The sequence below is a fragment of the Thalassospira sp. A40-3 genome, assembly GCF_015871485.1.
Taxonomy (GTDB): Bacteria; Pseudomonadota; Alphaproteobacteria; order Rhodospirillales; family Thalassospiraceae; genus Thalassospira; species Thalassospira tepidiphila.
Window position 1 is genome coordinate 1 of sequence record NZ_CP065428.1, and the last position, 57,671, is coordinate 57,671.

At 56.3% G+C, this 57,671-nt stretch carries 45 protein-coding genes (1 of these 45 running past the window's edge); 32 read left to right on the plus strand and 13 right to left on the minus strand.

From position 1 onward, the window contains the following. Nucleotides 1–241: 241 nt before the first annotated feature. The 4 genes from dnaA to gyrB all read left to right on the plus strand — a co-directional run bounded on the left by dnaA (nucleotide 242) and on the right by gyrB (nucleotide 6,932). On the plus strand, nucleotides 242–1,783 hold the full coding sequence (dnaA, locus tag IT893_RS00005) for a chromosomal replication initiator protein DnaA (RefSeq protein ID WP_197146423.1): 1,542 nt from the start codon (nucleotides 242–244) through the stop codon (nucleotides 1,781–1,783). Nucleotides 1,784–2,112: 329 nt separating this feature from the next. Continuing rightward, nucleotides 2,113–3,231: a DNA polymerase III subunit beta gene (dnaN, locus tag IT893_RS00010; RefSeq protein WP_008888966.1), complete on the plus strand. Its 1,119-nt coding sequence runs from the start codon at nucleotides 2,113–2,115 to the stop codon at nucleotides 3,229–3,231. Between the two features lie 64 nt (nucleotides 3,232–3,295). Next, nucleotides 3,296–4,453, plus strand: a complete 1,158-nt coding sequence (recF, locus tag IT893_RS00015; protein ID WP_197146424.1) for a DNA replication/repair protein RecF — start codon at nucleotides 3,296–3,298, stop codon at nucleotides 4,451–4,453. Between the two features lie 22 nt (nucleotides 4,454–4,475). Continuing rightward, nucleotides 4,476–6,932 (plus strand): DNA topoisomerase (ATP-hydrolyzing) subunit B, encoded by a 2,457-nt coding sequence (gene gyrB, locus IT893_RS00020; protein WP_197146425.1) that lies wholly within the window; start codon nucleotides 4,476–4,478, stop codon nucleotides 6,930–6,932. A 115-nt stretch (nucleotides 6,933–7,047) separates the two neighbouring features. Here gyrB and IT893_RS00025 read toward each other — a convergent pair whose 3' ends face one another. The 3 genes from IT893_RS00025 to IT893_RS00035 all read right to left on the minus strand — a co-directional run bounded on the left by IT893_RS00025 (nucleotide 7,048) and on the right by IT893_RS00035 (nucleotide 10,277). Further along, a complete protein-coding gene (locus IT893_RS00025) occupies nucleotides 7,048–8,427 on the minus strand; it encodes an aspartate aminotransferase family protein (protein ID WP_197146426.1) in 1,380 nt (459 codons plus the stop codon). A 102-nt stretch (nucleotides 8,428–8,529) separates the two neighbouring features. Then, nucleotides 8,530–9,576, minus strand: a complete 1,047-nt coding sequence (locus IT893_RS00030) for a histone deacetylase family protein (RefSeq protein ID WP_197146427.1) — start codon at nucleotides 9,574–9,576, stop codon at nucleotides 8,530–8,532. Continuing rightward, complete coding sequence (locus IT893_RS00035; RefSeq protein WP_063085958.1) at nucleotides 9,573–10,277, minus strand: GntR family transcriptional regulator; 705 nt, start codon at nucleotides 10,275–10,277, stop codon at nucleotides 9,573–9,575. Before IT893_RS00035 ends, IT893_RS00030 begins: the two co-directional genes overlap by 4 nt. Nucleotides 10,278–10,465: 188 nt before the next feature. On the opposite strand from IT893_RS00035, the gene IT893_RS00040 reads away from it, so the two are divergent. The 7 genes from IT893_RS00040 (at nucleotide 10,466) to IT893_RS00070 (ending at nucleotide 18,734) form a co-directional block, all read left to right on the plus strand. Then, nucleotides 10,466–11,236 (plus strand): class II aldolase/adducin family protein, encoded by a 771-nt coding sequence (locus tag IT893_RS00040; protein WP_063085955.1) that lies wholly within the window; start codon nucleotides 10,466–10,468, stop codon nucleotides 11,234–11,236. A 123-nt stretch (nucleotides 11,237–11,359) separates the two neighbouring features. Next, the gene (locus IT893_RS00045) at nucleotides 11,360–12,892 is read left to right on the plus strand and encodes an ABC transporter substrate-binding protein (RefSeq protein ID WP_252724022.1); all 1,533 of its coding nucleotides are present in this window, start codon (nucleotides 11,360–11,362) and stop codon (nucleotides 12,890–12,892) included. A gap of 93 nt (nucleotides 12,893–12,985) precedes the next feature. Further along, entirely contained in the window at nucleotides 12,986–13,963 is a 978-nt protein-coding gene (locus tag IT893_RS00050; protein ID WP_063085952.1) for an ABC transporter permease, read from the plus strand. Nucleotide 13,964: 1 nt separating this feature from the next. Continuing rightward, entirely contained in the window at nucleotides 13,965–14,798 is an 834-nt protein-coding gene (locus IT893_RS00055) for an ABC transporter permease (protein WP_197146429.1), read from the plus strand. Further along, nucleotides 14,795–16,414: an ABC transporter ATP-binding protein gene (locus IT893_RS00060; protein ID WP_197146430.1), complete on the plus strand. Its 1,620-nt coding sequence runs from the start codon at nucleotides 14,795–14,797 to the stop codon at nucleotides 16,412–16,414. Before IT893_RS00055 ends, IT893_RS00060 begins: the two co-directional genes overlap by 4 nt. Continuing rightward, nucleotides 16,411–17,316 carry a glyoxylate/hydroxypyruvate reductase A gene (locus IT893_RS00065; RefSeq protein WP_197146431.1) on the plus strand — a complete coding sequence of 302 codons (906 nt, stop codon included), beginning with the start codon at nucleotides 16,411–16,413 and terminating at the stop codon, nucleotides 17,314–17,316. The genes IT893_RS00060 and IT893_RS00065 overlap by 4 nt, the downstream gene beginning before the upstream one ends. Before the next feature lie 26 nt (nucleotides 17,317–17,342). Continuing rightward, a complete protein-coding gene (locus IT893_RS00070; protein WP_197146432.1) occupies nucleotides 17,343–18,734 on the plus strand; it encodes an amidase family protein in 1,392 nt (463 codons plus the stop codon). 117 nt (nucleotides 18,735–18,851) lie between these two features. Here the strand turns inward: IT893_RS00070 and IT893_RS00075 are convergent, their stop codons facing one another. Together IT893_RS00075 and IT893_RS00080 are read right to left on the minus strand one after the other, a co-directional pair. Continuing rightward, on the minus strand, nucleotides 18,852–20,057 hold the full coding sequence (locus IT893_RS00075; protein WP_197146433.1) for a glycosyltransferase: 1,206 nt from the start codon (nucleotides 20,055–20,057) through the stop codon (nucleotides 18,852–18,854). After that, nucleotides 20,054–20,554 carry a MarR family winged helix-turn-helix transcriptional regulator gene (locus IT893_RS00080; RefSeq protein ID WP_197146434.1) on the minus strand — a complete coding sequence of 167 codons (501 nt, stop codon included), beginning with the start codon at nucleotides 20,552–20,554 and terminating at the stop codon, nucleotides 20,054–20,056. Before IT893_RS00080 ends, IT893_RS00075 begins: the two co-directional genes overlap by 4 nt. 328 nt (nucleotides 20,555–20,882) lie before the next feature. Here IT893_RS00080 and IT893_RS00085 point away from each other — a divergent pair, with 328 nt between their 5' ends. The 14 genes from IT893_RS00085 (at nucleotide 20,883) to rfbC (ending at nucleotide 39,554) form a co-directional block, all read left to right on the plus strand. Continuing rightward, nucleotides 20,883–22,697: a type I secretion system permease/ATPase gene (locus tag IT893_RS00085; protein WP_197146435.1), complete on the plus strand. Its 1,815-nt coding sequence runs from the start codon at nucleotides 20,883–20,885 to the stop codon at nucleotides 22,695–22,697. Further along, nucleotides 22,694–24,076, plus strand: coding sequence for an HlyD family type I secretion periplasmic adaptor subunit (locus IT893_RS00090; protein WP_197146436.1), 1,383 nt, complete (start codon nucleotides 22,694–22,696; stop codon nucleotides 24,074–24,076). Before IT893_RS00085 ends, IT893_RS00090 begins: the two co-directional genes overlap by 4 nt. A 331-nt stretch (nucleotides 24,077–24,407) precedes the next feature. Further along, nucleotides 24,408–25,202: a calcium-binding protein gene (locus IT893_RS00095; RefSeq protein ID WP_063085941.1), complete on the plus strand. Its 795-nt coding sequence runs from the start codon at nucleotides 24,408–24,410 to the stop codon at nucleotides 25,200–25,202. Between the two features lie 70 nt (nucleotides 25,203–25,272). Beyond that, a complete protein-coding gene (locus IT893_RS00100; protein WP_197146437.1) occupies nucleotides 25,273–27,510 on the plus strand; it encodes a glycosyltransferase family 2 protein in 2,238 nt (745 codons plus the stop codon). Next, the gene (locus tag IT893_RS00105) at nucleotides 27,507–28,352 is read left to right on the plus strand and encodes a class I SAM-dependent methyltransferase (protein ID WP_197146438.1); all 846 of its coding nucleotides are present in this window, start codon (nucleotides 27,507–27,509) and stop codon (nucleotides 28,350–28,352) included. Before IT893_RS00100 ends, IT893_RS00105 begins: the two co-directional genes overlap by 4 nt. Beyond that, nucleotides 28,349–29,614, plus strand: coding sequence for a glycosyltransferase family 4 protein (locus IT893_RS00110; protein WP_197146439.1), 1,266 nt, complete (start codon nucleotides 28,349–28,351; stop codon nucleotides 29,612–29,614). The genes IT893_RS00105 and IT893_RS00110 overlap by 4 nt, the downstream gene beginning before the upstream one ends. 20 nt (nucleotides 29,615–29,634) lie before the next feature. Continuing rightward, a complete protein-coding gene (locus IT893_RS00115; protein ID WP_197146440.1) occupies nucleotides 29,635–30,423 on the plus strand; it encodes a hypothetical protein in 789 nt (262 codons plus the stop codon). Between the two features lie 61 nt (nucleotides 30,424–30,484). Continuing rightward, nucleotides 30,485–32,680, plus strand: a complete 2,196-nt coding sequence (locus IT893_RS00120; protein ID WP_008888995.1) for a hypothetical protein — start codon at nucleotides 30,485–30,487, stop codon at nucleotides 32,678–32,680. After that, nucleotides 32,667–33,989, plus strand: coding sequence for a glycosyltransferase family 4 protein (locus IT893_RS00125; RefSeq protein ID WP_197146441.1), 1,323 nt, complete (start codon nucleotides 32,667–32,669; stop codon nucleotides 33,987–33,989). Before IT893_RS00120 ends, IT893_RS00125 begins: the two co-directional genes overlap by 14 nt. Nucleotides 33,990–34,027: 38 nt before the next feature. Then, entirely contained in the window at nucleotides 34,028–35,218 is a 1,191-nt protein-coding gene (locus tag IT893_RS00130) for a polysaccharide pyruvyl transferase family protein (protein ID WP_008888997.1), read from the plus strand. Nucleotides 35,219–35,326: 108 nt separating this feature from the next. Beyond that, nucleotides 35,327–36,322, plus strand: coding sequence for a UDP-glucose 4-epimerase GalE (gene galE, locus IT893_RS00135; protein ID WP_197146442.1), 996 nt, complete (start codon nucleotides 35,327–35,329; stop codon nucleotides 36,320–36,322). A gap of 90 nt (nucleotides 36,323–36,412) precedes the next feature. After that, nucleotides 36,413–37,618 (plus strand): polysaccharide pyruvyl transferase family protein, encoded by a 1,206-nt coding sequence (locus IT893_RS00140; protein WP_197146443.1) that lies wholly within the window; start codon nucleotides 36,413–36,415, stop codon nucleotides 37,616–37,618. 85 nt (nucleotides 37,619–37,703) lie between these two features. Continuing rightward, nucleotides 37,704–38,900, plus strand: coding sequence for a hypothetical protein (locus IT893_RS00145; protein WP_197146444.1), 1,197 nt, complete (start codon nucleotides 37,704–37,706; stop codon nucleotides 38,898–38,900). A gap of 3 nt (nucleotides 38,901–38,903) precedes the next feature. Further along, the gene (gene rfbC / locus IT893_RS00150) at nucleotides 38,904–39,554 is read left to right on the plus strand and encodes a dTDP-4-dehydrorhamnose 3,5-epimerase (RefSeq protein WP_197146445.1); all 651 of its coding nucleotides are present in this window, start codon (nucleotides 38,904–38,906) and stop codon (nucleotides 39,552–39,554) included. A gap of 117 nt (nucleotides 39,555–39,671) precedes the next feature. Here the strand turns inward: rfbC and IT893_RS00155 are convergent, their stop codons facing one another. Continuing rightward, the gene (locus IT893_RS00155; protein ID WP_197146446.1) at nucleotides 39,672–40,874 is read right to left on the minus strand and encodes a M24 family metallopeptidase; all 1,203 of its coding nucleotides are present in this window, start codon (nucleotides 40,872–40,874) and stop codon (nucleotides 39,672–39,674) included. 394 nt (nucleotides 40,875–41,268) lie between these two features. On the opposite strand from IT893_RS00155, the gene IT893_RS00160 reads away from it, so the two are divergent. From IT893_RS00160 to IT893_RS00170, 3 genes are all read left to right on the plus strand, one after another. Beyond that, nucleotides 41,269–43,194, plus strand: a complete 1,926-nt coding sequence (locus IT893_RS00160) for a transglycosylase domain-containing protein (RefSeq protein ID WP_197146447.1) — start codon at nucleotides 41,269–41,271, stop codon at nucleotides 43,192–43,194. Between the two features lie 176 nt (nucleotides 43,195–43,370). Continuing rightward, nucleotides 43,371–45,377: a transglycosylase domain-containing protein gene (locus tag IT893_RS00165; protein WP_197146448.1), complete on the plus strand. Its 2,007-nt coding sequence runs from the start codon at nucleotides 43,371–43,373 to the stop codon at nucleotides 45,375–45,377. A gap of 496 nt (nucleotides 45,378–45,873) precedes the next feature. Continuing rightward, nucleotides 45,874–46,119 (plus strand): hypothetical protein, encoded by a 246-nt coding sequence (locus IT893_RS00170; protein WP_197146449.1) that lies wholly within the window; start codon nucleotides 45,874–45,876, stop codon nucleotides 46,117–46,119. A 138-nt stretch (nucleotides 46,120–46,257) separates the two neighbouring features. On the opposite strand, the gene IT893_RS00175 is transcribed toward IT893_RS00170, so the two are convergent. The 5 genes from IT893_RS00175 to IT893_RS00195 form a co-directional block, all read right to left on the minus strand. Continuing rightward, on the minus strand, nucleotides 46,258–46,608 hold the full coding sequence (locus IT893_RS00175; RefSeq protein ID WP_197146450.1) for a hypothetical protein: 351 nt from the start codon (nucleotides 46,606–46,608) through the stop codon (nucleotides 46,258–46,260). Between the two features lie 735 nt (nucleotides 46,609–47,343). After that, nucleotides 47,344–48,522 (minus strand): acetylornithine deacetylase, encoded by a 1,179-nt coding sequence (gene argE, locus IT893_RS00180; RefSeq protein WP_197146451.1) that lies wholly within the window; start codon nucleotides 48,520–48,522, stop codon nucleotides 47,344–47,346. A gap of 19 nt (nucleotides 48,523–48,541) precedes the next feature. Next, a complete protein-coding gene (locus IT893_RS00185; protein WP_197146452.1) occupies nucleotides 48,542–50,044 on the minus strand; it encodes a tripartite tricarboxylate transporter permease in 1,503 nt (500 codons plus the stop codon). 16 nt (nucleotides 50,045–50,060) lie between these two features. Next, nucleotides 50,061–50,591, minus strand: a complete 531-nt coding sequence (locus IT893_RS00190) for a tripartite tricarboxylate transporter TctB family protein (RefSeq protein ID WP_197146453.1) — start codon at nucleotides 50,589–50,591, stop codon at nucleotides 50,061–50,063. Nucleotides 50,592–50,651: 60 nt separating this feature from the next. After that, the gene (locus IT893_RS00195) at nucleotides 50,652–51,641 is read right to left on the minus strand and encodes a tripartite tricarboxylate transporter substrate binding protein (RefSeq protein WP_197146454.1); all 990 of its coding nucleotides are present in this window, start codon (nucleotides 51,639–51,641) and stop codon (nucleotides 50,652–50,654) included. Between the two features lie 187 nt (nucleotides 51,642–51,828). On the opposite strand from IT893_RS00195, the gene IT893_RS00200 reads away from it, so the two are divergent. Then, entirely contained in the window at nucleotides 51,829–52,734 is a 906-nt protein-coding gene (locus IT893_RS00200) for a LysR family transcriptional regulator (RefSeq protein WP_063085894.1), read from the plus strand. Between the two features lie 83 nt (nucleotides 52,735–52,817). Here the strand turns inward: IT893_RS00200 and IT893_RS00205 are convergent, their stop codons facing one another. After that, nucleotides 52,818–53,447: a LysE family translocator gene (locus IT893_RS00205; RefSeq protein ID WP_197146455.1), complete on the minus strand. Its 630-nt coding sequence runs from the start codon at nucleotides 53,445–53,447 to the stop codon at nucleotides 52,818–52,820. Nucleotides 53,448–53,496: 49 nt separating this feature from the next. Further along, on the minus strand, nucleotides 53,497–54,216 hold the full coding sequence (locus IT893_RS00210; protein ID WP_197146456.1) for a M48 family metallopeptidase: 720 nt from the start codon (nucleotides 54,214–54,216) through the stop codon (nucleotides 53,497–53,499). Between the two features lie 218 nt (nucleotides 54,217–54,434). Between IT893_RS00210 and IT893_RS00215 the strand changes: the two genes are divergently transcribed. From IT893_RS00215 to IT893_RS00225, 3 genes are all read left to right on the plus strand, one after another. Further along, on the plus strand, nucleotides 54,435–55,655 hold the full coding sequence (locus IT893_RS00215) for an argininosuccinate synthase (protein ID WP_064788119.1): 1,221 nt from the start codon (nucleotides 54,435–54,437) through the stop codon (nucleotides 55,653–55,655). A gap of 112 nt (nucleotides 55,656–55,767) precedes the next feature. Continuing rightward, complete coding sequence (gene truA / locus IT893_RS00220) at nucleotides 55,768–56,514, plus strand: tRNA pseudouridine(38-40) synthase TruA (RefSeq protein ID WP_063085885.1); 747 nt, start codon at nucleotides 55,768–55,770, stop codon at nucleotides 56,512–56,514. A gap of 443 nt (nucleotides 56,515–56,957) precedes the next feature. Next, nucleotides 56,958–57,671, plus strand: the start of a protein-coding gene (locus IT893_RS00225; protein WP_197146457.1) for a methyl-accepting chemotaxis protein. It continues 990 nt past the right edge of the window; the window shows 714 of its 1,704 coding nt (coding positions 1–714); its start codon is at nucleotides 56,958–56,960; its stop codon lies beyond the right edge, outside the window.

Below are 57,671 nucleotides of genomic sequence, written 5' to 3' on the forward strand. Positions count from 1 at the left end.
TTAACGTTCTGTTAAAGATCGCCTTGCCTGATGTGGGTCACATCAGTACAGTGTTTGAACTTCGCAGGCCGCGCAAAGCGACCCGTGACGAAGAACTAAAAACAAAAGGCGCGAGTACACTTCCTGATTTTGTGGAAGGCCAACGTGTTGGTCACTGCGGTGATCAACGCGACACAGTATCGTTTTGTCTTTTGCGGTCTTTGTGGTGGTGAAATCGGGATATCGGGGAAAGGTTCTTACAGTGCAGCACGCCGTGAGGGACACACAATCGGCACTTGGGCAATCCAACGGGGGGATTGCGGGTGACCAGCACGCAGCACTTGATGATCACGCAGTGGCAACCTGGCAAGTCGTACGAGAAAAGCTGCGCGCCGAATTTGGTGCAACGGCCTATCGCTATTGGCTGGAGCCCGTTGCCCTGATGGCTGTAGAAGCCGGTGTGGCCCGTTTGGGTGCGCCGACTCGTGCCATGCGTGACTGGGTGACGCAGCACTATCTCGACCGTATCCAGAAATTCTGGCACGCCGAAGATTCCGATGTGCATTTCGTTGAAATCAATATCGTTTCGGGCGCGACTGCGCAGAACGATGCGTCTGCTTCGAGTTCTTCTTCGACCAAATCCACATCGGCAAACGCCACGACCGCGCGTGCCAAATCCGCGCGCACTTCACATTCCCCGGAAAACAATACCGTGGTCAGTGCGCCGTCCCAGTCAAATGGATCGGGCCGCACTGCCATTGCCAGCATGTCTGATGACGGCATCTCGGCTGCCCTGGATCCGCGCTACACCTTTGACAATTTCGTGCTGGGCAAACCAAACGAGTTCGCCTATGCCGCCGCCCGCCGTCTGGCAGAGGCCGAATCGGTGCCGTTCAACCCGCTTTTCCTCTATGGTGGTGTTGGTCTTGGTAAAACCCACCTGATGCACGCGATTGCCTGGCATATCCGCCGCACCCAGCCGCACCGCACGGTGATCTACCTGTCGGCCGAGAAATTCATGTATCGTTTCATTCGCGCACTGCGCGACAAGAACACGGTCGATTTCAAGGACCAGTTCCGCTCGGTCGATGTGCTGATGGTGGATGATGTTCAGTTCATCTCGGGCAAAGACTCGACCCAGGAAGAATTCTTCCACACCTTCAACGCGCTGGTCGATCAGGGCCGTCAGATCATTGTTTCGGCCGATAAATCGCCATCCGATCTTGAAGACATCGAAGAACGCCTGCGGTCGCGTCTGGGCTCTGGCCTTGTGGCCGATATTCACGCCACCACCTACGAGCTGCGTCTGGGCATCTTGGAGGCCAAGGCCGAACGTCAGGGGGTCGAACTGCCCCAGCGTGTTATGGAATTCCTTGCCCACAAGATCACCGCCAATGTGCGTGAGCTTGAAGGCGCGCTTAACCGCGTGATTGCTCATTCCCAGCTGGTCGGTCGCGAGATCGGGCTGGAAATGGTTCAGGACATCCTCCATGACGTCCTGCGCGCATCCGAGCGCCGGGTTTCGATCGAGGAAATCCAGAAGCGCGTGGCCGAGCATTTCAACATCAAGGTGTCCGACATGCATTCCGCCCGCCGTGCGCGTGCGGTCGCCCGCCCGCGTCAGGTGGCAATGTATCTGTCCAAACAGCTCACTACCCATTCGCTGCCGGAAATCGGCCGCAAGTTTGGTGGTCGTGACCACACCACGGTGATGCATGCGGTGCGCAAGATCGAAGAACTGCACGGGACGGACCCGTCGCTCTGCGAAGATATCGATCTGCTGCGTCGGATGCTCGAAAGCTGATTGCGCGCAAAAGCGCGTCGAAATGTTGTTGTTCAAGATGAAATCCGCCGTGTTTTCCGGCGGATTTTGTTTTTGAATCAGCTGGATTTTTAGCTGCAATTTTATCGTCGAAACTGCGAGTCGCGCGGTTTGTGCCGCTTTGCGCGTTCGGGGCGTATTTTTGTCCGCCGACTCCTTTTATTTGCTTGGGTTTAGGCCGTAAAAATCCTTCGATTTCCAAGCCAGCATGTTATAATGCGATTTCCGCACCCGAAAGGGTGTGGGTCAGGTAAGAAAACCGATTAAAAATCAATTTGTTAAACGAATACTGACAGACGGATAGGACGGGCATGAAGCTGACCATCGAACGCGCGGCGCTGTTGAAATCGCTGACCCATGTTCAAAGCGTTGTTGAACGACGTAACACCATTCCGATTCTGTCCAATATTTTGCTCCGGGCAGAGAATGATCGTCTTGCGCTGACCGCGACCGATATGGACCTCGAAGTCATCGAAACCACGACGGCCGAGGTGTCCGAACCGGGCGCGACCACCACCCCTGCCCATACCCTGTATGAAATCGTGCGCAAGCTGCCCGAAGGCTCCCAGGTGCAAATCTCGCTTGAGCCGGGTGCAGGCCGCCTGACCCTTTCTGCCGGTCGTTCGAAGTTCAATCTTGCCGTTCTGCCGGTTGATGATTTCCCGGTAATGTCGGGTGGCGACCTTCCGGTCAGCTTCGGTCTGGCTGCGGCTGAGCTGCGCGGCCTGATTGACCGCGCCGAATTCGCCATCTCGACCGAGGAAACCCGTTACTACCTCAACGGTATCTATTTCCATGCCACCGACGCCGAAGGCACCAAGATCCTGCGCGCGGTTGCAACCGATGGTCACCGTCTGGCGCGCGTCGAGGCGCCGCTGCCTGATGGTGCGGAAAACATGCCGGGCGTCATCGTGCCGCGCAAAACCGTTGGTGAGCTGCGCAAACTGATCGAGGAAACCGGCGAAGCCGTCGATATCGCGCTGTCCGATACCAAAATCCGTTTTGGTTTCGGCGATGCGGTTCTGACCTCGAAGCTGATTGACGGTACCTTCCCGGATTACGAACGCGTGATCCCGTCGGGCAATGACAAGACCCTTGATATCGAATGCAAGGCATTTGCCGATGCGGTCGACCGTGTATCGGCGATCTCGATTGAAAAATCGCGTGCGGTAAAAGTTGTTCTGTCAGGCAATACCCTGACCCTTTCGGCCTCCAGCCCCGAACACGGCACCGCGTCCGAGGAGCTTGAAATCAACTACGACGCCGAGGATATCGAAATCGGCTTTAACTCGCGCTATCTGCTCGACATCGCCAAGCAGGTAAAGGGCGACACCCTGAACCTTCTGATGTCGGACGGATCCAGCCCGACCATCCTGCGTGACACCGACGACCTTTCGGCATTGTACGTTCTGATGCCGATGCGTGTTTGACGGTTAGTACGATCAAGCTGTGGCTGCTCTTGCCAATAACCTCATGCCAAAAGACGGGGTGTCGATGACAAGCCGTCTTGCTGTTTCCCGCATCCAGCTCAGCGAGTTTCGCTGTTACGAAGGCCTGCGTCTGTCGCTCGACAGCTCGCCGGTCGTGCTGACGGGGCCAAACGGGGCGGGCAAGACCAACCTGCTTGAGGCGGTCTCGCTTCTGGCACCGGGCGGTGGATTGCGCCGGGCCAAGCTGGGCGAAATCGCCCGAAGCACCCCGCCAACGGATACCGGCGCACTTCGGGCCTGGGCCGTGGCCGCAGATGTCGATACGCCGGACGGAGCGTTTCAATTGGGCACCGGGCTTGATCCGGCCGCCCTTGAACAGGGCCGCGAACGCCGTGCTGTGCGCATCGATGGGCAGGCCCAGCGTGGGCAGGCGGCCTTGGGCCGGGTTTGTGCCGCGGTCTGGCTGACGCCGCAAATGGATCGACTGTTTTTGGATGGTCCGTCGGCCCGCAGGCGCTTTCTGGATCGGCTGGTATATGGCCTTGATCCCGACCACAGCAGCCGCGTTGCCGCCTACGAGCATTCGCTGCGCTCACGCGCCAAGCTTCTTAAGGAAGGCAAGGCGGATGATAAATGGCTGACCTCGATCGAGGATTCGATGGTGCGCCATGGCATTGCGGTTGCGGTCGCACGTGCAGAATTGCTCGAACGGTTACGACGTGCCGGGACCATGGCGATCGGACCATTTCCGGCCGCCCGTCTGGCGCTGACCGGGGACCTTGAAGATTGGCTGGAAAACCTGCCAGCGGTCGAGGTCGAAGATAAAATGCAGGCCGCATTGCGCGACGGACGTTCACGTGATGCGACCTATGGCGGGGCGGTGGTCGGCCCGCAACGCAGTGATCTGCTGGTCTGGCACGATGCAAAGGGCCAGTCGGCGGATCAATGTTCCACCGGGGAACAAAAGGCGTTGTTGCTGTCGATCATCATGGCCAATACCCGCCTGCAGACAAAGGCACGCGGGGCTGGCCCGCTCTTGTTGCTTGATGAAGTGGTTGCGCATCTCGATGCAGAACGCCGCAGCCACTTGTTTGATGAAATCGTGGCGCTTGGCGTCCAGGCCTGGATGACAGGCACGGACCGGGCGCTGTTTGAAGGTTTGGACGGTCGTGCGCAATTCTTCCGCGTGGAAGATGCCACACTGACCCTTGAAACCACTTAGTGAATGCCGAGGTTCTGACCCTATGACCAACGAAACCGAAACGCCGAACACTGGTGAACAGTCGCAGGAGTATGGCGCAGAATCGATCAAGGTTCTTAAGGGCCTTGAAGCTGTGCGCAAACGTCCGGGCATGTATATCGGCGATACCGATGACGGTACCGGTTTGCACCATATGATCTACGAAGTCGTCGATAACGCAATCGACGAAGCCTTGGCCGGTCACTGCGATACCGTCTGGGTCCAGCTTAACGGCGATGGTTCTGCCACCATCCGCGATAACGGCCGTGGCATTCCGACCGACATGCACAAGGAAGAAGGCGTTTCCGCCGCCGAGGTTATCATGACCCAGCTGCATGCCGGTGGTAAGTTCGATCAGAACTCCTATAAGGTTTCCGGTGGTCTGCATGGTGTGGGCGTGTCGGTGGTGAACGCGCTGTCGACGCTGCTCAAGCTGCGCGTCTGGCGTAACGGCAAAGAACACTACATGGAGTTTTCCGGTGGTGACGCGATCAAGCCGCTTGAGGTTGTCGGCGATGCACCGCTGACCGCGGATGGCACGCCGCTTTCAGGGACCGAAGTCACCTTCTACCCGGATGCCGAAATCTTCACCATGACCGATTTCGACCTGCCGACGCTGGAACACCGCCTGCGCGAACTGGCCTTCCTGAACTCGGGCGTGATCCTGACGCTGCGTGATGAACGCAGTGGCGAACCGACCGAAATGAAACTGCATTACGAAGGCGGTATTCGCGCCTTTGTCGAATATCTTGACCGTAACAAGGCCCGTCAGATCGAAGAAGCCATTTGCATCGAAGGCGAAAAAGACGGCATCACCGTCGAAGTCGCCCTGCAATGGAACGACAGCTACCACGAAACCACGCTGTGCTTTACCAACAATATTCCGCAGCGTGATGGCGGGACGCACATGGCCGGTTTCCGTGCTGCTCTGACCCGTCAGATCAACAACTACGCCCAGGAAAGTGGCATCGCCAAAAAGGAAAAGGTCGCCCTTTCCGGTGATGATGCCCGCGAAGGCCTGTCTTGCGTGATTTCGGTCAAGGTTCCGGATCCGAAATTCTCGTCCCAGACCAAGGACAAGCTGGTCTCGTCCGAAGTCCGTCCGGTGGTTGAAAACATCGTCAATGACAAGCTTGCCCAATGGCTTGAAGAACATCCGCAGGACGCGCGCAAGATCGTCTCCAAGGTGGTCGAAGCGGCATCTGCCCGTGAAGCGGCCCGTAAGGCACGTGAACTGACCCGCCGCAAGGGCGCGCTTGATATCTCGTCCCTGCCGGGCAAATTGGCTGACTGTCAGGAACGCGATGCGTCCAAAGCCGAACTGTTCATCGTGGAGGGTGATTCCGCAGGTGGTTCGGCCAAACAGGGCCGCGAACGTGGTTTCCAGGCGATCCTGCCGCTGCGCGGTAAGATCCTCAACGTCGAACGTGCACGCTTTGACAAGATGCTCTCAAGTCAGGAAATTGGCACCCTGATTACCGCCATGGGCACCGGGATTGGCCGCGATGACTTCAATATCGAAAAGGCCCGCTACCACAAAATCATCATCATGACTGACGCCGACGTCGATGGTGCGCATATTCGAACCCTGCTTTTGACCTTCTTCTATCGTCAGATGCCTGAACTGATCGAACGCGGCTATCTCTATATCGCGCAGCCGCCGCTGTATCGCGCCAAACGCGGCAACTCGGTCCAGTATCTCAAGGACGACCGCGAGATGGAGCAATACCTGACCGCACAGGGCACCGAAGAAGCCGTGCTTACCCTTGCCGGTGGCCAACAGCTTGCCGGGCCGGATCTGGTGCGTGTGGTCGAACTGGCGCGTAAGGCCAAGGGCTTCCTGGAGCCGCTATCGATCAAACTGCCGATTTCCGTGCTCGAACAGGCAACCCTTGCTGGTGCGTTGAACCCGGCATTGCTCGATGACGATGGCAAACGCCTCGAAGCGGCCGAAACGCTCGCCAAACATCTTGATACTCTTGAAGAAGACTATGATCGCGGCTGGCACGGCGAAGCACCACTTGATGAAATCGTGCTCTGGCGGATGCTGCGCGGCGTTGAACAGCGTCACGTGATTGATGGCAACATCCTGCGCTCGGCCGAGGCCCGTGCAATTGCCGGTATTCTTGGCGAACTGCGCGAACTGTTTGAAAAGGGCGCAGAGTTCGTTGCCAAGGACAAGACCTGGAAAATCAACGGCCCGGTCGATCTGGTTAATGCGGTGATGGAATATGGCCGCCGCGGCATTTCGGTCCAGCGTTATAAGGGCCTGGGCGAAATGAACCCGGATCAGCTTTGGGAAACCACGCTCGATCCGAACGTCCGTTCGCTGCTGCAGGTCAAAGTCGCCCACGCCGACGAGGCCGAGGAAGTCTTCTCGACCCTCATGGGCGACGTCGTCGAACCCCGCCGCGACTTCATTCAGTCAAACGCACTCAAGGTCGCAAACCTCGACGTATAAGCGACCATGACGTTGTAAGATCACGCCAAGAAAAACAAAGCCGGAGATGGGAAAACCATCTCCGGCTTTTTCTTTGGTGCGCCTCGCGTGCTAATTTTGCGCGGCGATTTTCAGATCAGAGCATCCCTTCGGACTTCGCCCAATCAAGCGCCCGATCGAGTGCACGGCCGAGGCGGGCGTGGATTTCGCGCACGTCATCCTCGGTCACGATCAGCGGCGGGCAAAGTGCCACCGTGTCATAGACATTGCGGCAAATAAGCCCTTCTTCGGCGGCAAGGGCCACGACCTTGGCGGCAACCGTGCCCGGTTTACCAAACGGTTGTTTGGTTTTCTTGTCTGCCATCTCAAGGCCCGCAATCAGGCCAACACCGCGAATTTCGCCGATCAACGGATGATCGGCAAAGGCGCGCAAACCATCCTGGAACATCGGCTCCAAGCGTTTGGCATTACCCATCAAATCGCGTTCTTCGATGATGTTGAGGTTTTCCAAGCCAACCGCACAGGCAACCGGATGTCCGGTGCCGGTGAAGCCGTGGCCGAAATTGCCCAGTTTGGCGGTGTTGTCGGCAATCGCGTTATAGACCTTGTCATTCACAACGATCGCTGCCAGCGGCATGTAGGACGAGGTCAGCTGTTTGGAAGTCACCAGAATGTCCGGGGTGAAGCCGTATTTTTCACAGCCAAAACGGGCACCAGTCCGGCCAAAACCATTAATGACTTCATCGGAAACAACCAGAATGTCGTACTTGTGGCAGATTTCCACCACACCCGGCCAGTAGCCTTCCGGCGGCGTCATCACACCGCCCGCACCCATCACCGGTTCGCCAATAAAGGCCGCAATGGTTTCCGGGCCTTCGGCGATGATGGTGTCTTCAAGTTCCTTCAAAAGGCGCGCGGTGAATTCGGTCTCGGTCTCGCCCTCTTCGCCATAACGCCAGAAATGTGGGCAGCTCAGATGCGTCACCGGAATGGCCGGAAGGTCAAAGTCCTTCTGGTTGCCGGCAAGCCCGGTCAGCGAGCCCGAGGCAACCGTAATCCCGTGATAGGCCTTGGTGCGCGACAGGAACTTCTTCTTTTCCGGGCGGCCCAGACCGTTATTAAGGAACCAGGCCATCTTGACGACGGTGTCGTTGGCTTCCGACCCGGAATTGGTAAAGAACACACGGTTCAGGCCTTCGGGCGTCATTTCAACCAGCTTTTCGGCCAGACGGATCGATGGCTCGTGCGCCTTGTGGGCAAAGCTGTGGTAATAGGGCAGGCGTTTCAGCTGCGCATAGGCGGCATCGGCCAGACGGGATTCAGAAAAGCCAACCGCAACCGACCAAAGCCCGGCAAGACCTTCGATATATTCCTTGCCTTCGCTGTCGGTGACGCGGGCGCCATTGCCCTCGGCCATGATCATCGGGCCCTTTTCTTCGTGCAGTCGCATATTGGTGTATGGATGCATCGAATGTGCGATGTCGGACATGTGGAGCGAATTCGGCCGATGGTTCATGTGAAACTCCCGTTCTGATGATGAGGCCCTGATATGGGGCGGCCATTTTGTTCTGCAGTATATGCGGTTGCGATCAAACCCGCCATTGGTGGCTGATGCGGGTCAGTTTCTCTCAAGTGCGGGTATTTTTGCGCCCAAATAACCCGAAAGAAAAGATGTCAGCGACGTGGTCAGCGATGGTGTCAGATATCCACCCTCTTGCACAATAACCGTCGGATAGCCCGCCGCAGCAATTTTTTCACCGGCACGACGCAGTCCGTCCCAACTGACTTTCATCCCAAGCAACGGGTCGTCTTCGTGCGTATCAAGCCCAAGGCTGAGAACCAGCGCACCGGGATTGAAGTCGGCAATACGGTCAAGGGCGGTATCGATTGCGGCAAGCCATGCTGCATCTGTGGTGGTGCGAGGCAGGGGCAGATTAAGGTTATATCCCTCGCCATCGCCCGATCCGGTCTCATCGGCAAAGCCGGTAAAGAACGGGTAATAGTCCGTGGGGTCGGCATGGATAGATGCGGTCAGGACATCGCCCCGATCATAAAAGATATCCTGCGTGCCGTTGCCATGATGGACATCGATATCAAATATGGCGACGCGATCATGTGCGGTGCGCAGGCGTGCGGCCGCAATGGCGGCATTGTTTAGCAAACAATGACCGGCAGCAATTTCGCCACTGGTGTGATGACCCGCTGGCCGACACAGCGCATAGGCCTTGTCATCCCCCGCCAGCACAGCATCGGTTGCGGCAATGGCGCAATCGGCGGCGCGCAAGGCCGCCTGCCAGCTATGCCGACCAATCGGGGCAGACGTATCGCCCATATGCCAGCCCGCCCGGGCCAGAATGGTGTGCGGATAGGATGACGTTGCGGCACGCGGAAAGACGTTGGGGACGACTTCCGGGCCAGCATCGGGCTGTTTTTGCCATTCATCCCACGCCGTTTCGAGGAACTTTAGAAACCGCTTGGTATGAACGGTTTCAAGCGCTGCCATCGGGGCGCGTTCGGGCTCGCTTACCGACAGGGAAAGCGCATCAAGACCAGCCAGCAAAAGCTTGGCGCGTTCGGCCTGTTCGGCATTACGCTGGATCTTGCCATAGGTCAGCCGAAAGATCGGATCGTGTGTTTCGGTTTCTGGGGCGTAGAAGCATTTCATGTCGACGTTTTGCCTTCTTCCAGAAGGCGGAACTGATCGATCACGATGCGTTGCGCCTCCGAAATGTGGTAGCGGATCGCCGAAACGGCCTTGGTGGCATCGCGTGCCCGCAGGGCTTCAAGAATCGGTTCGTGCGTTTCTGCAATGCGGGTCGGATCGTCATACAACTGCCCGATCAGCATGATGCTGAACTCGGTTTCTATGGCGACCTGTTCGAACACCTGCAGGAATTTCGGGTTGTCACTGCCAGTACACATCAGCCGGTGAAACTGCATGTCGGCTTCGACCTGGGTGAAGATATCGGCCTCTTCGGTGGCAACCCGGTGAAGTTCGGCCACCTGTGCGCTCAGCGCTTCCTCGATCTCGTCGTTCCAGTTCTGCACCAGACGTTCGACCACGGCCGTCTCAATCGCCAGTCGCAACTCATACAGATCATTGAGCGCCTTTATCGAAACCTGACGCACGAAAAATCCCCGGTTCGGCTCGGACCTCACCAGTCCCGAACTTTCAAGCAACCTTGCGGCTTCACGGACGGGTGCCCGGCTGACCCCCAGTTCGCGGGCAACAACCGATTCGGATAACCGCGCACCCGGTGCAAGCTTTCCGCTGACGATTGCTTTGCTCAACAACTTGGCAACCCGCTGCACGAGCCCTTCACGATCAATCTGTTGGAAGCCGGAAGACGGCTGTGTCTGTGTCATATGTAAGCCCGCAGAAGGTGGATTTGAATTCTTTGAATGAAGCCCGCAACAGACGCCAAAGAAAGATGCATGACTCCGACCAGTCTAGGCAACGAATTGTAGATTGTCGACAATTTACTTGACTGCGCCGGGATCATCCCGCAGCCTTGAAGCAATCAAAAAAGCGACATAACGAAAGGGCGGCATTAATGCGCGATGCTATGAGTGATCAGTCGATATCCGAAATCCGCCGCGATCTGGCTGCGGCCTATCGGTTGATCGCGCTCGAGGGCATGGATGACGGCATCTACACCCATATTTCCGCACGGCTCCCATCCGGACCGGGGGGCGAGCAACGCTTTCTGCTCAATCCGTTCGGTCTGCGGTTTGACGAAGTCACCGCAGCCAATCTGGTAACCGTCGATGAAACCGGTGCCGTGATTGATGACCCCTATGGTGCGGGGGTGAATGCCGCGGGCTTTACCATCCATTCGGCGGTTCACATGGCGCGCCACGATGCAGTTTGTGTGCTCCATACCCACACGGTCGCGGGTGTGGCGGTGTCATCAAACCAGGAAGGATTGCTGCCGCTTAATCAATGGTCGGCACAGTTTTACGACCGGATAGCCTTCCATGACTACGAAGGCATTGCGCTTAATCTTGAGGAACGCGCCCGCATCGTTGCCGATCTCGGCGACAAATCGGTGATGTTGCTGCGCAATCACGGAACGCTGCTTTTGGGTCGCTCGGTGGCCGAGGCGGTCAAGCTGGCCTTGAACCTTGAACGGTCCTGCAAGGCACAAGTGGCCGCGCTGGGAATGGGCCTGACCCCGGTCGTGCTGGGCCATGACGTTGCCGAGCACACCGCATCCCAATACCAGTCGATGTACGATTCTTATGAACAAAAGGGCAAACCAGACCCGGAATGGGCCGCCCAACTGCGCCGGCTTGATGCCAGCGCCCCGGGTTACCTTGGGTAACCTGGGCACCTGGGCACCTGGGTCACGCCTGTGGCCTTTGGCTAAACAAAACGTGCGTAACACCAATAAAAACAAGAACCTAAATGCAAAACACAATCAGGGAATGCTATGAAATATTTAAAGGTGACTACTTTTCTCATCGCCGCCGCCCTGGCCTCGCCAGTGGCGGCACAGGAAGCTGGCGGTCGGCTTGACATCGTTGTTCAACCCGAACCACCGGGACTGATGCTCGGCCTCGTGCAGAATGGCCCGACCCAGCTTGTCGCAGGCGATATCTATGAAAGCCTGCTGCGCTATGACAGCGACCTCACCCCGATGCCGAGTCTGGCCAAAAGCTGGGAAATCTCCGACGACGGTCTGACCTATACCTTCAAGCTTAATGAAGGTGTCAAATGGCATGACGGCGAAGCTTTCACCGCCGATGACGTTGTCTTTTCCGCCGATGTTTTCCTGCGTGAAACCCATGCACGTCTGCGTGCGTCGCTGGCTTATGTCAAAAGCATCACCGCACCGGATCCGATGACGGTTGTCTTCAAGCTGAAAGAACCGTTTGGTCCGTTCATCAACGCCTTTGAAAACGGCACCATGCCGATCGTGCCCAAGCACATCTACGAAGGCACTGACTTTGCCAACAACCCGGCGAACGCCACCCCGATTGGCACCGGTCCGTTCAAGTTCAAGGAATGGGTCAAGGGCAGCCACATCCACCTTGTTAAGAACGAGGACTACTATGTCGATGGCCTGCCCTATCTCGATGAAGTCTTTTACCGTGTGATCCCGGATGCGGCTGCGCGCGCGGTGGCGTTTGAAACCGGCGAGGTTGATGTCCTTCCGGGTGGTTCGGTTGAAAACTGGGATATCCCGCGTCTGGCCGAAATGGATGGTGTTTGTGTCACCGAAAAGGGCTGGGAATTCCTGGCACCACTGGCATGGATGTGGCTTAACAATCGCGAAGGTCCGACCGCCAACGAGAAGTTCCGTCAGGCTGTCATGTACGCCATGGATCGTGAATTCATGCGCGATGTGGTCTGGAACGGCTTTGGTAAAGTTGCGACCGGTCCGATTGCATCCAGCACCAATTTCTATTCCGATGACGTGACCATTTATGATCACAACCCGGACAAGGCCAAGGAACTTCTGGCTGAGATGGGCTATGACGGCGAACCTGTCCGCATCCTGCCGCTGCCATATGGTGAAACCTGGCAACGCTGGGCCGAGGCCGTGCGTCAGAACCTCAGCGAAGTTGGCATCAATGCCGAAATCGACAGCTCTGATGTCGCTGGGTGGAACGAAAAAACGTCCCAGTGGGATTACGACATGGCCTTCACCTATCTCTATCAGTACGGTGATCCGGCCCTTGGTGTTTCGCGCAACTATACCGCCGACCGCATCAAAAAAGGCAGCCCGTGGAACAATGTCGAAGGCTATGAAAACCTGGCACTCGATGAAAAATGGGCCGCTGCTGCGACGATGGTAACACCCGAAGAACGCGAAGCAGCCTATGCCGAAATCCAGAAGGAAATCGTCGATGACGTTCCGGTCGCCTGGATGCAGGAACTGACCTTCCCGACGATCTACCGTTGCAATGTTAACGATCTGGTGACCACGGCCATCGGTATCAATGACGGTCCACGTAACGCCTGGATCAAGAAGTAACATTGCGGGCGGACCGATTGCCGGTCCGCCCCCTTCTTTTCCTGATTGCCCGCGTTCAGGCGGGATTTCAAATACGGGATGCTACGGGGACCTATGACCATATTCGCTGTCGTGGTGTCGCGGCTATCCAAGGCTATTTTGACCTTGTTGGCCATTGCGATTCTGAACTTTTTCCTCATCCATGCCGCGCCGGGCGACCCGGCTGTCGTGCTGGCCGGTGAAGCCGGTGCCGCTGACGAGCAGATGATCGAACAACTGCGCGAACGCTTTGGCCTCGATCAGCCGCTTTATGTCCAGCTTGGCAAATATGTCGCCGGTATTGTGCAACTTGATCTTGGCTATTCCTTCCGCCAGGGCGCGCCTGTGGCCGAACTCATTGCCGATCGGTTGCCGGCAACCTTGCTGCTGACATTAACGGCCTTTGTCGTCTCGCTGGTTTTGGGTATTGCCTTTGGGGTTGCCGCCGCCGCACGCGTTGGCAAACCGTCTGATACCGTCCTGACCACGATGGCGCTTTTATTCTACGCGACCCCGCTATATTGGCTGGCGCTTATGGCGGTTCTGGTGTTTTCCGTATGGTTTGGATGGCTTCCCGGCTTTGGCTATGAAACGGTCGGGGCCAATTATACCGGTTTGGAACGCATCCTTGATATTGGCAGCCACCTGATCCTGCCGGCCCTGACATTGGGGCTGTTCTTTACCGCGGTCTATATGCGCATGGCGCGTGCATCCATGCTCGAAGTCTCGCAGCTTGATTTCGTCAAAACCGCCAAGGCCAAGGGCCTGTCGGATGCGGTCATTCGCCGTCGTCACATCCTGCGCAATGCCATTTTGCCGGTGGTGACCCTGGCAGGCTTACAGGCCGGTCAACTTGTCGGCGGGGCGGTTCTGACCGAAACGGTCTTTGCCTGGCCCGGTATTGGGCGCCTGATGTTCGAAAGCTTGGCTGCACGTGACTACAACACGATTTTGGGCGTGTTCCTTGTCTCGGCGGCCATGGTCATCCTGTTCAACATCGTGACCGACATTGTTTATCGCATTGTCGATCCCCGTATCGGAGCCCGTAGCTGACATGTGGAAACGTTTCAGAAGCAATATGGGCGCCATGATCGGTGTCGCCTTGCTGATCTCCGTGATCGTCATCGCGCTGATCGCCCCCTTGATTTTCTCTGATGGGCCTTGGCAAATGGTTCAACGCCCGTTCCTCGCACCCTTTGCTGTTGATGGTTTGCCCCTGGGCACAGATACACTTGGCCGAAATGTGGCAGCCCAACTGGCCTATGGCGCGCGGGTTTCCCTTCTGGTTGGGCTGGTTTCGACCGTGGTTGCCTTGCTGATCGGTGTGCCGTTGGGCGCGTTGGCGGGGTTCTATGGTGGCTATGTCGATGAAGGCGCAATGCGCTTCACCGAGTTTTTCCAGACCATCCCGAACTTCGCACTGGCCATCGTGCTGGTGGCGATTTTTGAACCAACCTTGACCTCCATCACCATTGCGATTGCGATTGTCAGTTGGCCGCCCGTCGCCCGTCTTGTCCGGGCCGAAGTCATGTCGGTGCGCACCCGTGAATTTGTCGATGCGGCGCGTCTGGCGGGGCTTTCAAAACCGCGCATCCTGATCCAGCAGGTGCTGCCAAATACGGTCTCGCCGATCATTGTCATGGCGTCGCTGATGGTCGCGACCGCGATCCTGCTTGAAAGCTCGCTCTCGTTCCTTGGGCTTGGCGATCCGAACGCGATGTCGTGGGGATATATGATCGGGGCTGCCCGCACTGTCATCCGCACCAGCTGGTGGCTCAGCTTCTTCCCCGGCATTGCCATCGTGATCACCGTTTTGGCGCTCAACCTGATCGGTGAGGGGCTCAATGATGCCTTCAATCCGCATCTGTCGCGAAAGGGCAAAGCATGAGTGCGACACTGACAATTGAACGGCTGACAATCGGCCTGCCCGAAGGAGCCGACCGCCCATTCGCGGTCGAAAATGTCAGCTTCGACATCGACAAGGGACAGATCCTTTGTGTGGTTGGTGAATCCGGCTCTGGCAAGTCAATGACGGCCAATGCCCTGATGGGGCTGCTCCCGCAAGGGGTAGAGGTCAAATCAGGCCGGGCGATGTTCGAAGCCCGCGATGTCTTGCGCCTGCCAGAAGCCGACAAACAGGCGTTGCGCGGTGCCCAGATCGCCATGATCTTTCAGGAACCGATGACAGCACTCAACCCGTTGATGCGCATTGGCGACCAGATATCAGAGGTCTTTGCCGCACACGGTCTTTATACCCAGTCCGAACGCCGCAAACGCGCATTGGACCTTGTGCGCGAAGTTGGGCTTCCCGATCCGGAAAAAATCATCCGCGCCTATCCGTTCCAGCTTTCAGGTGGTCAACGCCAACGCGCGATGATTGCCATGGCATTGGCGTTGGAGCCCAAGCTCCTGATCGCCGATGAGCCTACAACCGCCCTTGATGTCACCACCCAGGCACAGATCCTGAAGCTTATTCTCGATCTGCGCAAAAAGCGTGGCATGGCCGTCATGTTCATCACCCATGATTTTGGCGTGGTCGCCGAAATCGCCGATCAGGTGATTGTCATGCGCGAAGGCAAGGTCGTCGAACGCGGTGATGCGGCATCGGTTCTTGATAACCCGCAGCACGACTACACCAAACGTCTGCTTGATGCCATTCCGACCGGAAAACTTCCGGAAGCACGTGAACTAAGCGATACACCGGCGCTTGAAATCAAAAATCTGCGTAAAACTTTCCGGACGGGTGGTGGTTTGTTCAAACCCGTCCGCGAAGTTCATGCGGTCGATGATGTCTCGCTTACGGTGGCGCGTGGCGAGGTGCTTGGTCTTGTCGGCGAATCCGGGTCGGGCAAGTCGACATTGGGCCGAACAGCAGTTCGGCTGGTGACACCGGATGGCGGTCACGTCATGGTCGGCGGGGTTGATCTTGCCGCACTGTCTGAGGAAGAACTCCGTCGTCAGCGCAACAAGGTCCAGATGGTTTTTCAGGATCCCTACGCGTCGCTTAATCCGCGCCAACGGATCATGAGTGCCCTGACCGATGGTCCGATCAATCGCGGCGTTCCCAAGGAAAAGGCTCAGGCCAAGGCAAAGGAACTGCTCGAAATCGTTGGTCTGGGTGCCGATGCAGCCATGCGCTATCCGCACGAGTTTTCCGGCGGGCAACGTCAACGCATCGGCATTGCCCGTGCGCTTGCCATGGAACCCGAACTGATCATTGCCGATGAAGCTGTGTCTGCACTTGATGTGTCGATCCAGGCACAGGTGCTTGATCTGTTGCGTGATTTGCGTGAACGCCTGTCTTTGTCGATCCTGTTCATCACCCACGATCTGCGGGTTGCCGCACAGCTTTGCGATCGCATTGCGGTGATGCAAAAGGGCAAGCTGGTTGAAATTGGTCGGGTCGATGAAATCTTCCTGTCGCCGAAACAGGAATATACCCGTCAACTTCTCGCCGCCGTTCCCGGTGCGGACTGGGCCCAAACCGAAGAAGTGCCAGCATGATTGGCGTTCTGTCTTGCAGCAAAATCGATTTGCGGGGTATTTACGGCCCGCATTTCGATGCCCTGGCACCCGAACTGGACCTGCATCTGCCCGGCGAGATCGACCGACCCGAAGACGTCAGTTTCATGGTCACCTTTGTCCCGGCGCCGGATGCCTTTACGCGCTATCCGAATTTACGCGCGATCTATTCGGTGGGGGCGGGTATTGATGCCATCATGGCGTGCCCATCCTTGCCACCGGGGGTGCCGATCCATCGGGTAGAAGACCCGGATCAGGCCCTGCAAATGGCCGGTTTCGCCACCTTCCATGTCCTTTGGCACCATCGCAATATGGGCAATCTTCTTGCCAATCAGAAAATCGCGCACTGGGAACGCCAGCTGACCGGGCTATCTCCCCGTGCAAAGCGCATTGGAGTTCTGGGGTTTGGTCTGATGGGCCGTGCGGTGGCAAGGGCACTGGTGGCCTTGGGCTATCCGGTCGCAAGCTATTCCCGATCCGCCCCAAAGCCATCCGAAGACGGGGTAACGCATTATCGTGATGGCGGGTTTGATGATTTCCTGGCCCAAAGCGACATTCTGATCAATGTGCTGCCGCTCACCGATCAGACCAAGGGTCTTTTGGGTGCCGAAAATCTGGCAAAACTGCCAAAGGGTGCCGCCCTGATCCATTTGGGCCGCGGTGGGCAGGTCGATGAAACCGCCCTTGTTGAGGCCCTTGATCGTGGGCATTTGTCGGGCGCGTCGCTCGATGTGTTTGAAACCGAACCCCTGCCGGCCGGACATCCGCTTTGGCACCATCCCAAGGTTTTCGTCACCCCCCATGTCGCCAGCATTTGCGAACCAAAGGCGACCGTTCTGTCGATCCGCCGAAACCAGCTTCAGTCCGAGCCGATGACAGCTTAACCCCAATCAACAAGGTAGCGCCCCACATGACCAGCGATCCGAATTCCCTGTCTGCCCGCGAACTGGCCCGCCGCATCAAAAACCGGGAAATGCGCGCCACCACGGTCATTCGCCAAATGCTTGATCGTGTGGCGCGGGTCAATCCGGCCATCAACGCCATCGTTCAGGATTGCGCAGATGAAGCCATGCAAGAGGCCGAACTGCTTGACGCCCGCATCGAGGCCGGGGACGCGGTCGGTCCCTTGGCTGGCGTCCCGGTCACGATCAAGGTCATCTCCGATCAGGCCGGATATGCCACCACCAATGGCACGACCTTGGCTTCGGATTTGATCGCAAGCCAAGACAGTCCGTTTTTGCGCAACATGCGCAGCAAGGGCGCGATTGTGATTGGCCGCACCAACACACCCGCCTTTTCCTATCGCTGGTTTACCTCCAACAAGGTGCATGGCACGACGCTTAATCCCCATAACCCGGCCCTCACACCGGGTGGATCCTCGGGCGGTGCGGGTGCCGCAACATCGGCCGGATTGGGTCATATCGGCCATGGTACGGATATCGCGGGCTCGGTGCGTTACCCGGCCTATGCCTGCGGCATTCAGGGATTGCGCCCGACCCATGGCCGCATTCCAATGTTCAACCAGACCGGCGGTGATCGTCCGATTGGCGCACAATTGATGGCGGTATCAGGGCCGCTGGCGCGCAGGGTTGATGACCTGCGGCTCGGGCTTGAAGGCATGGCGGGCTATTCCCCCGATGATCCCTGGAGTGTGCCGATGCCGCTGCGCGGCCCCGATTTTGCCAAGCGTGTTGCCCTTGTCACCCACCCCGGGGGCATTGACACCGATCCGCGCATTCTGGCAGATATCGAACGTGCCGCCGAGATTTTCCGCGCCGCTGGCTGGTCCGTGGAAACCCCGGAAATCCCCGAAATTCGCGAGGCCGTCGATCTTCAGATCGACCTGTGGCTTTCGGACGATCACGAGGCCAAACTGAAAGCCGCCCGGGCCGAAGACGATCCGGGCGCGATTGCCCTTCTCGAACACTACGCCGATCGCGCCGCCGCGATTGATAAGGACACGTTTAGTAAGCTCTTTCTCCGCCGCTCGGCCCTGATCCGCGACTGGCGTGCGTTCCTTGAAGATTATCCGGTGGTGCTGATGCCGGTTTCGGCCGAACTGCCCTTCCGCAAGGACGAGGACCTTGAAGGTCCCGCAACCCTGACCCGCCTGTGGAAGGCACAATTGCCGCAAATCGCCATTCCGTTGCTGGGGCTTCCGGCGATCTCGATCTGCTCTGGCGTCGAAAAAAATATCCCCTCGGGTGTTCAACTCGTCGCCGCCCCCTGGCGCGAAGACATCTGCCTGACAGCCGGCGAGGTGCTTGAACAGGGCTTCGGCCTGTCGCAGATGACGATGTGATTACTGTTCGTTTGAATTTCTATTTAAGTAATCATCTAATTTAGCTTGAAGCGAATATGCAAAAGCCAAAGGTGACGTAGGTTTCATCTTTGGCTTTGCTTTTGGCATGTGATGCCGTCATCGGCTTTTTCTGCCAGACGCCATATTCTCGATCAGGGTCGTTTGCCGATCCAGACACCGTCGAAGGTCAAAGTGATTAAGGATCGTCTTGCGGGCCCGTTCACGCAGGGGTGTCAGGTCGTCACGATGGGCAAGACAGAACGACATTTTCATCGCCAGTGCATCGCTGTCCCAGAAATCGGTCAGTAATCCGTTCTGCCGATCACGGATCATATCGTGACACGGGCCGGTGTCCGAGGCAATCACAGGCGCACCACACGCCATGGCTTCCAGCACCGACCACGACAAAACAAACGGATATGTAAGGTAAACATGCAACGAACTGATCTGGTACATCCGGATCAGTTGGTCATGGGGGATCTGGCCCAGAAAGTGGATGCGTGACGGATCAATCTGCGTTTCTGCCATCATCACGTCGCGCCAAGTCCGTCCGTCCTTGCGCGCCTGTCCATAACTGACGCCATCGCCCCCGGCGATCACGAACTGCGCATCGGGATTTTGCTGGGCCAGTTTGGCGGCCGCACGCATAAAGGTCGGAAACCCGCGATAGGGTTCAAGATCGCGCGCGACATAGGTAATTACCTGATCACGCGTGGTCAGCACCCGCCCATCGGGCAAGGTCAGGCTGGCGTTTGGGTTTGGCTGGCAGCGGTGGGTATCAATCCCGTCATGGCAGACACCGATCTTGTGGTGATAGGCCGCCGGAAACGCCGATTTCTGCCATTTGGTCGGGCTGATGGCGGCATCAAGCTGATCAAGTGTGGTCAGTTGGGCGGCATTGCGCACGCGAAGCTGGGCGCGTTTCGCCAGCGTGATCTCATCATCCGGGTCAAAGCCGACGTCGCGCCCGGTGGCGTGATAATAATGCTCGCAATAACCGATCAGGGGTGTTTTGGGCAAAACGTCGCGGGCAAACATCATGCTGCCCCAACCGATATGGCCGTAAACAATGTCCGGCGCGCCTTCTTCGCGCACAAGGCTTTCAAGGGTTCTGGCAGCCTTTAGTCCCACATCCTGATGATATTGCGCAAACGGTATGGCCGGCGGTGGGGCTGTGACAGGCTGGCGGAGTGTCCGGATGCCGGGCAGGCGCACATTCATTGCTTCGCACAGGAAGGAAACCTGCCATCCGGCATCGGCCAGATGGCAGGCAAGATGTACAAACTGTCCCGGTCCATGACGATGAACAAGGACAATCTTCATCGTCTGTTTCGTGCCTCCTGCGCGGCGACGGACCCATTGATGGGAACACCCCCGTACCTGAGCGTCTGTGTCCAGAATTCTTCCAGTCTGCGCAACGTACGCAGCGCTGTTTCCATCTCCTGCTGGTCTTCGAGATTGTTGGTCAGGGCGTCGTGATATTCTTCGTGGAATTCGTGCAATGCCTGGCAGAGTTCATGGCCCTTTTTGGTCAATTTCAAACGGGCAGAACGCCTGTCCCGTGCCATGACCTGACGTTCGATATAGCCCGATTCCGCGAGCTGTTTAAGATTATAAGACGCGTTTGAACCCATATAATGGCCACGATCAAGAAGATCGCGCACCGAGAGTTCATCTTCGCCAATGGTAAAAAGCAGCGCCACTTGCGCCGGGCTGATGTCATCCTTTCCGAGTCGAATGAGATCTACCCGTAACAAATCCGCAAACCGCCGATAGATCCGCTCGACGGTATTTGCCAGTTCAAGATGAGTGACGGTCATGAGTTTCGATCCGTTATCTGGTCCCAAGCGAGAGTTGATGCCAAGGCGCAATTGCCCTGACACAAATTTCGTATTGGGGAAGATAACAAGACGTTGTTCTTGAACAATTTTTCCGAACGCCTCTTTCTTCCCGCAGGTTTGCTCGTTGTTCGGAAGTAATTCGAAAGTGTTTTTATTTTTGAATTACTTCCATTGTTAATGTTTTTACATTGTCTAATCATCAACATGAGATCGACATATTTAATTTTATTGTATATCATCCTGTCATCGCAACTATGTGATTAGATTGCGGAAAAACTATGACTTTTGCTTAATTGGATGATTTTCGATGCAATTTCGCCGCAAAAAGCTGGCAAAACCGGTGGATTCGCCTGTGAATTCGCCCGTGAATGCGAAGGAAGCCCGGCCTGAACTTGATGCAAGATCGGTCATTCGCGAGGCCCGCTTTACGTTCGTCCGCGGGCTCGGATGGGCCGGTGTCATGAGCGGCTTCATCAATATCCTTCAACTTACCGTGCCGTTGTTCATGCTTCAGGTGCATGACCGCGTGATCAACAGTCAAAGCACCGATACCCTGCTGTTGCTTCTGGTGATCGCGGTCTGTGCGATCATTCTCTATGGCATCCTTGATTTCGTGCGCGCGCTTGTCTTTCAGGAAATGGCAAAGTCGCTTTTGCGCCGGTTGAACCTGCCGGCAATTTCGGCGGCGATGCGCGTAGCACTTGAAAAAGGATCGCTGCACGGCACCCAGGTCCTGCGCGACCTTTCTGATCTGCGCAACTTCATCACCGGCACTACCATCGCCGCCCCGCTTGAAGCGATCTGGTCGCCGATTTTCCTTTTCGTGATGTTTGCCCTGCATCCCTATTACGGGATTGCCGGGCTGGTGGCGGTTTTGACCCTGATCGGGTTAAGTCTGCTCGGTGATGTGATGGTCCGTCAGGTCACCAAGGAAGGAACAGACGCCAATCTGCGCAATATCGGCGATATCGGATCGACGGTTTCAAACGCCGAAGTGATCGAGGCAATGGGCATGATGCCAGCCCTTGCGCTCCGCTGGCGTCAGGCACAAATCCACGCCAGCGAGTTGCTTGATGTCGGCAACGTGCGCAGCAAGGGCATGTATTCCATCACCCGTTCTGCCCGGTTCGGCATGCAGATCATTGTTCTGGCCATGGGCGCTTACCTTGTCATTCAGGGCGAAACCACGCCCGGTGCGATGATTGGCGGGACCGTGATCATGGGGCGGCTGTTGCTGCCGTTTGATAATGTCACCCGCGACTGGCGGGCATGGGTCGGGGCGTTTTCATCTTGGAAACGCATTCGATTGATGCTCGAAGAAAGCCAGTCCGAACGCGAAATCAAACCAACCCCGCGTTCCGAAGGTCCGCTGGTTGTCGATAATCTGGTTTATGCCGTCCCGGGGTCAAATGTGCCGGTGCTGCGCGGGATCAGTTTCGAACTGTCGCCGGGCGATATATTGGGGGTGGTCGGGCCGTCTGCGGCCGGGAAATCAACCCTTTCAAGATTGCTGGTTGGCACGGCAAAGCCTGCGACGGGCGGTGTCTATCTTGACGGCCACAATGCCTATCTCTGGGAGCGCGGATCATTTGGCGACATGGTCGGCTATCTGCCGCAATCGGTATCGCTTCTGAACGGCACCATCCGCGACAATATCAGCCGCATGCGCGATGCAAGCCCGCGCAAGGTGATCGAGGCTGCCCGTGCCGCCGGTGTGCATGAAATGATCGGTCGATTGCCGCTGGGCTATGACACGCCGATTGGTGCCGGTCGACATACCCTGTCTGGCGGGCAGCAACAACGCATTGCATTGGCGCGTGCACTTTATGGCTGGCCGCGTCTGCTGGTGCTTGATGAACCCAACGCCAATCTTGATGCCGAGGGCGAAGCATCCCTGATCCGTGCCGTGCGCCACGCTGCTGATTCCGGTGCCATGGTGGTGCTGATCGCGCACCGTCAAAGCATCATGCAATATGCCAACAAGCTTTTGGTGATGCAGGACGGACGGGTCAAACAGTTCGGCGAACGAACGGACGTGATCCGCAATCTGTCCAATGAAAGCGACGACATCAAAAGTCTGCCCCCGGTAAAGCGTAAACATGAAAACGGAGGTGCGGCATGACCCGTGTCATTAATCTTGAAGGCGGCGGCGCGGCACTCCCGGCCGAGGAACCGCAAGTCGCCTGGCACCAGATCCTCTCGGAAGAACGCGAAGCATCGCGCCAAAGCCTGCGCAAGCCGATCCTTGCCGGATTGTTCGTCATTATTTTGGGGTTTGGCGGGTTCCTCACCTGGGGCTTTACCGCTGAACTCGATAGTGCGGCTGTCGCGACCGGCTCGGTGATTGTCGATTCCAAAAAGAAAGTCGTTAATCACTATGAGGGCGGCATCCTCAAACAGCTTCTGGTCGAGGAAGGCGAAAAAGTCACCGCGGGCCAGACCCTTGCCCTTCTCGATGGCACACGCAGCGAGTCGGAGCTCGGCCAGTTGCGCGGCGAACGGTTTGGTCTGATGGCCAAGCTTGCCCGATTGCGCGCCGAACAGCGCGGGCAGGGAAACATCACCTTCCCACAGGAACTTCTCGCCAGTGACGAGGCCTATGTCGCCGATATCCTCAGCGATGAAAAACGCCTGTTTGCCAAGCGCAAGGAAGTCTATGCCGCCAAACGTGATGCCCAGGCCAAACAGATCGAACAGTTCGAGGCCGAAGCCGAGGCACTGGTCTCACAGATCAAGGCCCGCACACGTCAGGAAAAGCTCGTCGCCGAACAACTTGCCGGGATTCGCCAACTGGCCGAAAAGGGCTTCGCCACCCGTACCCAACTGGTCGAGATTGAAAATAACTGGTCGGATCTGGTCGGCGATATGGGCGAATTCAAAGCCCAGCGTGCCGCCGCCCAACAACAAAAGGCCGAAGCCGAGATCAATCTCGCCTCGATCGAAATGGAATGGCAAAGCGATATCGCAACGGAAATTCAGGAAGCCCAGCTTGCGCTCAATGATGTCACACAACGCATCCGGGCAAGTCAGGACGTGCTTGATCGTCTCGAAGTGCGTGCACCCCAGGCCGGAACGGTTGCCAATATCCAGATCAGAACCCCCGGCGGTGTGATCAGTCCGGCCGAACCGATCATGGATATCATCCCCGAAGATGAACCACTGGTGATCGAGGCACGGATCAACCGACAGGATATCGACTCGGTCCAGGTCGGATCAAAGGCGCAAATTCGTCTGACCGCCTATAGTCAGCGTCGACTGGCCCCCCTGAATGGCGAGGTAAGCTATGTTGCCGCTGACCAAACCGTCGATGAACAGCGCGATGCGTCTTACTACATCGTGCGGGCGACGATTGATCCGGCCGAACTGGCAAAACATGATGACATCAATCTGCGTCCGGGCATGCCAGCCAACATTCTGGTTTTGAAAACCCCGCGCAAGGCCATCGATTACCTGATCGATCCCATCACCCAAAGCATGGAAAAGGCCTTCCGCGAAGAGTAATCCTCCCCCGCGACATGCGGATTTAACTTGGGGTCTTTCCCGGTTCCTCACCGGATTGACCCTTTTCTTTTCAAGTATAGATCGAATTTTGAACAAAATAATAAGCAAAATTGAAATAGTATTCAGACAATAAATGTAATGAATATCAAACTAAGTCATAATGTTGACAAAATAAAACCACGACAATACCCTCCAATGATAAAGTAAAAAAATATAGGATTTCTGAGTGGTCGTTTCCACGGGGCTCAGAACGTCCAGAGGGAACGGCCATCCTCTCGTGAGGGAAATATCCCCACGATGTCATTAATGTTGGGACACGAAGGAGGATTACATGGCAACTCTCGAAGGCGGCGCCTTTGATGATGCGCTTCTCGGATCTCGTTTCAGTGACGTCATTTTCGGACGTGGCGGAGACGATACAATCTTCGGACAAGGTAATGATGACGTGCTGTTTGGCGAAGAAGGCGATGATGTCTTGTTCGGCGGATCGGGCGACGATGTTGCCGTTGGTGGCGAAGGTGATGATGTCCTGTTCGGTGGATCGGGTGACGATGCACTGATCGGGGGCGACGGCAGCGACCTGATGATGGGTGGCTCCGGTGAGGATGTTCTGTCAGGGGGTGCGGATTCCGACATCCTGCTTGGCGGTTCAGACAATGACGTTCTCGACGGCGGATCAGGCAATGATGTCCTGATCGGCGGTGCAGGCGACGATATCGTTCTCGGCGGTGGCGGAGACGATGTCATGCTTGGCGGTTCTGGAGACGATGTGCTTCAGGGCGGCGAGGGTGATGACCTGATGCTTGGCGGCTCCGGGGATGATGTCCTCGAAGGCGGCGCAGGCGATGACATCATGTCTGGTGGTTCCGGTGCAGACACCTTTGTCTTCTCCGGCGGCGGCGGCAACGACGTCGTACTCGACTTCCAGGCTGGCGAAGACATGCTTTCCATTAGCAGCAACATCAACGACACCGGCATTGCAAGTGCCGATGACGTCGCTGCCCGTGCAACGCAAGTCGGTGCCAACACCGTCATCGATCTTGGCAATGGGGATTCGATTACCCTCAACAATGTCGATGCCGAAGACGTACAGGACGATCCGGACAGCTTCTTTAGCGTCCAGTAATCCGTTGGCGGCGTCCGCAGCTTCGGCTGCGGGCGACCCGTCCTGAACTTCAAGTTAGTGAAAGATTGTCATGCTTGAATTTGCCTCGTCCGATGCAGTGCGGACGACCGGCGAAGCGCCCGGTGTTTGCCTGCTGAACCCTGATACGTTGTTGTTAAGTTGGGATACACCCACCCGTTTGTGGGAAGTTCCCCGGCTTGAAACGATTGATGGTGCTGCGATTTCACCGCAGGCCACATTGCGGTTGCCACTTGACGGGGGCGGGACCCGGTTGTTGCGCGTCATCCGCCGTCCCAAGGATGAACCGATCACAATTCTGGCCGAGGCCGGAACGCTGGGCCGCAAGGACGAGATCACAATCGATCCCGATGGCGATTTTGAATTTGCCAGTGCATCAACGCTGCTGAACGGGGTGACGCCTGCCGGGCGGCTATCGCTGGTCTCGACCCTTCTGGGCATGTGGGCCAGCCTGTTTCGACTGCGCCTGTCCAAAAGCTACAACAGTTTCCTTCTTCAACTGGTTGCCGAGATTGTTGATCGGCCAAAACCGGCCAAGGCGGTCGCAAAGCTTTCCGGTGAAAAGATCCTGCTGGCAACCGCTTTGCCCGATGCCTTTCACGATATCGAGGCCGTCTTTATTGTCGCGCCCTCGGGGTTCAAGCGTTTGACGCAGCTTCCCCATATCAGCAAGACCGGGCCGCGCGGGCAGAAACTGGTTTACTTGATTGCCGACCAGCCAAGCACCGCATCCGGGGCCTATATGGTCGTGACCGGTGTGCGCACCCTTGCCATTCGCCATCTGCCCGATGTCTCATCCCTGCCGTCTCTGGCGCGCTGGTGGCAGACCAAGGGCAAATCGGATGCCGATTTGCGCGAATATATCATCGGGTCGCTTGCCCGTGCTGACATGAAATCAAGCAAGGCCGCGATTGAATTCCAGCTCCGCTGTCCGCTCTCAAGCCAGCGCGTCTCAGGTGGCGGATCGCTTCCCAGTGGCGAAGTCGATCTTGCGGTCACGACCGCGCGCGGCACGTTGATTGGCGGCTGGTATCGCGATCCTGTCGATATGATTGCCAGCATCGATATTCTCGATAGCAACGGTATCGCCCATCCATTCGGCGACGGGTTTTATCGTTATCAGGGCAATGTACAGGACGATGGCCAGACAGTTCCGGCAACCGGTTTTGTCGGCTTTTATCAGGATATCCAAAGCCCGGTTCCCATCCTTCAACCCCGAAGCCTGATGCGCCTGAAATCGGGCAACCGCCATCTGATGGTGCCCCCCGCGCAGCCGATTGACCCGGCCGAGGCCCGTGCCCGCATCCTGCGCGCCGTCCCGCCGCAACACCTGACAGCAGAGATTATTGAAAACTGCCTGGCACCGGTGATTGGCGACTTGCAGCAAAAACTGATGGCCTCTGCCAAGGTTGATCGGGTGATTGATATCGGCACCCCGCATGAAGACCCGGATGTGTCGATCATTGTGCCGCTCTATCGTGTTCTTGGTTTCCTGCGCGCGCAAATCGGCGCCTTTGCATGTGATGACTGGGTCGCGAAATATTGCGAACTGGTCTTTGTACTCGACTCCCCCGAACAGGCCGAAGAATGCGAACATCTATTGCGCGGTCTGCATGTTCTCTATGGCATCCCGATGCGTTTGGTCGTGATGACCCGCAATGGCGGCTATGCCCGGGCATGTAATGCCGGTGCGCAGAACGCCAAAGGCCATTATCTGGCGATGCTCAATTCCGATGTCATTCCCCATACGCCCGGCTGGGCACAGGGGATGGCGTCAAAAATGGGCGGTCCGGATGAGGTCGCAGTCGTCGGGCCGAAACTTCTGTTTGAAGATGGCTCGATCCAGCATGCCGGGATGTATTTTGCCCGCAATGAAAGCGGCAAGTGGCTGAATTATCACTATCACAAAGGCATGCCCGACCAGTTCCGGGATGCCAATATTGAACGCTCGGTCCCCGGTGTCACCGGTGCCTGCATGATGATCCATCGCGATGCCTTTGACGCGGTCGATGGCTTTACCGAGGACTATGTCATTGGCGACTACGAAGACAGCGACCTTTGCTTGAAAATTCGTAAGGCCGATTTCGACATCAAATACGTCCCCGATGTCAGCCTCTATCACTTCGAACGCAAATCGATCTCGACCCATGCCGATTACATGCGCGGGGTGGCTGCCGAATATAACGCCTGGCTGCATGCGTCGCGCTGGGCGGATGCGCTCGAAGATCTTCACACCAACGGTGTGCCGCAAAGCCGATCGCAAAAAACCCCCAACGGAGAAGCGGCATGAGCCAGGTTCTTGCACTGTCCGAACACCAGTCCCCGCTGAATTCTGATATGGCTGATACCCATCTTTCCTGGTTGTGCGAACAGATCATTTCCAACCGTTTCCTCCCGGTCCCGCCCGAAGAAGACGTCTTTGTCGGCGATGGCGATTACCGCGCCATCGGGGCGGAATTCCTTGGTCATTTCGTGCGCATGGCCGGGCTTAAAACCACCGAGGATGTTCTTGATATCGGCTGTGGCATTGGCCGGATTGCCGTCCCCCTGACACAGTTCCTCAACCCGAAACAGGCGATCTATCGCGGCATGGATCCGGTGCGCGGCGGCATTGACTGGTGCAAGCGCGCCATCACGCCAGCCTATCCGAATTTCCGCTTCGAGTGTTCGGACATCAAGAACGAACTCTACAACCCCGAAGGCGAAATCAGCGGGCGTGGCATGCGACTGCCCTTTCAGGACGGAACATTCGATTTCACCGCAATGATCTCGGTGGCAACCCACCTGCCGCCAGACGAAATCGAAACCTATTGTTCCGAGGTCTTTCGTGTGCTGCGCCCGGGCGGTCGGCTGTTTTTGACCGCCTTTGTCATCCGCGAAGATGACGACCCGTCAAATCCCGACCGCGATGCACGCCTCAAAGGCTTTGAGAAGGCCGAAGGTCAGCCTTGCTGGCACCTGCGCGGTGAAAACCCGATGGCGGCCGTCGGCATCGACGATGCGTTTCTTGAGGGTGCCCTGACCGATGCCGGGTTCGATATCCACACCAAAAGCTTTGGCACCTGGCGCGGCGAAACGGCCGCCCATTACCAGGATTTCCTGATTGCCCAGAAACCACGGAGGACCGCATGAATCCCCGGATAATGGTGCTTGCCCATAATCACCCCGATCTCCATCCGGGTGGGACTGAAATTTTCGCCCATGATCTGTTTCATGCCTATAAGCGTGCGGAATGCGATGCGCTTTTCATCGGGGCGACCAACGATGTTCACCGCGAACGCCGCCCGGGCACAAGTTTTCAGGCGATCAATGATGCCGGCGATGAAATGCTGTTCTGGGCCGGGCATTTTGACCGCTTCAACATGTCCCAGACCGATCTTTATGCCGTCGCCCCGGATTTCGCGCGTCTTTTGAAAAGCTGGGCACCGGATGTGGTGCACATCCATCATCTGGTCCTGTGGGGCATCGAATTGCCGATGCTGATCCGCCGTGTTCTGCCGAACTGCAAGATCGTGATGACCCTGCATGACTATTATCAGATATGCCCCAATGACGGCCTGATGATCCATCGCGGGACCAAAACCCGCTATACCAAGGCCGACGCCACCGGGCGTCTGTCCGGCCTTGATGGCTTTACGCCCGATCAACATGCGATGCGCGCTGTCAATCTGCGCAACCATCTGCGCGCGGTTGATCATTTTATCTCGCCCAGCGAGTTCCTTCGCGATCGCTATATCGAATGGGGCATCAGCCCCGACAGGATTTCGGTAATCAACAATGGTCGCCCGACTGTCCCCGCCGCGCCCAAACGCGATATCGGGGCGGCCGGCATGCCTAATGTCTTTGGCTATTTCGGCAATCTCAACCCGTGGAAGGGCGCGGATGTCCTGCTTGAAGCCGGGCGAATTCTTTCGGCAGACGCGGTCGACTTCAATCTGCGCATTCATGGTGCGGCCCTGTATCAGACCGATCAGTTCACCAGTCGCATCGCCGATCTGGTCGAACAAAGCGGCCCGCAGGTAAGCCATATCGGCGCCTATCAACGCGAAGATATCCCCGATCTGATGGCACGGGTCGACTGGGTCGTTGTGCCCTCGATCTGGTGGGAAAACGCGCCTCTGGTCATTCAGGAAGCCTTCCAGCATGGCCGCCCGGTGATCACCAGTTCAATTGGTGGCATGGCCGAAATGGTCCGCCATGGCCATGACGGCATTCATGTCCGCCCCGATGATCCGGCCGAACTGGCCCGGGTGATGAAGGACTGCGCAACCAATCCGAAACTCTGGAAAAAACTGTCGGGCCATGTCCGGCCCCCGGCCGGGATTGACGATGTTGCCGAGCAATATCTGGCGATGATCCGCCGCATGGTTCGCCCTGATTTTGTTGCCGCCTGACGTTTAACAAGGAGGCCACTATGGCTGTTGCCGAAAAACAGACGATGGAAGAAATCCCGACGCCGGCCCCGACCCCGGCGTCAACAGGTGCGCAAGATGCCGAACAAACCGCACCGACCCTTGAAGGGCGGGTTGATGCCATTGATCAGAACCGGCTCTATGGCTGGGTCTGGTCGCCGCAAAGCCCGGACGCCCGGATCGAGGTGGTCGTGCGCCTGAACGGTCATGCCCTGCTGCGTGAAACCGCCGAAAACGAACGTGTCGATTTGCGCCGCAACGGTATCGGCGATGGAAAACACGCGTTCGAAGTCGAATTGCCCGACGCTGCGGTTGCCAGTGTCGAAAGTCTGACGGTCTGTGCCGTCATGCCCGGCACCAAGGAAGAAATCACGCTGCGCATCCCGTCGCAAAGCGAACAGGAAGCCCACACGGCGCTCAATGCCCCGCTTGGCAAAATTCTGGATCGTCTGGATCGCCTGCTGGCCGCACAGCACATCTTGCAAAACGGCCAGCGCGAAGCCGCCAAACGTCTGGTCAGCGCGTCGAAGCGGATGGATGAACTGGCGTCCGCCGATGATGGCATCGAGGCCGGCGTGAAACTGGTGCGCAACGGCCAGGAAGAACTCTCAAGCCGGGTCGATGAACTCGAAGTCTTTCTGGTGCGCTTTGACAAGTCACTCGGTGGCTTTGACGAACGCCTTTCGGCCCTGACCGCACGCCACACCAATGATCTCAAAACCCCGTTGCTGATCCTGTCCTGCCTGATTGGTGTGACCACCGGGTTGGCAATCGGCGCCTTTGTCTGGTGATCGCCATGGCACGGCAATCATTTGCTTTGAAACACACGCGTAAACACAAGGAGGCCTGGGCATGACCGAACAGCATGGAATGCCACTGGATGGCAGAACCGTCGTCGCCGCCTTGGTAGATGAAGGTCTGGCTTTGATGGTCGGGGTGGGGAATGCCCTGCCGGCAACGATTGATATTTACCTCAACAGCCAGTCTGACGCCAAAGTCCAGGCATCCATCATTTCATGGCGCCGCCACGATGCGGAACCCGACAATGCCTATGGCTTTGTGGCCCTTTTGCCGATGAAGGATGTCTCCGCACGTCGTTTGAAAACGGCCCTGTTCCGCGGCGCGGGCAAGCCGCGTGAATACCGCATCGACAATCGTCAGCAGCGCATTGAGGCGGTTCTGTCCTCTGTTGCCGATCAATCCGGCCCGGCCTTTGCCACCGTGATTGATGGTTTGATCGAAGCCCTGCTGGCCGGCGATCCGGATAAAAAACGCCTCAGCAAGGTGGCCGCACTTGTGCAAAGTGCCGCGCGCAGCAACGGCTTTATCGAAGTACTCGGCGGGCTCGAAGAGGGTGATGTCTATATTCAGGGCTGGTCAAGCGGCTTCCCCACCGGACGCACCCGCGTCATTGCCATGGCGGATTCTCCGATACTGGCGGAACTGACCAGTGCCGATTTTCAGCGCGATGATCTGGGCGACGAGGCATCCGGTGTAACCGGCCTGATGCTGGGCGATAAGCCGATCAATCCGAAAAAACTCAAACGGGTTTACTTCCGCGGCCGCGACACCTGGTACTCGATCGAGGTGTATCAACACCGTGTTCTGGTCGCACCGCCCGATGTTCCGGCCCATATTCGCTCGGTCCTTGATCGTGTGCGCGCACCGGAAAAAATCCTGCATACCCTTAAAATGGCCGCACATCGTTTTGATGGCCGCGACACGGTCTCCGAACTCGATCGCCCGGTCCGCATCGGCATCGATTTCTCTCTTCTGATCGAAGGAAGCGGGGTGTTGATTTCCGGCTGGATGCTTGATCCCGACCGGGCGGTCAAGGATGTGTCACTGCGGGTTGGCGGTGAAGTCGTCCGTATTGACGATCACTGGACGCGTCAGTCACGCGCCGATGTCACCGATGCCTTTGCCAATGACCCGATGTTCTCTGGCATGAACCCGGCCCGGAATAATCACGGCTTTTTGGTGTTTTGCCCGTTGGATGTTACCCCGCCATCCGATCAGGCGACCTATCTTGAACTGGGCATCACCGATGCCTTTCCGGCCTATTGCCCGCTGAACCCGACGCGTGCGTCCGCCCGTCAGGCCCTTTCACGGGTTTTGCCCTCGCTTGATCCGCGGTCGGTCACGGCCTCAAACAGTATCGAACGTCAGTTTGGTCCGATGTTACAGGCCATGACGGCACAGCGCCCCTATGCGGTGGATATCCATGATATCGGCGACTTTGACGAAGACGCGCCGGTGACCCTTGTGGTCGGTGTCGATGACACGATCAATGATATCGGCGTCACCATTGCCCTGCTGGGCCTTGATAGTGCCACCCGCCATCTGCCGATTGTCATTGCCGGGCCGGTCGAAAGTTTTGATCAGGTTGGCAGCGAAATCTTGCGCCTTGCCGCCTTTTACAAACTCAACACCCGGATCGTTTTCGCCGAAGGGGTCGAAGACTATTGCGATGCGCTCGAAGTGGGCGTTGATGCCACCAATTCCGAAACAGTCGGGCTGGTGTCGGCACACATTCTGCCGCGCGATGATGGCTGGTTTGATCAGTTGCATGCCGCCTATATCAAACGCGGCAACAAGGTTCTCGTATCGCCGACCATCCTGTTTGAAGACGATTCTGTCCGTTGGGCCGGGACCTGGATCAACAGCAATGCCAATGGCGGGCAGTATCTGTCGGATCGCTATGTCGGCTACCCTTGCGCGGTTCTTGCCGATGCCCAACCCAGCGAAGTCAGTGCCGGCACGTTGGAATGCTGCATTCTGCCGCGCAAGGCCTTCAAGGACAGTGACGGCTTTACCCGTGGCTATATCGGCCCAGCGGAAAAAAGCCTCGACCTTGCACTCAAGCTGCGCATGGCGGGGACGCCATCCTACTGGATCCCCGATGTCGAAGTACTGGGCAGCGAACAATCCATAAGCAAAGCCCCTGCCTGGGAGGAACTATCCAATCGTCTTGACCGCTGGGCGTTTGATCGCCGCTGGTCATTGGTCGTTTCAAACTTGCGGAGCCACAACAATGCCGTCGACTGATTTACGCGTCCTCGTTATTTCGCACGGCCATCCCAGCATCTCGCTGGGCGGGGCCGAAGTGGCCTCCTACAACCTGCATAAAGGGTTGAACAAGCTCGACGGGGTCGAAAGCTTTTATCTCGCCCGCGTTGGCAATCCCGTGCCGCGTCACGGGGCCTCGGCCCTGATGAGCCTGCGGCAAAAGGAAAACGAAATCCTTTATCACGCGGAAAACTATGATCACTTCCTGCTCTCAAACGGTAGCACGGATGAAATTGATCGCGATTTCCTCCGTTTTGTGAAGGATTACGAACCCGATGTCGTGCATTTCCACCACTATCTCGGCCTTGGGCTCGAAACCATCTATGCCATTCGCGAAGCCCTGCCCGAAACCGCGATTTTCTTTACTTTCCACGAGTTTTTGACGATCTGCCACAATCACGGGCAGATGATCAAAAGCGGCGGAACCAAGCTGTGCAACCGGGCCAGCCCGATTGATTGCAATGGCTGTTTCCCCAATATCTCGCCAGCCTCCTTCCTGCGGCGTGAACGCTTCATCAAGGCGATGCTGGAACTGGCCGATCACTATGTCTCGCCCAGTGAATTTTTGGCTAACCGCTTCATTGACTGGGGCATGAAGGCCGAAAAGATGTCGGTGATCGAAAACGGTCTCGACATCAATGAACGGGCCAAGGACCGCCCGCTTTCCAAAACCCAGCCGCGCCGGTCGCGCTTTGCCTTCTTCGGGCAACTGACGATGTTCAAGGGGGCTGACATCCTTCTGGATGCGGTCGGGCGTGTGCCTGATGACATCTGGGGCGATGATGCGCGGCTGATGATCTTTGGCGGCAACCTTGATCGCCAACCCAAGGAATATCAGGACAAGGTCCATGACCTGATCGAAAAGGCCGGCGAACGTGTCCGCTTTTACGGGGCCTATCAGAATACCGAAATGCCCAAGCTGATGGAACTCGCCGACTGGACGATCATTCCCTCGATCTGGTGGGAAAACTCGCCGGTCGTGATCCAGGAAGCCTTCTTCCACGGGCGTCCGATGATCTGTTCGAACATTGGCGGCATGGCCGAAAAAATCACCGACGGTGTGAATGGTCTGCATTTCCGGGTCGGAAGTGCCGAAGACCTTGCTGATCGGATGATCGAAGTTCTCAGCGACAACAAGATCTGGGATCGGATGCGCGAGGGAATACCGAGCGTGATGACCTATCAGGAATGCGCCGAGCAACATCTCGCGCAGTATCGGGAGGTTCTGGAAACGCGCCGTATGTCCGCAAAGGCTGCGAGCCCGCAAACCGTGGCAAGCACGGCATGAATTCAGAACAAAAACGTGATCAACCAAGGAGAGACAACATGGCGCGCGTTCTCGTAATGATCCCGTCCGGCGAAGTCTACGACCACGACTGCGTCCGATGGTACAACTATCAGGATGTTCAAAAGAGCATCAATCACTACCACAATATCGGGGATGCCTTTGTCTTCGATTCATCGCTCAAACTGATGAATTACGACAAGCTTGGTGTCTTGCCGATTGCCGATCCCAAGATGGAAGACATCGACCGCCTTCGCGAGGAATATGACTATGTCTTCCTGCGCGGCTCGAACTACATCCATTCCGATATGGACTGGCGCAATACCATCGACGTTCTCAAGCGCCTGAAATTACCCGTGTTGGGCTTTGGTATCGGTGCGCAGGCCCCGGTCAAAGGCAAGATCGAACTGTCCGAACAGACCAAAACGGTCCTGCGGATGATGGCTGATTCCACCACCTCCATCGGTGTGCGCGGGGCCTATACCGCACAGGTTCTTTGGGATCTTGGCATCACCAATGTTCGCATTGTCGGCTGCCCGACCGCGTTTAGGCAAAACAATCCCGACATGCGCATCAAGCTGCCATCGCTCGATAGCGTGAAAAATGTCGGCATTACGCTGCGCCGCGAAGTTTCACCGGCCTATGCCCAGGACATCAAACGTTACCTGACGTTCCATCGTGATCTGGTCAAACATCTGGCCGACCGGTTCGATGACATGACCCTGATGGCCCAGGGCGAACCCGAAGAGAAAAAGCTCGTCTTTGGCAGCAACGCCCAGCGCGAAGAAGCCATGCAGGCGCTCAAAAACAACGACTGGGTCAAGAACTGGTATCTCGATGACACGATGGAACGCCTCTATCGCGAGAAACTGTTCTATTCCGATGTCGTATCCGATTACGAGGATCTGGTGCGGACCAAGGATTGCGTGCTGGGCTATCGCCTGCACGGCAATCTGATGGCGCTGTCGAACGGTGTTCCGTCGATTTACTTCACCTATGACAGCCGCACGGTCGAATTCGCCGAAACCTATCAGATCCCGTCCTATGACGTGTTCTCGGAAAAGGAATTCGTGCTTGAGGATTACTGGAATCAGGATCTGTTCGACAAGTTCAACCGCGCCTGGTTCCAGACCTATCGCGAAATGGCGCAGTTCCTGACCGAAAACAACATCGATCACAAAATGGTCGATGTCATGAAAGCTGATACGCAGCCTCAGCGAAAGGTCGCGTGATCCCACCCGGTATGGCCGTTCTGGTGACCCGGATCGGGATCGCCGGGCGGCCGTGCCTTCCAAAGCAGCCTGAACCAAAACAGGCAACATCAACAAGGAGACACGGCAATGACTGTACTTGTAACAGGTGGCGCAGGGTATATCGGCAGTCACGCGGCACTTGCACTTCTCGATGGCGGGCGCGATGTCGTCGTGCTGGATAATCTGAGTCAGGGGCATCGCTGGGCAGTGCCAACCGGGGCGGCGTTTGTCGAAGGTGATTGTGGCGACGAAGATCTGGTGCGTCGCGTCATCGCTGAACATGATGTGACGGCGATCATGCATTTTGCCGGGTCGATCATTGTCCCGGACTCGGTCATCTATCCGCTGGAATATTATCGCAACAACACGGTCAATTCGCGTGCGCTCTTGCAAGTTGCCGTGGATAGCGGCGTAAAGCATTTCATCTTTTCCTCGACCGCGGGGGTTTACGGCGAACCAAAAGCCACCCCGATTAACGAGGACTTTGCCCTTAAGCCGATCTCGCCCTATGGCACATCAAAAATGATGACCGAAAAGATGTTGGCCGATGCCGCCATCGTCCATGACTTGCGCTATGTCGCGCTGCGGTACTTCAATGTTGCCGGCGCCGATCCCAAAGGCCGTTCCGGCCAGACATCGCGCAAGGCAACCCATCTGATCAAAATCGCAAGCCAGGCGGCAACCGGGACGCGTCCGCAAATGGCCATTTACGGCGAAGATTACGAAACCCCCGATGGCACCTGCATTCGCGATTACATCCATGTATCCGACCTCGCCAATGCCCATGTTCTGGCCCTTGAATATCTTGAACGCGGCGGCGAAAGCGACGTGATGAATTGTGGTTATGGGCGCGGTTTCTCGGTGCGCGAAGTGATCGGTGCGGTCAAAAAGGTGTCTGGCGTTGATTTCGAAGTCGAACTTGCCGACCGTCGCCCCGGTGATCCGGCAGCCCTGATTGCTGCGGCTGATCGTATTCGCCAAAAACTCGGCTGGACCCCGGTTCATGATGACTTGGATGCCATCGTGCGCCATGCCCTTGATTGGGAACAAAGCCTTAAATCCCGCGAGGTCAGTGCGGCTTAACCACACCTCGCAAGACCTGCACTTCCAAACACGAGCAACGGTTCGAAACAACGTCAAAAATGACACGAACCAAACACGCAGGAGCATAAAATGGCACCCGAACTCCCCACCGGGGGGCGCAAGCCCCGCATTGGCGTATTGATGCCCGCTGGCCGTCTTGAGGGCAATCTTGGTGTTGTCACCCACACCTATAATGCGCCGGAAAAGGCAAAGACGTTATTCACCAATATCGGTGACTGCTTTGTCTATGATTCCTCGCTGCGCATTCTCGATTATTCCGAACTTTTTCCGATCTATGTGCCCTCAGACGGCAATATTTCGGAAACCCAGATCGAACAGATCAACCGGCTTGATTACATCTTTCTGCGCGGATCGAACTATATCAACACCAACGGTCAATGGGATCCGATCACAGCGGTTCTTGAAAAAACCAAGGTCCCCGTGATTGCCTTTGGCATCGGTGTTCAGGTTCCCGACAATTCCGAAAACTACGTCAATGAGTCGACCCGGCGGTTCTTGAATCTGGTTGCAGATCGCTCGGCATCGATTGGCGTGCGCGGCAATCTGTCGAAAAAGGCGCTGAATTCGATCGGGATCAAAAATGTCCGCATCTTTGGCTGCCCGACGGCGTTCCGTCATTGCAAACCGGAACTGAAATTGCGCCGGGTTGATGCCGCATCGATCAAAAGACTGGGCTTTACGCTTCGCCGCAAGACGCACGGTTTCCAGACCCAGCAACGCTTTATGCTGCGCACACTGGCCGAACGCTATGACACGGAAATCCTGTGTGCCGGCGAACTCGAAGAAAAGCAGATCTATTACGCGCGTTCCAAACAGGTCGAAAATGACGCGGCTGTGATGGACGAGGCCGTCAAAAAACTGACCGCGGAAAAGTGGTTCTATGGTCCCAAAGATCCGTTGCTGGACCTTTATAAATCATCGCTTTCGGTGTTTGAAAGTGTCGCTGATTTTGAACGGGCCGAACAGAACCTTGATGCGGTGACCGGCTATCGCCTGCATGGCAATTTGCTGGCCTTGGCCAACGAAGTTCCGGCGCTTTATGTCACCTATGACACGCGCACCCGCGAATTTGTCCGAACGCTTGGCATTCCGTTCGTGGATGGTCGCTACATGGACAAATTCTCGTTCGAGGAAGCCTGGGATAACGCCGATTTTGATCTGTTCGAAAAGACTTATCAGAAGCGTTTTGGCGATCTGAAAAACTTCCTTGAAGAAAACAGCATGGCACACCGCCTGGGCAGTACCCCGGCCCCATACGTCGCAGAGGCGGCGTGACCTTGCTGTCTGGTGCGTGGCGTAACCCCCAGTAACGCCACGCACCACACTTTCTCATTTGATTTCAAACCTGGCGGGTGAAACCTTGGGCACACTTCGTTTCTCAAAACGCATTACAGGTCTCTCGGCATTCCTGATCGGCTTGTCGGTCGGGGGTATGTTTGGCTGGAACCCGGATTTGCTGGCCGCCGAGGTAACTGTTTCGGGCACCGAAACCGTCATCTTTGATAGCGACGTCACCGGATGTGACAACCATCATCTGCCGGATTCACCGGCCCGTGCCTTTCGCAACAATCAGGGCAAAATGGTTCTGTTTGCGCCCAACTTTCAGAACCGGGCCTTTGTCGGTTATGGCTTTAACAGTCTGAAACCCGATTGCGACAGCCGCTTCAAGGCGGCGGGCAAGGCGGTGCCGGAACTGCTTGATGATCGCACCTGGCTTCAGGCGATCTATACCCGTGACGGGCGCGATGTTTATGCCTTGGGCAGTGCCAGTTTCATGCCCTATCGCCATGACATGCCGTGCAAGGGCCGCACCAAGCGCACCGATTGCTGGATCAATGGTCTGGTGACGCTGAAATCAAGTGACGGCGGCAAGACCTTTGATTATCTCGGCAACCCGCCCCGACATGCACCGTTCCCGCCGCCTGAACCCTATCGCGATGATCGCAAACGCGCGCCAAGCTATGTGACGGTGACCAACATCATCTCCTGGCAGAATTACTATTACGCCATTGTCTGGCGGCGCGCCGATAACTGGGAAGAATCGCGCAATTGTCTGGTACGCGCCCCGATTGATGATCCCAAACGATGGGATGTCTGGAACGGCTCAAGTTTCGAGCTGGCCGCAACCCTGACCGATCAGGGTTGGTCGGCACGCGAAACCGAATGCGCGCGCGTCGGGCCGGTGGGTGTTTCTTCCATCCGCGGGCTGGTCCGCCACGAAGGTTCAAACAGTTTCATCACCGTTTACCTCCATCGCATCCGCAAAAAGGGCGAGCCCGACATTGCTGGCTTTTTCTATTCGTACTCGACGGATCTCAAAAACTGGTCGGAACCCAAATTGCTCTATCGCCAGCCTTTGCAACGCGACGCGGCAGAGGGCGAAACCTTCTCGGCCTATCCGTCGATCATCGACGAAGACAGCACAGACCGTCTGTTTGGCACGGTTGATGACGAAGCCAGCCTCGTTTTCGTCCGTCTTGTCCCGAAACCCTACAAGGATCGCTGGCGTGTGCCGCGCCAACTGATCCGTGTTCCGATCTCGATCAAGGAGTATTGAACAATGCCTGTCGAATTTACCGAGTTTGATATCGAAGGTCCGGTTTTGTTTGTGCCCAACCGACATCGGGACAAACGCGGTGTTTTTGCCGAAACCTTTCGCTATGACGATTTTTGCGAGGTGGTGGGTGATATTGATCTGGTGCAGGAAAACCATTCGATCAGTGTTCCGATCAACACCATCCGCGGCCTGCATTTTCAGACCTGCCCCTATGCTCAGGGCAAACTGATCCGCGTGACACAAGGTGCGATCCTTGATGTTGCGGTCGATATCCGCCCGCGCTCCGCGACCTTTGGGCAGCATATCAAGATCGAACTCAGTGCAGAAAACTGGTACCAGCTCTGGATCCCCGAAGGCTTCGCGCACGGCTTCAAAACGCTCAAGCCCGACACCCATGTCATGTACAAGGCATCGAACTATTACAGTCCCGACCATGATCGCGGCATTGCCTGGAACGATCCCGATCTTGGTATCGACTGGCAGCTTTACGGCCAACAGCCGGTGGTGTCCGAAAAGGACAGCAGACAGCCTCTATTGTCCGATCTGGACCCTGAAGTCCTTGGTGCCATGGGGCGCACGCCGCCAAATCATGATTTCACATCCCTCAATTTGAACCACGCGAATGTCACGGTTTTAAGTGCCAATCCATCGTGATTGGCCCACCGTGACTGTATTGGGTGCGCACGGGTTGCCCATCCAGTCTCCCTGTCCGATGCGCACTCAATCCGGAAATGGGCCCGTTATCGGGCCCATTTCTTGCAACACGCTATCCTATCCAATCACATTGAAGTCCGGGCCATACGGGTATCCGGTGATGTTTTCATTGCCATCTTCGGTAATCACCAGAATGTCATGCTCGCGGTATCCCCCCGCGCCCGGGTTGCCCTCGGCAATGGTTAGCATCGGTTCCATGCTGATCACCATGCCGGGCTCAAGCACAGTGTCGATATCTTCACGCAGCTCAAGCCCCGCCTCGCGCCCGTAATAATGCGACAGCACGCCAAAGCTGTGGCCATAGCCAAAGGTGCGATATTGCAGCAAATCCCGCTCGGCAAAGAACGCATTGATCTGCTCTGTCACCTGCGCGCAGGACGCACCGGGTTTCAGCAAGCTCATGCCATATTCATGGGCCGCGACATTGGCCTCCCAGATTTTCAGGCTGGCCTCATCGACCTCGCCGACAAACAGCGTGCGTTCAAGCGCTGTGTAATAACCCGAAATCATCGGAAACGTGTTAAGCGACAGGATATCCCCGCGCTTAAGCTTGCGTGCTGTCACCGGGTTGTGCGCCCCGTCGGTATTGATCCCTGACTGGAACCAGACCCAGGTATCGCGATATTCCGCATGCGGGAACCGCTTGGCGATTTCAAGTTCCATCGCATCGCGCCCGGCCATGGCGACATCAATCTCGCGCACCCCTTCCTTGATGGCATCGCGGATGGCATAGCCACCGACATCGGCGACCTGCGCACCATGCCGGATCAGGGCAATCTCGGCCGGCGATTTGTGCATGCGCTGGCGCATGGTGGCTGGGGCGATGTCCTGGCTGCTGGCGGGTTTCAGGAACTCACCCATCAACGCCTTTTGCACAAGGCTCAGATGATCGCCCTCAAAGCCAATCACCTTGCCCGACCCGGTCACCGACAGGATCGCCCGCCAGTAATTGTTTCGCGCCCAATCGGTATAGGTGATGTTATCGCCATGGCACCGCCGCCACGGCTGGGCGGCATCAATGCCGGCACTGATCGTGACACTTTCAGATGCGGTGACGACAAGCCCGTAAGGCCGGCCAAAGGCGCAATAGAGGAAGCCTGAATAATAGGCGATGTTATGCATGGAGGTGAAAACACAGGCCTCAACACCGCTGTCATTCATGATCTTGCGCAAGCCCGCAAGACGGGCGTCATATTCGGCGGCCTCAAACGGCAGCACACGGTCACCTTGGTGAAAACGGTAAAATTCCGGGCGATCCATAAGCGCGTTCCCTTTTTTACGCGTTGCGCATGCAAAGGGACAAAGACCTCCCCCTGTCATGACAACGACAAAGCAAGATCCCGGCGTTCAGGATATGGTTGGTGATGGATTGGGCGCGTGCTTCTGATCGTTCTCACGCTGGCGACGCCATCGCCTGCCCACACGGACATATTGAGAGATGGGCGCAAGTTGGCAAGCAAAATCTGCATCGCCATATCATTGATCACAGTCACCCGCCGCACGTTCGGATATGGTCGCGGCCATCACATCTCCTACGAGGGGCGTTACCATACGTTCGTATGATAAATCTGGCGATTTAAAGTACTTTATTAACGGCTTGGCGCTTTACTGTCAGAGAATAAGCAAAAACCGCGAGCAATAACGGATATTCGGCGTGGCAGAAGAAAACGACGACAACGAACAAGGCGGCAGGACAGCAGCCAACGCAGCGATGAAACGCATCGCCGAAAAGGAACTGCGCGAGATCCGCAAACGTCAGCGCCGCAAACGCATGATCGTGTTCGGACTGAGCTTCTCCTTGCTGTTCCTTGCCATCTTCGGCAGCCTGTTTACCATCAAGTCCAACCTTGATCTCAGCCGCAATATGGTCCGCAGCCCCGAAGTCCGTATTCTGGGGTATGACGGTGCGCTGCTTGAAACCATCAAGGGCCACTATAGCCAGGATGTCTCGCTGACCACCTTGCCCGAACGGGTTCAGAACGTTTTTGTCGCTGCCACCGATCCGACGTTTTTTGATCATCTGGGGGTTTCGGGTGCGGATGTCGCGCGCATGTTCAGCACCGAAAACGCGCCTGGCTCAACCATCACGATGAAGGTCGCGCGCAGCTTCTTCAAAACCAAGGACAGCGGCCCGGGCCGCCACATTCAGGAATTTCTTGTCGCCCTCTGGCTGGAATGGAGTTTCAGCAAGAAAACCATTTTGCGAAGCTACCTTGAACGCGCCTATGTCGGGCGCGGCATCTTTGGCATCTCGGCGGCATCGCGTCTTTGGTATGGCGGGCCTGCCGAACGCATGACCCTGCATCAGGCCGCCGTTCTGGCCGCCGCCATCAGCGACCCTGAAACCTTTAATCCGCTGTTTTATCCGCGCGAAACCGCCGAAGAAGCCAACAAGATCTTGGCCCGTCTCGCACAATACAAGTTTATCGAGGCCGATCGCGTGTCGGCCCTGACCTTGCTCGAACCGAAACTTGATGTGCAGTACGAGGAAAACGTCCTGTCGGGCTATGTCGTCGATATGGTGCTCGAAGAAGTCGCCGATATTGTCGGCTACAGCAGCCGCGACATTGATGTGCTCACCAGCATCGACTGGAAAATTCAAAATCTGGCACAGGAAATTGTACCGGAAATCGCCGAACTGCGTTTCAAGCCGCGCGGCGCGTCACAAACGGGATTGCTGTCCATCAGCCCCGAAGGCCGCATTCGTGCCCTGATCGGCGGACTGAAATATTCACCCTTCCAGCGCAACCGGGTTACCGATGTTCGGCATTCGCCCGGGCGGATGATCAAGATCGCGACCTATTACTACGCGCTCAATGAAAACAGCGATCCGGCCCAATGGGTGCGCGATAACCGCATGGCGGTGGGCGGCTGGCGGCCGATCAACCCGGATCACGACTATATGGGCATGATTTCACTGCGCGAGGCATTCGTGCGTGATGTCAACACGGTGCCAACCAACCTTGCTGATCACTTTGGTCTGTTGAATGTCCGCCAATATGCCCACAATATCGGCATCAAAAGCCCGTTATCGAGCGATATCCGTACCGTCGTCGGCCTTGATCCGGTGACAATCAGCGATGTCACCGCCATTCATGCCCTGCCGCAAAATTCCGGCAAACCACCCCAGATGACCCTGATCAATCGGGTGTCCTATACGGGCGATAACAGCACGCCCCCTGTTTATCAACGCGTCGAGGAAGTACAGGAAAAACGCCTGACCGACGAGGGGATTCAGGCGTCCTACGTTCTGTTTGCCAGTGTCACCGACCCGCAAGTGCGTCTGGATCGTCCGTTTGCCGGCTACGGCACGGTGGCCGGTGGCCGCACCGATGCATGGTATGTCGGGTTCTCGTCCGATCTGATCACAACCGTCTGGGCGGGGAATGACAATCGGTCACAGATGGATGTCCGCGGCGAGGTAGAACTTGCGTCTTTGTGGCGGTTATTTATGCTGGAAGCGCATGATGGTTTACCCATCCGTTCCATGGTCCGTGCATCGTCTGAACGCCGTCGCGCCGGCGATGGCGTCAAGGATCTGTGGAAAATGGGTCAAGTTGACAGTGCAAACGGACAATAACGGATAAAACCGTCGCAAAACGGGGAGACGGGGGACTCCCTCCTCGGTTGGGACATAAAAATTGAAATTCGCCGGAAAATGCGGCGCTATCGCCTGTCAGACGCACTTTGGGGTTGTGCGGATATGACGGGCCGGTTGGCGTGTGCACGGCCCGGACCAGACCGATAGGTGCTTTTGTGGCCCAAAGAGAATTCAAAAGGAAAAAGAGCGTCCGTAAAGGCGCAACAGGTTCCAAAAAGCCGAAAAAGCGCGTCAGCAGTTCGGGCAAGAAAGGCGGCAGTCTTTTTGCCCGTCTGGGCGATATGATTCCGGGGCCCGAAGCCATTGCCAAATTCATCGTGCTCGGCTCGATCTGGGTCATGGTTCTGGGCGGCGGGGTTGTTGCCTATTACGGCTATGGTCTGCCCGACAAGGTCAGCTTTGATGTCGCAAGCGAACGCAAACCCTCCATTCGTGTGATCAGTATTGATGGCCAAAACCTCGCGGCCTATGGCAATCGCTATGGCAACCCGGTCGAGGTCCGCGATCTTCCCGACTATGTCGGTCAGGCGTTTGTTTCCATCGAAGACCGCCGTTTTTATGACCATTTCGGGATTGATGTCGTCGGCATCATGCGCGCGGCATGGGCCAACCTGACCGCTGGCCGCATTGCCGAGGGCGGCAGCACCATCACCCAGCAGCTGGCCAAAAACCTGTTCCTGTCACCGGAACGCTCCTTTGGCCGCAAGATCGAAGAAGTGCTTCTGGCCATCTGGCTGGAATTCAAATTCGATAAGCAACAAATCCTCTCGCTTTACCTCAACCGGATTTATTTCGGATCGGGCGTCTATGGCATTGATGCCGCTGCGCGCCATTATTTCGGCACCGATCCTAGGCGCCTCAACCTGTATGAAGCCGCCGTTCTGGCCGGCCTGCCAAAGGCACCAAGTCGCTATAACCCGATGGTCGATCCCAAACTTGCGGCCGAACGCGCCAATGTCGTTCTGGAAGCCATGGCATCGACCGGTGCGCTGACCAAGGCACGCGCCGAACGGGCCAAACAGACCCGTGTGCGCACCGCACGTGCTGCACAGGCAGGGCCGGGGGTGCGCTATTTCACTGATTGGGTGCTTGATCGTGTGAAAGATTATGTCGGCTATGTCGATCAGGATCTTCTGGTTTATACCACCCTTGATTCCCGTCTTCAGGCCATCGCCGAAGAAAACCTTCTGCGTGCGCTCGCCAGTAACGGGGCCAAGGAACACCATGTCGGACAGGCCGCCCTTCTGGCGATGACGCCCGATGGGGCGGTGCGTGCCATGGTTGGCGGTCGTGACTATTACGAAAGCCAGTATAACCGTGTGACACAGGCCCGCCGTCAGCCGGGCTCTGTCTTCAAGCTGTTTGTCTATCTCGCCGGGCTTGAAAACGGCTTTGGCTCGAACGACTGGATGCGCGATGGCCCGATTGTCATTGATGGTTGGGAGCCGCGCAACTTTGATCGCAAGCACCACGGCACCATGTCGATCCGCGATGCGGTGGCCACCTCGAACAACTCAATCGCGGTCCAGCTCTCGCTTGAAGTCGGCCTCGATAAGGTCATTCAGAAGGCGCGTGACATGGGTGTGTCTTCGGAACTCAAACCGGAACCAAGCCTGGCTCTTGGCACCAGCGAAGTCTCGATGCTGGAACTGACCGGTGCCTACGCAATTGTTGCCAATGGCGGCTTTGCCGTCTTCCCGCACGCGGTCAGCAAGATCACCGGCAAGGGTGGCGAAGTGCTCTATGAACGCTCTGACGACTTCCCGGTCCGTCTGATGAACCCGCTGCATGCCGGTGAAATGAACAACATGCTGGCCGCCGTGGTGTCGAAGGGGACAGGGCGCAACGCCATCATCGACCGCCCGTCGGCGGGCAAGACCGGTACGACATCGGATTACCGCGATGCTTGGTTCATCGGCTACAGCTCCGATCTGGTCGCCGGCATCTGGATGGGCAATGACGATGGCAGCCCGATGGATGAACAGGTCACCGGCGGTGCCCTTCCGGCCGCACTCTGGCGCGACTTCATGCTCCACGCCCACCAAAACATCCCGGTCCGATCGCTTGGCAAGGCCGCACTCGCGCGCTCCAAAAAGATCGGCGAAGACGACAGCTGGCGCGACTTCACCGCGGGCTACAGTTCGGGCAACACCAAGCAGTAAGGCACCTCAACTGTCTTTGATGAAATTACAGGCGGCCTTCGGGCCGCCTGTTTTCGTTCAACCTCTTTGCCCGCTCCGTCCCGCCGGCATCCCATCCCATCTCCCCCGTCATCCCCTATGTCTGCGATCAGCTTGCGATGGTCCGTCTACCACGCGCAAGCTTCGCCTTCCTGCTCGCCCTCCTGCCGGCATCCGCCACTATCATCGGTGCAATTGTCCTGCGCCAAATTCCAAGCGCTATCGATGTCTTGGGCGTGGTCCTTGTCATGACAGGTGTCGCCGTTCACAAACCCGCACCAATGCCTGTCCCGGCAGAGACGCAAGATATCAGCGTTTGACCTGTCCCCAACCCATCTCTTCCGTCATTCCCGCATTCGCGGGAATCCACTATGGTTGCTGGGGTCCGGGGCTACGCTCCGCTTCGCCCGGAATGACGGCTCTGAGTGCTGTATTATCATACCGCGATCCAGCGCAACCAATGCTAAGAGGGGATTCAATGTCGGAATCAGAATTTGGTAAAACGTATTATCCTCCAAAGCCTGAAGTAATTGTGACTGATAATTTAGTCAAAGGACCCGGTTGGAAGGTGGAAAGGCTTGGTGCGGAATTTATATTCGAGTTTCTTGCAGCACGTCATGGTGGTGGTGTTGACCGCTATAAAGTGACTGCTGAAGAATTCGAAGAGCTAAAGCTTGGAAGGCTCTCATTTGAAGACCTTCTAAAAAAATACGACGTTAATTGATGTGCGCGAAAAAGAGGTGCTTTAAATGTGACTAAAATAAATCTGTCCCCTTTTTACTCTTGAAATGAGATTTTCTCGTTTCAAGGAAAGTAGGGCGAAGCCCCGCGTCGTAGCGCGGGGCTTGCATACACAACAAAATCAGGCGGCGAGATCGTCGATGTCGCTTTCACAGTCTTCGACAGTCTCAAGGATCTCGCAGAACGTCTCTTCAGACATTTTTTTCGGCGTTGTGGAGTCAAGCGTATTCTTCAATTTCTTTAGGGTCTGTACAACCGGAACGATTCGCCCCGCTTCTTCAACTCCGTCGGCATCTTGAAGAACAAATGATTCTGCAGCCTTATATTCATTAATAGAACCATCATGTCGTAGATTATGATCTACCATTGTTCTTTCAGCGACTTCCGACCAATGGTTTTCAATTTTGCTTGCAGCACGAAGATCACTGCGAACACGACTTTTCAGGTCCTGGAATTCTTTCTTCTCAACCATGGGAGTGCTCCTCTGATCATGGCATCTTGGCCAGCCGGGCCAAACGGTATTGTAGAATGGGAGATGTGATATGGGAGATGTGAGATCTGTGAAAGATCTTGAGATCTGATGCCAGCTCCGCAGAAGCAAACTTCCTTGGAGCGCTGAGGTTGCGGAACAATCTTTCTTTCAGACTGTCGGTTCCGAACCTTCGATATGACAGGTCGAGCATTGCCCGACTTTGAGATCATGGTCTGCGCAATCGCGGGGACGCTACAGATCAGCAAGAGTGCCGAGGCACTGTTCCAGAATACATAGAGGCCGTATCTGTCTAAGAAGACTGGTATAGCCAAAGCTTTGGAGCAATGGCGTTAGAAGAATGATGTATCAGTAAATGGGTACTAGGTTACTTTTGAACCTAATGCACAAGTGATTTAACTGATTCGCAGAACCAAATAAATCGCCTGAAATACGTAAAACAAAATCTCAAAATCGTCAATACATTTGCCGATCAGAAAAAGGCACAGATTTAATTTTCTTCTTATTTTTCTATTGCTTGGGCCTGAATTGACACAAAAAAAGACCGGCATCGATAAACGAGCCGGTCTTCAAGTTGGCTTGCTATGACCACATCCGGGGGGATGTGGTCGGGAGTTTCTCACCTGTCAGAACCCCGTTGGTGCAGCATCGGGTTGGGAGACATTCTACTGCAGGGTACCAACTGACGGTGCGGGGTGGCGCGTCGTCATGGTGAGATCAGGCTGCAGCAGCCTGATCTGTGAGCGCTTCGAGGAAGTCCAGGCATTCCTCGATCTGCGAAATTTCAATGAACTCGTTGGGCTTGTGGGCCTGCTCGATGCTGCCGGGGCCGCAAATGATTGACGGGATATTGCCCTGTTTTTCAAACACCCCACCTTCCGAGCCATATGACACCTTGCCGGAAATCTCCGGGATGATGTTGCTGACATAGGAAAAGGCTTCCGCGTCCGTGCAATCACCCATGCCCGGATAGGAAAAGATCTTCTCGAACGTGAACCCGGTATCTTCCGCCTTGGCCTTCATTTCGGCATCAAGGGTGTCCATGATGGTCTTTTGCAGATCGGCAATCACCGCTTCGGCGTCATGGTCGGGCAGATGGCGAATTTCAAAGGTAAACTCGCAATATTCAGGCGTCACGTTGGTCGCCGTCCCGCCACTGATCGTGGTCGTCAGCATCGTGCTGTGCGGCACGGTAAAATCGGCATCAAACGGGCCGTTTTCTTCAAATTCACGGGCCTTGTCGGCAATCATGTTGATCGCACGTGCGCCATATTCAATGGCATTGACGTGATCAGGGGCGAAGGAGCTGTGTCCGGCCGTACCCGTCACGCTGACACGCATGGAATATTTGCCCTTCTGGCCGTTAATCACCTTCATGTTGGTAGGCTCGCCAATAACTGCCAGACGCGGTGGCGTGTCCATCTTCGCCAGATGATCGACCATTGATCCAACACCGATACAGCCGACTTCCTCGTCATAGGACAGGCAAAGATGAAACGGAATTTCAAGGTCGCGTTTGACCAGTTCCGGGATCATCGCCAGCGCACAGGCCGAAAAGCCCTTCATGTCGGCTGAACCGCGGCCAAACAGCTTGCCATCACGCTCGGTCAGCTCAAATGCCGGGCTGATCCATGTGGTTTCAAGGGCGGGCACCACATCGGTATGACCCGAAAGCGCAATACCCGGCACGCCTTTGGGGCCGATGGTCGCCAGAAGGTTGGCCTTCTGCCCGGTTTCATCATGGAACAGTGTCGACTCAATGCCATATTCCGCCAGATAGTCACGGACGAAATGGATCAGACCGAGATTGGAGTTTTTGCTCGTCGTGTCGAACGCCACCAGTTTGCCAAGCAGATCAATGGCATGATGAAGGCGGGACATGTTTGGTTTGGACATTTTTATCTTCTTGTTTGGGTCAGGACGCGGATGCGCTGGTGGCATCGCGATTGTCGCGCCATTTCTTCCATTCGCGGCGAATGGTCAGAATGACGAACAGAACGGTCAGGGCAAAGAAGCCCCATGAAATCCATGACTGGAAGAACACACCCAGATCACCGCGCGAAATCGCCAGCGACCGGCGCATATTGTCTTCAAACATCGGGCCAAGGATAAAGGCGATCAGGAACGGGGCGGCCGGGATGTTGAGCAACATCATGGCAAAGCCAACCACACCCATCACCAGAAGGACGGTGACATCAAACGGGCTCGCTCCGATGGAATAGATGCCATAAACGCACAGGATCAGAATGCAGGGCAAAAGCAGCGTCTGGGGAATGCGCGAAATCTTGGTAAAGGCACCGGCTGTTGCCTTGCCTGCGACAAACAGGAAGACCGAACTAAACAGGATGCCGATAAACAGCGCATAGACATCGCCCAGATTGTTCTGGAACAGAAGCGGGCCGGGGGTCAGGCCATGGATCATGAACGCACCCAGCATCACACCGGTAATCACATCACCCGGCACACCAAGGGCCAGAAGCGGGATCATGGTTGCACCGCACGCACCGTTATTGGCAGATTCCGACGCGGCAATGCCTTCAAGCTCGCCTTCGCCGAACTTGTCCCCGTTTTTCGAGGTCCGGCGCGCTTCGCTATAGGAAAAGAACGCCGCGGTCGACGGGCCGATGCCAGGGATCGCGCCCAGGATCACGCCAATGATTGATCCGCGACAGATCGATTTGATCGATCCGCGAAACTCGGCAAGGGTCAGGCGGTTGTCGCCCAGTTTCATCGCCGCCGCATTATCTTCCGGGCGGAACACAATCATCTTGATCAGTTCCGGGAGGGCAAACAGACCGATCAGAACCGGCACCATGCCAAGACCCGATTTCATGTCTTCGGAAAGCGCAAAGCGGAACGATCCGTACATGTCTTCGCCAACGGTTGCCAAAAGCAAGCCAAGGCAGGCCGAAATGATGCCCAGAACCAGCGAACGGCCCGAAATACTTGCCACAATGGTCAGCGAAAACGCCATCAGCATAAAGAATTCCGGCGGACCCACCCGCAGCGCAAATGTCGCCAGCGGGATGGCGAGGAAAAACAGCGAAATGTTGGAAATGAAATCGCCGATGCAGCTTGAAATCAGCGCCATATTCAGCGCCTTGCCACCCTTGCCGGCCCGCGCCAGCGGATAACCGTCAAGCACTGTGCAGGCGGCCGATGCGGTCCCCGGCGTCTTGATCAGGATGGCCGAGATTGATCCGCCGTAAGTCGAGCCCTTGTACAGCGCAACCAACAGCAAAATACTGGTAACGGGCGACAGATAGAACGTAAACGGCAGGGCCAGGGTGACGGCCATGGTCCCGGTCATGCCCGGGATCGCGCCAATGATCACACCGCCCCAGATCCCGGCAAACATCGCCAGAAAATTCGGTAACGTTGCCACCTCCTGAAAGGCGTAAAGCAATTCATTCCACATAACGATGAACTCTCAATCAGATCAGGGTGGTCAGGTGGGAAATGTTCGCCGACAACAGCTTGCCCTTGGGGAAGGGCGTATGCGTGACTTCGGTAAACAGCAGATACAAAAGAACCGGGAAAATGACCGCAAGGCCGATCATCCAGAACTTGCGTTCGAAATTGCCCGTCATGATGAACAGCACGCCAAGCAACAAAACTGTCGCCGGGACAAACCCGATCAGCGGCATGCCATACACAAAGGCGGCAAACACGATCAGGATACCGGCAAAACGCATCAGATGGGTCTTGTTGCCAAGGATGCGGTTGCCAAAACCTTCTACCTGATTACGGCTGGCTTCGCGCATTTTCGGGAAGGTCAGAACAAGCGCAACAACCCCCATCACCAGTCCGACAATGGCGACAACCCGTGGCCACATATCGGGCGGCGGGGCAAAGCCCGGAATGAAAGACGGAACCTTCACATAGATCGGGATCAGAACGAACAGGATGACGGCAAAGAACACCGTTGCCACCAGTCCGGCATAGAAATCACGATTTTGGTTCATGGTTCCGTCTCGCATCAAAAGTCTGAACTAAACGACGTTGGTAGGGTCAGGACCTAACGCTTACTGGATGTAGCCGAACTTCTTGGCCATGCCGTTATAAAGCTCGAACTGGCTTTTGACGTAGGCAGCCGGGTCTTCGTCGCCAATGATCGAGGTCGAACCACGCTTCTTCGCAAGATCAAGCCATTGCTCGTTGGTCGCAACCTGACCCAGGATCTCGGTCCATTTTGCTACGACGTCTTCCGGAAGACCTTTGGGCGCATACAAGCCGCTCCAGCCGCCAACCTGACCGGCCTGGGCATAGCCCAGTTCTTTCGCGGTCGGAACATCCGGCAGGGATGCCATGCGTTTTGGCGAATAGACCATCAGCGGACGCATTTTACCGGCTTCGATGTGGGGCATCAGCGAACCAGCAGCAATCGCCAGGAAATCAACGTGACCGCCAAGCAGGGCAGCGGCCAGGGCAGAGCCGCCTTTATATGGCACGAGGGTGGATGCGGTCAGCGGGTCAAGACCAACGTCAGACAGCAATGCCTGAACCGTAAAGCCGTCAATCGCGGTGGGGCCGGATGCGGCATAGGTGGTGGCACCATTGCTGTCTTTGATTTTGGCAATCAGCTCGTCGATGGTCTGGATATCGGAATTGGCGTTCACCGCCAAAATCATCGGCGTTGCTTCAAGCATGCCAAGGAAGGTGTAGGCATCCCAGCCAACCGGGCTGTCGGTATAGACGGCCGGATAAAGCGCCATGCCAACACGCGACAGAAGAAGGGTATAGCCATCCGGGTCGGCTTCGGAAACGAAGCGCGCGCCATTCATGCCGCCATTGCCGGTCTTGTTGACCACAACAACCGGCTGCCCGCCGGTATAGTTGCTTGCGGTTTCTGCCAGCGCACGGGCGGCCAGGTCAGATGCACCGCCGGCACCATAAGGTGCGACCAGCGTAATGGCTTTTTCGGGATAGGCGTCTGCCTGCGCGGTCGAAATCATGGATGTGGTTGCAAGGATTGCGGCAGCGATCCCGGCTGCTTTCTTAAGCTTGTGAAACATTTTCATGTCTCCCTGGGTGGTGGTGGCAGAATTGCCGAAGCTCAGACTGGTTTTCACTCTGTCTTTTGTTTTTGTGCCTTCTTGCATAGACAAACTATAACCGGTGACGCAAAAAATTAATTCCAGTATAACTAATTTACATACTGAACAGCGTTCTGCGGCCGAAATCCGGATTTGGGAAAGCACGATGAAACTGCGCGAACTCGAAAGCTTCAATGCCTTTATGACCCACGGTTCTGTGACGGGCGCGGCGCAGGCGATGAACATCTCGCAACCGATGGTCAGTCGACTGTTGAACAATTTTGAAAAATCGGTCGGGTTTGAACTGTTTACCCGCAAACGCAACCAGCTGATCGCGACGTCCGAGGCCCAGCAGTTTCATGCAACCGTGCTGCGATCGCTGAACGCCTTTCGCGAGGTCGAAACCCAGGCGCGTGCGATTGCCAATGATCAGTTGGGTGCGATCCGTATCGCCGCCCAGCCGATCTATGTTGATACCTATCTGCTTGATGTTGTTGCGAAGTTCAAACAGGCCCATCCCAAGGTTTCGATCAGTATTACCGATACGGGCCTCGAAGGGATGTTGGATATGATTGCCACCCGACAATGTGATCTTGGCATCGGCATTACCCTTGATCTGCAGGACCCGGATGTGGTGATCACCCCACTTGCGCAATCGCGTGCCGTCTGTCTGATGCCGGTCGATCACAGGCTGGCGAAGTTTGAAACCATCGATATCGATTTGCTGCGCGGCGAAGACTTTGTCGAACTTTCCATTGGCTCGCCGCTTCGCACCAAGATCGACTATATTTTCCAGATTGCTGGCTGGCCGCGCAAAATCGCGGTCGAGGCCCGCACCATCCGCACGATCTCGCGCCTGGTTGAACGCAATGTCGGTATTTCCGTCAGTGACCCGTTCGCAGCTCTTCTGGTCGACACCAACAAGGTGGTCGCCCGCACGCTCACGCCCACCATCGAATGGGATGTGGCACTGTTTACCGCGTCACGCGAACTGAGTGCGGTGGAAAAACGGTTTCTCGCATTTCTGCGCGCCGAATTGCCAAATCTGCGCGCCAGTGGCTGTATTGTATGAGGATTTGATTTGGCCCTATTTGGGGCGATACTCCGGAATCGGCCTATTATTCACTGAATTTGAATAATGACCCCAATTATTCACTATTTCCGGTCAAAGGCCAGCTTGGCTGCAAGGCCTAAAAAGATGCAGCCGGTGGCGATCTGAAAGGCGCGCGCAATCTTCTCTGATCGCGACAGAACCTGGCCAATTTTCCCGGCAAAACTCCCCACCAGACAATTGATAATCGTCCCGCCGATATTCAAAATCAGCCCGAAAATCAGGAACTGCACCAAAACCGACCCGCGCGACGCATCAACAAACTGCGGAATAAACGCCAGCACAAACACAATGATCTTGGGATTCAATAGGTTAACGACAATCCCGTCGCGCCAGGCGGTGAAGGCGCTGGAACGCTTGGTTTGCGCGGGTTTCAGGTGTTGGTCGGTGCTTCGAAATGCGCCAATCGCCAGCCACACCAGATAGGCAATCCCGGCCCAGCGCAGCACATCAAGTGCCACCGGATGGGCCGCGACAAGCGCCGCCAAACCAAGTCCGGCAAGCATGGTGTGGATCAGCGCACCGGTTGCAATCCCGAAGCTTGCCGCATTACCCGCCATCGGTCCGGATTTGATTCCCTGTCCCAGACAAAACAGCATGTCATTGCCCGGCGTCATGTTCAGCGCCAGGGCGGTGGGGATGAAAATCGCCAGGGTTTCCAACGGGATCAGCATGGTTTACGTCCTTTGGGAGGAAATGTGAGGGTTCCTCACATTTCAGTATTTACGCGCTTCCAGCCCCGTATCGATGAAGCGCCGCGCCATGTTTCTTGAGCCAGTGTTGCTGCTTTTTCGACGGGCCATACAAATCATCGACCACGGCCCAGAAACGTGCGGAGTGATTGAGCTCCTGCAAATGCGCGACCTCGTGGGCGACGACGTAATCAAGCACATCTTCAGGGGCCAGCACCAGCCGCCAGCTGAACGACAGGTTGCCCGAGGACGAACAACTGCCCCAGCGTGTGCGGGTGTCTTTGAGCGAGATGCGATTGACCTTTTTGTTGATCTGTTCGGCATAGGCATGGGCGCGCGGGGCGATTTCAAGCTTGGCCTGTTTTTTAAGGAAATCGGTCACCCGGCGATTGGTGTGTTCCGGCTGGCCCGAGACCCAGATAACGCCCGCCTCAACCCAGACTCCGCGTTTGGCATCGGGCACGGCACGGATGGCGTGGTCATGGCCCATGAACGGAATCCACGCACCGGGCATAAATTGCACCCGTTCGGGCAGGCGGTTCATATGGGCCGCGACCCAATCGCCATGCTGATGGAGCATCGAAATCGCCATTTGGCGCGAGACCCCGTTGGGCACGACAATTTCGACACCGTCAAATGCCGGATCAATGCGCAATTTGAGTCGCGTCGCGCGCGCACTTGGCCGCAATCGCACCGGCAACGGGCCGATTTTGGGCATATCGATCTCGGTTTCTTCGATGTTTTTGATCATTCGGCGCGGATTTTTCCAAAAGAGAGGCAAAAAGTGCGATCTTTTTGTGCCTTTTTCGGGCCAAGCCCATCTTGGGTCTTGCCCCCTAGTAGTGTTTTCCTATACTCCGCGCTCAAGGTCTAGGGGCGATTTGCGACATATGGGTTGCAGCCCCGACAGGACGCAGGCGTTTGGTGCCGCGCCCTGCATTACATCGGAAGAAGAAAGGCGTCACTCCCATGAGCGATCAGGTCAAAAAGGTCGTCCTTGCCTATTCAGGCGGTCTGGATACCTCCATCATCCTGAAATGGCTTCGCGAAGAATATAACTGCGAAGTCGTGACCTTCACCGCCGACCTCGGCCAGGGCGAAGAGCTGGAACCGGCCCGCAAAAAGGCAGAAATGTTCGGCGTCAAACAGATCTTCATCGACGATCTGCGCGAAGAATTCGTCCGCGACTTCGTCTTCCCGATGTTCCGCGCCAACGCCCTTTATGAAGGTGTTTACCTGCTCGGTACCTCGATCGCGCGTCCGCTGATTGCCAAGCGCCAGATCGAAATCGCCGAAGAAGTTGGTGCAGATGCCGTTTCCCATGGTGCGACCGGCAAAGGCAACGACCAGGTTCGTTTCGAGCTGGGTTATTATGCCCTTAAGCCGAACGTGAAGGTCATCGCACCGTGGCGCGAATGGAAGCTGAACTCGCGTACGGCTTTGCTGAACTTTGCCCGCGAGCACCAGATTCCGATTTCGGCTGACAAGCTTGGTGGCGATGAGCCGCCCTATTCGACCGACGCGAACCTTCTGCACATTTCCTATGAAGGCAAGGCGCTGGAAGATCCGTGGGTCAAGCCGGACGAAAATATGTTCGAGCGCACCGTATCGCCGCAGAACGCCCCCGATGCGATCACCACGATCGAGATCGAGTTCGAACAGGGCAACCCGGTTGCGATCAACGGCGAACGCATGAGCCCGGCCACTTTGCTGACCAAACTGAACGAAGTTGCCGGCAAGAACGGCATCGGTCGTCTGGATCTGGTCGAAAACCGTTATGTCGGCATGAAGTCGCGCGGTGTTTACGAAACCCCGGGCGGTACCATTCTGTCGGTTGCACACCGTGCGATGGAAAGCATCACCCTTGATCGTAATGCCGGTCACCTCAAGGACGAGCTGATGCCGCGTTATGCCGAGATGATCTATAACGGTTACTGGTGGTCGCCGGAACGTCAGGCCCTGCAGCGCCTGATCGACGAGACCCAGCGTACTGTGAACGGTGTTGTGCGCCTTGATCTGTACAAAGGCAACGTTACCGTCACCGGCCGCAAGTCGCCGAACTCGATCTACTCCGAAGAGCATGTCACGTTCGAGGCCGACACCGTTTACAACCAGCGCGATGCAGAAGGCTTCATCAAGCTGAATGCGCTGCGTCTGCGTCTTGGTTTTGACCGCGACGGCATGAAGTAAGTTTCCGCAAGCAATTGTGGAGCGGCAAGCGAGGGGCATTTTTGCCCCTCGTTTTCGTTTGAAAGCCAAGCTATAAGCGGGCTCTTAACCTGTTCAGATAATTATATCGGTCATGCAGCGCTATAAATGTACCGTCGAATATGATGGCCGCCCCTATCACGGCTGGCAGTACCAGGACGAAGTGATTTCGGTTCAGAAGGTCTTTGAGACTGCGATCGAAAAATTCGCCGGTGTATTCGTGCGCGTCTATGTGTCGGGCCGGACCGATGCCGGTGTGCATGCACTGGGGCAGGTGGTGCATTTCGATCTGCCGAAATACTACCCGGCGGAAGCGGTGATGAATGCGATTAACCATCACCTCAAACCTGATCCGGTGGCGATCAAGGAATGCGAGGAAGTCACGGAAGACTTCCATGCGCGGTTTTCGTCAAAGAAACGATATTACATGTATCGCATCATCAATCGCCGCGCCCCCCTGACCTTTGAGGCGGGGCTGGCCTGGGGTGTTTATAAGCCGCTTGATATTGATGCGATGAACGAAGCGGCCCAGCACCTGATCGGGACGTTTGATTTCACAAGCTTCCGGGCCAGTGAATGTCAGGCCAAAAGTCCGATCAAGACGCTGGAAAAGCTTGAAGTCACGCGCGGGATCGAAAACCCGCTTGAAATCCGCGTCCATACCGAAAGCCGGTCTTTCCTACATCATCAGGTGCGCAATATGGTTGGCACACTTGTGCTGGTCGGGAAGGGCGCCTGGAAGCCGATTGACGTTAAAACGGCTCTTGAGGCCAAGGATCGCAGTGCCGGCGGCCCGACCGCACCGGCCGACGGGCTTTATTTCGTCAAGGTCGATTACTGACACCGATCAGATCGAGATCCGTTCAGCGTCTGAAAAATTCAGCAGACGAATATTCAGCCTGACCTTTGCGCATTACCTGTGCGCATTTCATCCTTCCCGGACCTCGTTGTAGAAAAAACGGTGCACAGGCGAAATTTTTTTCGGTTTTCTGTCTACCACTCCCCATATGACGCTTATTGATATGGTTGTTCATCTTATGGGTAGGTGTTCACCTATCGGTAACGAACTGTAATTACACTATTAATTAATCTTTAGTTGGATGACTCGCGTTCAGGTTGCGAAAAGTCTGTACGATAGTATTGCTCTATACTAAAGTTTAATTTATAGGATTGTATATCTTATATCTCTGCTGAACCAGGCGACCAAGACCCGGGAAGAAGCTGAACCGCCGATCTAGTTGCTAGAGGGGCTCGTCGGTGACCAACGATGAAATGAGAGTGAGTATGTCGAAAAGTTTGATTTTCAAGGTGGCTCTCGCCGCCGTTGCGATCCTGATTGCGGGCATCGCGCTTCTGGGCTTGCTGATCATGCAGCGCATCGATGACAAGGTGGCAAGTGACAGTCTTGAATCGCAGAAACTGAACCTTCGCGTTGCTGCGATGATTTTCAAGGATAATTATCCCGAATTTTCCATGAAAATCAGTGAGGATGGTGAAACCTCCGATCTCGTCATTCCCGAAATTCCGGATCTGTCGTCACACGAAATGATTGACTCGATCGGGGCCGCCACCGGTCAGACGGCAACCGTGTTTGCCTTCGTCCCGGCAGAGCAGGACTTCGTGCGTGTTTCGACCAACATTATCAAGCCGGACGGTCAGCGTGCGGTTGGCACCATGCTGGGCAAGGGCAGTGCGGCCTATCAGCCGATCATGTCGGGCAACACGTTCCGGGGCGAGGCGCTTATTCTTGGCACGCAATATGTAACGCAATATTCGCCGATCAAATCGCCGACCGGTGATACGCTTGGCATTCTTTATGTCGGGATCGAGAAGGCGCAGGTTGCCGAAGTGGGGACAGAGATCGAACTGCGGATCGCGATTGTCGGTATTATCGTTGCCATCGCGTCTGCTGTGTTGCTGTTCCTGTTGCTGCGCTGGCAGCTTGGACCGCTGCGTGATCTTGGTCAGACGATTTCCCGCTTTGTTGAACGTGACTTT

Excerpts from the sequence above, each read along its gene's own strand:
- dnaN (WP_008888966.1), top strand. The coding sequence starts at position 2,113 with ATGAAGCTGACCATCGAACGCGCGGCGCTGTTGAAATCGCTGACCCAT.
- recF (WP_197146424.1), top strand. The coding sequence starts at position 3,296 with ATGACAAGCCGTCTTGCTGTTTCCCGCATCCAGCTCAGCGAGTTTCGC.
- gyrB (WP_197146425.1), top strand. The coding sequence starts at position 4,476 with ATGACCAACGAAACCGAAACGCCGAACACTGGTGAACAGTCGCAGGAG.
- IT893_RS00025 (WP_197146426.1), bottom strand. The coding sequence starts at position 8,427 with ATGAACCATCGGCCGAATTCGCTCCACATGTCCGACATCGCACATTCG.
- IT893_RS00030 (WP_197146427.1), bottom strand. The coding sequence starts at position 9,576 with ATGAAATGCTTCTACGCCCCAGAAACCGAAACACACGATCCGATCTTT.
- IT893_RS00035 (WP_063085958.1), bottom strand. The coding sequence starts at position 10,277 with ATGACACAGACACAGCCGTCTTCCGGCTTCCAACAGATTGATCGTGAA.
- IT893_RS00040 (WP_063085955.1), top strand. The coding sequence starts at position 10,466 with ATGCGCGATGCTATGAGTGATCAGTCGATATCCGAAATCCGCCGCGAT.
- IT893_RS00050 (WP_063085952.1), top strand. The coding sequence starts at position 12,986 with ATGACCATATTCGCTGTCGTGGTGTCGCGGCTATCCAAGGCTATTTTG.
- IT893_RS00055 (WP_197146429.1), top strand. The coding sequence starts at position 13,965 with ATGTGGAAACGTTTCAGAAGCAATATGGGCGCCATGATCGGTGTCGCC.
- IT893_RS00060 (WP_197146430.1), top strand. The coding sequence starts at position 14,795 with ATGAGTGCGACACTGACAATTGAACGGCTGACAATCGGCCTGCCCGAA.
- IT893_RS00065 (WP_197146431.1), top strand. The coding sequence starts at position 16,411 with ATGATTGGCGTTCTGTCTTGCAGCAAAATCGATTTGCGGGGTATTTAC.
- IT893_RS00070 (WP_197146432.1), top strand. The coding sequence starts at position 17,343 with ATGACCAGCGATCCGAATTCCCTGTCTGCCCGCGAACTGGCCCGCCGC.
- IT893_RS00075 (WP_197146433.1), bottom strand. The coding sequence starts at position 20,057 with ATGAAGATTGTCCTTGTTCATCGTCATGGACCGGGACAGTTTGTACAT.
- IT893_RS00080 (WP_197146434.1), bottom strand. The coding sequence starts at position 20,554 with ATGACCGTCACTCATCTTGAACTGGCAAATACCGTCGAGCGGATCTAT.
- IT893_RS00085 (WP_197146435.1), top strand. The coding sequence starts at position 20,883 with ATGCAATTTCGCCGCAAAAAGCTGGCAAAACCGGTGGATTCGCCTGTG.
- IT893_RS00090 (WP_197146436.1), top strand. The coding sequence starts at position 22,694 with ATGACCCGTGTCATTAATCTTGAAGGCGGCGGCGCGGCACTCCCGGCC.
- IT893_RS00095 (WP_063085941.1), top strand. The coding sequence starts at position 24,408 with ATGGCAACTCTCGAAGGCGGCGCCTTTGATGATGCGCTTCTCGGATCT.
- IT893_RS00100 (WP_197146437.1), top strand. The coding sequence starts at position 25,273 with ATGCTTGAATTTGCCTCGTCCGATGCAGTGCGGACGACCGGCGAAGCG.
- IT893_RS00105 (WP_197146438.1), top strand. The coding sequence starts at position 27,507 with ATGAGCCAGGTTCTTGCACTGTCCGAACACCAGTCCCCGCTGAATTCT.
- IT893_RS00110 (WP_197146439.1), top strand. The coding sequence starts at position 28,349 with ATGAATCCCCGGATAATGGTGCTTGCCCATAATCACCCCGATCTCCAT.
- IT893_RS00115 (WP_197146440.1), top strand. The coding sequence starts at position 29,635 with ATGGCTGTTGCCGAAAAACAGACGATGGAAGAAATCCCGACGCCGGCC.
- IT893_RS00120 (WP_008888995.1), top strand. The coding sequence starts at position 30,485 with ATGACCGAACAGCATGGAATGCCACTGGATGGCAGAACCGTCGTCGCC.
- IT893_RS00125 (WP_197146441.1), top strand. The coding sequence starts at position 32,667 with ATGCCGTCGACTGATTTACGCGTCCTCGTTATTTCGCACGGCCATCCC.
- IT893_RS00130 (WP_008888997.1), top strand. The coding sequence starts at position 34,028 with ATGGCGCGCGTTCTCGTAATGATCCCGTCCGGCGAAGTCTACGACCAC.
- galE (WP_197146442.1), top strand. The coding sequence starts at position 35,327 with ATGACTGTACTTGTAACAGGTGGCGCAGGGTATATCGGCAGTCACGCG.
- IT893_RS00140 (WP_197146443.1), top strand. The coding sequence starts at position 36,413 with ATGGCACCCGAACTCCCCACCGGGGGGCGCAAGCCCCGCATTGGCGTA.
- rfbC (WP_197146445.1), top strand. The coding sequence starts at position 38,904 with ATGCCTGTCGAATTTACCGAGTTTGATATCGAAGGTCCGGTTTTGTTT.
- IT893_RS00155 (WP_197146446.1), bottom strand. The coding sequence starts at position 40,874 with ATGGATCGCCCGGAATTTTACCGTTTTCACCAAGGTGACCGTGTGCTG.
- IT893_RS00170 (WP_197146449.1), top strand. The coding sequence starts at position 45,874 with ATGTCGGAATCAGAATTTGGTAAAACGTATTATCCTCCAAAGCCTGAA.
- IT893_RS00175 (WP_197146450.1), bottom strand. The coding sequence starts at position 46,608 with ATGGTTGAGAAGAAAGAATTCCAGGACCTGAAAAGTCGTGTTCGCAGT.
- argE (WP_197146451.1), bottom strand. The coding sequence starts at position 48,522 with ATGTCCAAACCAAACATGTCCCGCCTTCATCATGCCATTGATCTGCTT.
- IT893_RS00185 (WP_197146452.1), bottom strand. The coding sequence starts at position 50,044 with ATGTGGAATGAATTGCTTTACGCCTTTCAGGAGGTGGCAACGTTACCG.
- IT893_RS00190 (WP_197146453.1), bottom strand. The coding sequence starts at position 50,591 with ATGAACCAAAATCGTGATTTCTATGCCGGACTGGTGGCAACGGTGTTC.
- IT893_RS00195 (WP_197146454.1), bottom strand. The coding sequence starts at position 51,641 with ATGTTTCACAAGCTTAAGAAAGCAGCCGGGATCGCTGCCGCAATCCTT.
- IT893_RS00200 (WP_063085894.1), top strand. The coding sequence starts at position 51,829 with ATGAAACTGCGCGAACTCGAAAGCTTCAATGCCTTTATGACCCACGGT.
- IT893_RS00205 (WP_197146455.1), bottom strand. The coding sequence starts at position 53,447 with ATGCTGATCCCGTTGGAAACCCTGGCGATTTTCATCCCCACCGCCCTG.
- IT893_RS00210 (WP_197146456.1), bottom strand. The coding sequence starts at position 54,216 with ATGATCAAAAACATCGAAGAAACCGAGATCGATATGCCCAAAATCGGC.
- IT893_RS00215 (WP_064788119.1), top strand. The coding sequence starts at position 54,435 with ATGAGCGATCAGGTCAAAAAGGTCGTCCTTGCCTATTCAGGCGGTCTG.
- truA (WP_063085885.1), top strand. The coding sequence starts at position 55,768 with ATGCAGCGCTATAAATGTACCGTCGAATATGATGGCCGCCCCTATCAC.